The sequence below is a fragment of the Ideonella sp. genome, from assembly GCF_041287625.1.
Lineage (GTDB): Bacteria > Pseudomonadota > Gammaproteobacteria > Burkholderiales > Burkholderiaceae_C > Ideonella.
In genome coordinates this window covers 1-54,065 of the sequence record NZ_JBGGNH010000035.1, presented here as the reverse complement: position 1 = coordinate 54,065, position 54,065 = coordinate 1, and the positions used below count along the sequence as shown (strand labels likewise).

Sequence of the window (54,065 nt, the reverse complement as noted above, 5' to 3'; positions counted from 1 at the left end):
CAGCGGCATCCTGCAAGGCCCGCAGACCGATGCGCAGGTGGTGCGGACCATTCGTCGGGCCGTGGCCGCGGCGCTGCCCTTTCATGGCGAGCTGCTGAACTACCGCAAGGACGGCCAGCCGTTCTGGAACGAGTTGTCGATCACGCCGATCTTCGACCCCGGCGGCGAGCCGATCCAGTTCGTCGGTGTGTTGCGTGATGTCACCGAGCGCAAGCAGGCCGACCAGGCGCGGCAATCGCTGGAGGCGCAGTTGCGCGAAGCCCAGAAGATGGAGGCCATCGGCACGCTCGCCGGCGGCATCGCACACGACTTCAACAACATCCTCGGCTCGATGCTGGGCAACCTCGGCTTGGCCAGCCAGACGCTGGTTGCAGGGCACGCGGCGAACGCCTTGCTCGACCAGGTCAGGATGGGAGGCGAGCGCGCCCGCAGCCTGGTCGAGCAGATCCTCGCCTTCAGCCGGCGCCAGCCAACGCTGCTGAGGGCGCAGCCGCTCGAACCGATCGTGCGCGAGGCGCTGGACCTGCTGCGCGCCACGCTGCCGGCCACCGTGCGGCTGGAGCTGGCGGTAGCGGCGGGGCCGCAGCCGATCATCCTGTGCGATACCACGCAGGTGCAGCAGATCGTGATCAACCTGTGCACCAACGCCTGGCAGTCGCTGTCCGGCAGCACCGGATGCATCAAGCTGGGCATCGATGCGGAGCACATCGCCGCTTCGGCATCGCAGGTCCTGCCACCCGGCGACTATGTCCACCTGCGCGTCACCGACACCGGCCAAGGCATGGACTTCGCCACGCAGGCCCGCATCTTCGAGCCCTTCTTCAGCACCAAGGTGCCCGGCCAAGGCACCGGGCTGGGGCTTGCCGTCGTGCACGGCATCGTGGCCAGCCACCACGGCCACATTGCCGTGAGCAGCCGCCGCGGTGGCGGGACCACCTTCGACCTGCATTTCCCCGTCACCGACGCGCTGCCTGCCAATGTCTCCATGCCCACGGCGCCGGACGAAGCTGCCCTCGGGCAAGGCCCGCGCGTGATGTACATCGACGACGACGAATTGATGCTGCTGATGGTGGGCCGTCTGCTTGAACGCCTGGGTTATCGCGCCACCTGCGTCTCCGATCCCGCCGTTGCGGTCGCGACGGTACTGGCTCAACCGGGCGCGTTCGACGTCGTGGTGACCGACTACAACATGCCGCCGATGTCCGGCCTGGACGTCGTGCGTGCGCTGCGCGAAGGCGACGCCGACTTGCCTGTCGCGATCAGCTCGGGCTTCATTTCGGATGAGTTGAGAGGTGCCGCAGCAGAACTCGGCGTGGTCGAGCTCTTGCGCAAGGAGCACACATTGGAGGAGCTCGGTCCTCTGCTGGGCAGGCTGCTGGCACAGTAGCCAGTGCCGGCCCCATGAAATCTGCCGACATGCGATCGCTGTCGCGCGAAGCGAAGTTCGCCAAGCGCGTCAAGGTCCTTGAGTGCATGCAGAGTGCCAAGGCGCGCTCACAGCTGCTTCATGATCTCCTGCGCCACGCCGCCCAGCGGCACGATGCGTTCGACGCCGCCGCGCTTGATGGCTTCCTTCGGCATGCCGAAGACCACGCAGCTCTCTTCGTCCTGGGCCACGGTGCGGGCGCCGGCATTGCGCATCTCCAGCAGGCCGGCGGCGCCGTCATCGCCCATGCCGGTCATGATGATGCCCAGCGCGTTCACGCCGGCGGCCTTGGCCACCGAGCGGAACATCACGTCGACCGACGGCCGGTGGCGGTTCACCAGCGGCCCGTCAACCACCTCGACCATGTACTGCGCGCCACTGCGCTTCATCAGCACGTGCTTGCCGCCGGGGGCGATCAGCGCGCGGCCAGGCACGATGCGGTCATTGGTCTCGGCTTCCTTGACCTGGATCTGGCAGATGCTGTCCAGCCGGGCCGCGAAGGCGGCGGTGAATTTCTCCGGCATGTGCTGCACGATCAGGATGCCGGGCGAGACCCGCGGCAGCATCGTCAGCACTTCTTCCAGCGCCTGCGTGCCGCCGGTGGAGGTGCCGATGGCAATCACGCGTTCGGTGGTCTGCGCCATCGCGCGCGGGCTGCCCGAGGCGGGGGCCAGGATCACGTCGGCGGTGTGCTTGACCGGTGCGGCCAGCGGCGCGGCGCCTTCGGCCCGCGGCGAGAGCCGGCGCACATTGGCGCGCGCGGCGGCCTTGACGGTCGAGACCAGGTCATTGCTGGCTTCGACCAGGAACTGCTTCAGGCCCAGCTTGGGCTTGGTGACGATGGCCACCGCACCGGCGGCCATCGCTTCCAGCGTGGTCTTGGCGCCTTTTTCGGTCAGCGTGGAGCAGATGACGACCGGCGTCGGCCGCTCGCTCATGATCTTGCGCAGGAAGGTGATGCCATCCATGCGCGGCATTTCCACGTCCAGCACGATCACGTCCGGCCACTGCTGCTTCATGCGCTCCATGGCCAGCAGCGGGTCTGCCACGGCCGCGATCACCACGATGCCGGGTGTCGCGCTCAGCATGCCGGCGACGACCTGCCGCACGACGGCGGAATCGTCGACCACCATGACTTTGATTGCAGCTTGCATTGTTGACTGTCTCCGGCAGCGCAGGGCCGCTCAGCTTGAAGTGGACGGGGGTGCGGACGGTGCAGGCGCGCCGAGCGGGAAGGGCAGCGGGGGCAGCGCCGGGGACTCGGCCTGCACCGCCAGCTGGCGCGCCCACACGTCGCCGCTGCCCACGTCGAAGATGATCTGGCGATGGCCGTTGCCAAACAGGCTTTCAGAGGCCACGTGGATGCCATGGCCCAGCAGCAGCCTGCGGGCCGCCTCGCCATTTCGACGGCCGATGCCCATCTGGCCGGAGGGCTTGTTCTCGGGGAACATTTCGCCGCCGCCGAAGATCTTGGCCTGGCAGTCGGCGGGCTTCACGTCGCGCCGGGCCAGCAGGTCCAGCATCAGGCGCAAGGCCTCGTCGGCATAGCGGCCGTCGGGTGTCTCGGGGGCGCGGCGCGGCCGGCCGCGCTCGGCCAGCAGGAAGTGCGACATCGCGCCCATGCGCCTGGCCGCACACCACAAGGTGATCGACACGCAGGAACCCAGCAGCGTGCGGATGCGGTGCTGTGCGTCGCCGACGAAAAACTCGCCGGGCTGCAGGAAGACTTCGCGCTGCCGGCCGGAACGCGGCGGCGCGGGGCTCAGGGGGGCGTCCATGGCCCGTCAGCCGCAGCGGGCTTGGCTTGCCAGCGTACAGCTGCCGGGCGTCTGTTGAAGCAGGGGGCGGAAGGCCGGCATCACAGGGGCTTCCGGTAGATCGACGGTGCGACCTGCAACACCGAGTTGTTGATGTCGTTCAGGCTCTCGGAGTGGCCGATGCAGAAGTGGCCGCCGGGCTTCAGCAGCGACAGCACGCGTGCCACCACCTGGCGCTTGGTGTCGCCATTGAAGTAGATCATCACGTTGCGCAGGAAGATCACGTCGAAGGTGCCCAGTCGCGGCAGCTCGGTGTTCAGGTTGGCATGCACGAAGCTCACGCGCTGGCGCAGCGCGCGCTCGACCAGCAGCGTGCCGTCCTGCTCGCCGTGGCCCTTCAGGCAAAAGCGCTTCAGGTAGGGCGGCGGGATCAGCCGGGTGCGTTCCAGCGGGAAGTGGCCGGTGCGGGCCTTGGCCAGCACCCGGGTGCTGATGTCGGTGCCCAGCACTTCCCAGGCTGCGCTGCCCAGGCAGTCGGCCAGCACCATCGCGATGCTGTAGCCTTCTTCGCCGGTGGACGACGCGGCGCTCCAGACGCGGAAGGACTGCGGCCCGCGCGCCGCCGCGGCGGCCGTGGCCAGCTCGCGCAGCAGGTCGAAGTGCTTGGGCTCGCGGAAGAAGTAGGTTTCGTTGGTCGTCAGCAGGTCCACCGCGGTCTGCACCTCGGCTGGCGCGGAGCCGTCGCGCAGCAGCTGGAAGTACTCGCCGTAGCTGGACAGCTGGTGGGCGGCCAGGCGTTTGGACAGGCGGCCGCTCACCAGTGCCTTCTTGGCCGGCGACAGCGTGATGCCGGCGGCCTCGAAGATGAAGCGCTGGAAGTGGCCGAATTCGATGTCGGTGATTGTCGTGTTCATCGAAGAACTTATCGGCAACTTGCGCTGATTACTGCAGTGCAGGGTTTTCCGGGGGCAGTTCGGGTGACGGGTTGGCAGCTGCCGATTCGTGGCGAAGCTCGCGCAGGCGCGGCTGGTGGCGCTTGATCCACTGCAGCATCTCGCTGGCCGGCATCGGCTTGGCAATCAGGTACCCCTGTCCCATGTTGCAGCCGCCTTGCTGCAGCAGCCGCCAGTCCTCCAGCGTCTCGACGCCTTCGGCCACCGTGACAAGGCCCAGCTGGCGCGCCAGTTCGAGCGCCGACTGCAGGATCACCCGCAGGTTGCTGCGCTGGTGCGCGCCGTGCACGAAGGAGCGGTCGATCTTCAGTTCGGTAAAGGGAATGCGGGCCAGCTGCTGCATCGAAGAGAAGCCGGTGCCGTAGTCGTCGATCGACAGGCCGAAGCCCTTGAGCCGCAGCCGCGCCAGCGCGCCCAGCGCCGCGCCCAGCCGGTCGGCCAGCGTGCTTTCGGTGATCTCCAGCACGACCTGGTCGGGCTTCAGGCCACGCTGCTGCACCAGCGCCGTGACCTCGTCGACCAGCGAAGGCCGGTCCAGCAGGCGCTGCGACAGGTTGATCGCCATCGACAGCTTGAGCCCCCGTGCATTCCACTCCGCGGCCTGGGCCAGCGCCTGGCCCATCACCGAGAGCGTCAGTTCGTGGATCAGGTCTTCTTCTTCGGCCAGCGCCACGAACAGGTCCGGCCGCACAAAGCCGGTGCCGTGGCGGTGCCAGCGCGCCAGCGCCTCCACGCCGCGGACGATGCCGGTGCGCATGTCGACCTTGGGCTGGTAGTGCACGCCGAGTTCGCCGCTGGCAATGGCCGAGGCCAGGTCCTCCCGGCAGATGCTGGCGGCCGGGTCTGCCGGGTCCGTTGGCGAATCGGGGCACTGGCCGTCGGCCAGCTCGCCAAAGCGCTGCAGCATGGCTTGCAGCGGTGGCAGCGTCAGCGGCTTCTGCAGCCAGCCCAGCACGGGCAGGCCCAGGTTGCGCGCCATCAGTTCGACCGAGTGGATCAGCGCCAGCTCGCGGCCGGAAGCCACCACCAGCGGGATGTGGATCTGGCGCTGGTGCAACTGCTGGATCAGCTCCACGCCATCCATGCCCGGCATTTCCAGGTCGACGATCAGCAGGTCCGGCGACAGGGCCAGCAGGCCGAGCAGTTCCAGGGCCTCGCTGCCGGTGGCGGCCTCGTAGATCAGCGGCACGCCGAACTGCCGGCACAGGTCGGTGGCATGCGTGCGCTGCGCGGCGCTGTCATCGACGATGAGCAGCGAGCCGACCGGGCAGGCGATGTTGCCGTGTTGCGTCATGCTGACCCGGGGCGTTGACTGCTGCAGGCGCCGCTCAGAAGCGGGTGAAGTGGTTTTCGTCCGGGCCGTGCGCCATGGCCAGTGCCGGGGACGGCGAGGGCGAGGGCGCTGGCGCGACGCGCGGGCCGGGCTTGCGGCCGGCCTTGGCCACCGGCTTGGGCGCGCGGGCATGGGCAACAGGCGCCGGGGCTGGCTTGCGCACTTCGCTGGCTGCCAGCTTGAAGAAGGACATGGCCTGCTGCAGCTGCTCGGCCTGGCTGCTCATCTCTTCGGCCGTGGCGGCCAGCTCCTCGGAGCTGGAAGCGTTTTGCTGCGTGGTCTGGCTGAGCTGGGTGACGGCGCTGTTGATCTGGCCCACGCCGGAAGACTGCTCTTCCGAAGCAGCGGTGATCTCCTGCACCAGGTCCGAGGTCTTGCGGATGTTGGGCACGATCTGGCCCAGCAACTGGCCGGCCCGCTCGGCCAGCTCCACGCTGGACGAGGCGACAGTGCCAATCTCCTGCGCCGCGATCTGGCTGCGCTCGGCCAGCTTGCGCACTTCGGCAGCGACAACCGCGAAGCCCTTGCCGTGCTCGCCGGCACGCGCGGCTTCGATGGCGGCATTGAGCGCCAGCAGGTTGGTCTGGTAGGCGATGTCGTCGATGATCACGATCTTCTGCGCAATCTGCTTCATCGCGACCACGGTGGCCCTGACCGCCTCGCCACCTTCGGCGGCTTCGGCCGCAGCCTTGGTGGCCATGCCGTCGGTGACCTTGGCGTTTTCGGTGTTCTGCGAAATGGAAGCGGTCATCTGCTCCATCGACGCGCTGGTCTCCTCGACGCCGGCTGCCTGCTCGCTGGCCGCCTGCGACAGGGCCTGTGCGGTGGCGCTGACCTCTTCCGAGGCACCGGCCAGCGACTCGGCGCCGGTGTTGACCTCGGTCACCACTTCGGAGAGCTTCTCCATCGTGCGGTTGACGTAGGCCTTCATCTGGCCGAAGGCGCCCTGGTAGTCACGCTCGATGCCTTGCGTCAGGTCGCCGTCGGACAGCGCTTCCATGACCCGCACGACGTCGTGCACGCTGGCACCGGTGGTGGCCATCAGCTGGTTCAGGCCCTCGCCCATGTCGCGCTGGAAGCCTTGCAGGCCGTTCAGGTCGATGCGGGCATCGAAGTTGCCGGCGTTGGCCGCGGCCACCACTTCACGCTGGCCGTCCACCACCTGCGCCAGGCGCGTCACCATCTGCTTGACGGCGAACAGCATGCTGCGGGTGTCGTTCTCGCGGGTGTGGATCTCGGCGCTCAGGTCGCCATCGGCCACCCGGCGCAGCAGCTCGGCAGCATGCGCCGGCTCGCCACCCAGGTCGCGCGAGATCACGCGGGTCACCATCAGGCCCAGCAGCACCGCCAGCACCACCGACGCGGCGACCACGCCCAGCAGCACCATGCGTGCATGCTCGACCGTGACCTGGCCCGCTTCGTTCGCGGCCTTGGCCTGGGAAGCCAGCTCTTCGATCAGCTGGCTGACGACTTCTTCTGCGGCATTGATGGCCTTGCGGGCATCGCCATTGCTCAGTTCGGCTGCGGCGGCGAAGTTGCCGGCCGAGGCCAGGTCCGCCACCTTGTTGTTCTGCGCCAGGTAGTTCGGGATCAGGCCGTCCAGCTTGGTCAGCAGTTCTTTTTCCTCGGGCTGCAGCTCGGTCGCGCGGTAGGCGTCCAGCATCTTGCGGAACTTGTCCATGTGGCCTTCGGCACGCTTGACGGCATCCTTCACGTCGGCCGGCTCCTTCAGCGCAGGCAATCGCACCATGGCGCGCGAATGCGCGGTCAGGCGCGCCGCGGCTTCCGCCACGTACTGCGCCGGCACGACGGTGCCGGTGTAGGTGTTGTCCAGTGACTTGCCCAGCTCGGTGATGCGCAGCAGGCCGAAGCCGCCGACGATGCCCGTGAGGACCGAGCAGGCAAGAAATGTCAGCAGCAGCTTGTGCGCCAGCTTGAGACGGAGGAACCAGTTCATGAGAGGCCTTTGGAGAGGGGCGGCACGAGTGGGAGAAGGGCGGAAGCGGGAGAGATCCCGTGGTTCAGCGATGCCGATCCACCGAGGAAAACACGTACCTCATGAAGGTCTTCGGCGATTTCCGCTTCCCTCTTGAACGATTTCAACTTCAGCCTGCGCTGTTTCAGTAGCGGGCGAACTGGGTTTCGTCGGGCTCGTCCGCCGGCTCCACAGCAACCGGCATCTGCCGTCCCGGCTGGCGCTTGCGGCGGTCCACAGGCTTTGCCAGCACCTGCAACTGCGGCTTGTTGCGCTGCTTGGCCAGGTGCGACGGATGGCCCCGGCTGCTCAACTGGAAGAAGGCCATGGTCTGCTGCAGCTGCTCGGCCTGGCTGCTCATTTCTTCGGCCGTGGCGGCCAGCTCTTCGGAGCTGGAAGCGTTCTGCTGCGTGGTCTGGCTGAGCTGGGTGACGGCGCTGTTGATCTGGCCCACGCCGGAAGACTGCTCTTCCGACGCGGCGGTGATCTCCTGCACCAGGTCCGAGGTCTTGCGGATGTTGGGCACGATCTGGCTCAGCAGCTGGCCAGCGCGCTCGGCGAGCTCGACGCTGGACGAGGCGACTGTGCCGATCTCCTGCGCCGCGATCTGGCTGCGCTCGGCCAGCTTGCGCACTTCGGCAGCGACGACCGCGAAGCCCTTGCCGTGCTCGCCGGCACGCGCGGCTTCGATGGCGGCGTTGAGTGCCAGCAGGTTGGTCTGGTAGGCGATGTCGTCGATGATCACGATCTTCTGCGCGATCTGCTTCATCGCCGCGACCGTGGCCTTGACGGCTTCGCCGCCCTCGGCCGCTTCGATGGCGGCCTTGGTGGCCATGCCGTCGGTGACCTTGGCGTTTTCGGTGTTCTGCGAGATGGAGGCCGTCATCTGCTCCATCGACGCGCTGGTTTCTTCGACGCCGGCCGCCTGCTCGCTGGCCGCTTGCGACAGCGCCTGCGCGGTGGCGCTCACTTCTTCCGATGCGCTGGACAAGGCATCGGCACCGCTGTTGACCTCGGTCACCACCTGCGAGAGCTTGGCCACCGTGCTGTTCACGCAGTCGCACAAGTCCTTGAGCTGCCCTTGATAGTCGCACTTGGCCACCTGCGTGAGGTCGCCCTTCTCCATGGCCTGGAGCACACGCTTGGCTTCGTTGAGAGGCTCGATCACCGCGTCCAAGGTCCGGTTGATGCCGTCCACGATCTTGGCGAAATCGCCATGGTGCAGGCTGCTGTCGGCACGAACCTCCAGGCGGCCGGCATTTGCGGCGGTGACCAGGGTTTCGGTGTCCCGTATCAATGACCGCAGGTTCAGGCGCACCTGTTCGATCGTGTCGTTGATGAAGGCCTTCTTGCCGGGGAACTTGTCCAGGGGCGCTTCGAAGTTGCCGCGGCCAAATTCGGCAATGCAGGCCATGGCCTTCTTCTTCACCGCGATGTGGCCGCCAACCATCTGATTGACGCCTTGCGCCATGGTCCGGAAGTCACCATCGAAGCGGGCGGTGTCGATGACCACGTCGATGTCGCCCGCATCGTGTTCGCGCGACATGCGGTTGAGTTCGGTGATCAGGCCCTGGAGGTTGCTGCGCACTTGCTCGATGGTGTCGTTGATGAAGGCCTTCTTGCCAGGGAACTTGTCCAGGGGGGCGTCGAAGTTGCCTCGGCCGAACTCTGCGATGCAGGCCATCGCCTTTTTCTTCACTGCGATGTGACCGGCCACCATGCGGTTCACACCCTGGCCCATCGCTTGAAAATCGCCAACCAGCGCGCCGGTGTCGATCATCACATCGATGTCACCGGCGTCGTGTTCGGCGGACATTCGGTTCAACTCCCCGTTCATGCGCTTGAGGCCTTGCACCGTGGAGGCCAGTGCCTGGAGCAGGCGGCCGGTTTCGTCGGAACGGCCAGTCGGCACGGCGATGTCCAGATGTCCCTGGCTGATCTGCTCCGCGGCGCCCAATGCCTGCCCCAGTGGCACGGCCACGCTGCGAACCGCCCAGAACCCCAGCGCGCTGCAGATGGCGGCAACCGCAATGAGGTAGCTGGTTGGCTCCGCGATGGAGGCGGCGTGGGCCATCAGCCAGAGGCTGGTGCCGATGGACAGTGCGATGGTCGCTGCAAAGCAGGCGGCCAGTCGAACGGTCACGCTTTTCGGGTTTGGCATTGGATACTTCTCGGTTGATCGGGGTGCTTCAGGGCATGCCCCGGGAGGGGCACCGACGAGCGCTCGGGCAGGTCGTTCAATGTGCGACGGCAAGTTCCGCAGGCGTGCCTGCCGTCGATGGGTTGACTTCATCGATCGACAGCACGTGGTTGACGTCCAGCAGGATCACGAACTTGCCCTTGACCTTGCCCACGCCCAGGATGAACTCGCTGCGGATGCGGGCGCCGAAGGCCGGTGCCGGCTCGATGTCGCTGGATGCGATCTCCAGCACTTCGTTGACCGCGTCGACCACCACGCCGATGACCTGGCGCTCGAGCCGGCCTTCGTTCTCGACCTCGGTCTCGACGATGACGATGCAGGTGCGCTTGGTGACGTCGGTGGACTTGCGGCCGAAGCGCGCCAGCGGGTCCATCACCGGCACCACCGCGCCACGCAGGTTGATCACGCCGCGCACGCAGGCCGGCATCATCGGCACCTCGGTGAGGCTGTGGTACTCGATGATTTCCTTGATCGCCAGGATGCCGATCGCGAAGACCTCGCCCGCCAGCATGAAGGTCAGGTACTGGCCGGGCTCGGCAGCTGCGGGTGTGTGCGCAGCGGTGAGGGCGGCGGAAGAGGTGTGGGGAACCAGTGCGCTCATGGGGAGGTGTCCTGTGGGCTTGAATGCTGGGGGATCGATCAGAAGCGGGCGAACTGAGATTCGTCGACGCTGTCTGCCGTGGCCAAGGCGACCTGGCGTGCAACAGGTGATCGCGCGCTGCTGGCCTGGGCGGGCCGGCGGTTGCTGCTGCCGTTGCCGGGCGCCGCTGGCCTGCCGGTTTGGCGCACCGGTGCTGCAGCCAGGCGGCGCTCGCTGCCACCGCTCAGCTTGAAGAAGGCCATGGTCTGCTGCAATTGCTCGGCCTGGCTGCTCATCTCTTCGGCCGTGGCGGCCAGCTCTTCGGAGCTGGAAGCGTTCTGCTGCGTGGTCTGGCTCAGTTGCGTGACGGCGCTGTTGATCTGGCCCACGCCGGAAGACTGCTCTTCCGAAGCGGAGCTGATCTCCTGCACCAGGTCCGAGGTCTTGCGGATGTTGGGCACGATCTGGCTCAGCAGCTGGCCAGCGCGCTCGGCCAGCTCCACGCTGGATGAGGCGACAGTGCCGATCTCCTGCGCCGCGATCTGGCTGCGCTCGGCCAGCTTGCGCACCTCGGCGGCCACCACGGCAAAGCCCTTGCCGTGTTCGCCGGCGCGTGCCGCTTCAATGGCGGCGTTCAACGCCAGCAGGTTTGTCTGGTAGGCGATGTCGTCGATGATCACGATCTTCTGCGCGATCTGCTTCATCGCGGCGACGGTGGCCTTGACCGCTTCGCCGCCCTCGGCGGCTTCGGTCGCCGCCCGCGTGGCCATGCCATCGGTGACCTTGGCGTTTTCGGTGTTCTGCGAGATGGAGGCGGTCATCTGCTCCATCGACGCACTGGTTTCTTCAACGCCCGCTGCCTGTTCACTGGCCGCTTGCGACAGGGCCTGAGCGGTGGCGCTGACCTCTTCCGAAGCACCTGCCAGCGACTCGGCGCTGGCATTGACCTCGGCCACCACCTCGGCCATTTTGGTGACGGTGGCGTTCACATAGCGCGTCAGCTCGGCGTAGATGCCGGGATACTCGGCTTCGATCTGCTGGGTCATGTCGCCCTGTGCCATCGCACCCATCACCCGTGACACATCGGTGATGCTGCCGCCAGTGATGGTCGCCATCTCGTTGACGTAAGACTTCATGCGGCCATAGGCGCCGTCGTAGTGCTTGTCGATGCTCTGCTTCAAGTCGCCCTGGGCAATCGCGGCCATCACCCGGACGACGTCGTCGATGCTGCTGCCCGTCGTGCTCATCAAGCTGTTCAGGCCCAGCGCAATGTCCTTGTGGAAGCCTTGCAGGCCCTCCAGGTTCATGCGTTCTTCGAAGCTGCCGCGATTGGCCGCCTCCACCATGCGCTTCTGGCTGTCGACCACGTGCTTGAGCTTGTCCACCATGCTCTTGATGGCCAGCAGCGCGCTGCCACTGTCATTCGCACGTGTCTTCACTTCCATCGTCAGGTCGCCCGCCGCCACGTTGCCGGCAATCTCTGCGACATAGGCCGGCTCGCCGCCGAGCACCTTGCTCAGGTTGCGCACGATCAGTGTCGCGATCACCGCGGCAAGCACCATGGCGATGGCGGACAGGCCGATGACCGTCATGCGAGTCGTCTCGTAGGTGGCGGCAGATGCCTTGACTGCATCGTCCATCAGCGAGGTCTGGAAGGCGCCCATGGCTTCCAGGGCCTCCCAATAAGCGGTATTGGCGGGACCGAAGCTGCTTTTCAGGTAAGTCACCGCAGCCTTGCGGTCCGAGCCTGTCAGCGCGTAGAGCTTGGTGTAGTGTTCTCCGAGCGCATCACCCTTGGCCCTGACCGCGTCGAACAACTGACGCCCCTTCGGGGTGTTGATCAAGCCGCCGAGCTTGTCGAGCCCCGCCTTGATCTCGTCGTTGTTGACGCCGACGGCCTTCTTGTAGGTCGCGATCTCCGTGTCATCGCTGCTCAGCAGCATGTTGCGCAGCAAGCGGCCGTTGTCCAGCGTGTTCTTGATCGCGTCGTTGACCAGCACCACCTTCGGATAGCGGTCGTTGGTGATCTGGTCGGTGAGATCTTGCATGCCACCCATCTTCACGATGGCGGTCAATGACAGGATGAGCATCAAGCCCACCACCGTGCAGAAGCCCAGCGCAAGGCGGGTCGAAATCTTCATGCGGTTGAACATCCGAGTTCCCTTGATTTATCTTGGATATCGATTCGAAAAGCCGATCACCGATTCAGCCGGTGATGGGCAGGCTTTCAATGTGCGATGGCAAGCTCGGCAGGCGTGCCTGTCGTCGGGTTGACTTCATCGATCGAGAGCACGTGGTTGACGTCCAGCAGGATCACGAACTTGCCCTTGACCCTGCCCACGCCCTGGATGAACTCGCTGCGAATGCGGGCGCCGAAGGCCGGTGCCGGCTCGATGTCGCTGGATGCGATCTCCAGCACTTCGTTGACCGCGTCGACCACCACGCCGATGACCTGGTGCTCGAGCCGGCCTTCGTTCTCGACCTCGGTCTCGACGATGACGATGCAGGTGCGCTTGGTGACGTCGGTGGACTTGCGGCCGAAGCGCGCCAGCGGGTCCATCACCGGCACCACCGCGCCACGCAGGTTGATCACGCCACGCACGCAGGCCGGCATCATCGGCACCTCGGTGAGGCTGTGGTACTCGATGATTTCCTTGATCGCCAGGATGCCGATCGCGAAGACCTCGCCCGCCAGCATGAAGGTCAGGTACTGGCCGGGCTCGGCACTCGTGGTGGCGGCTGCTGCCAGGGTGGCCGATGAGGCCTGAGGAACGACATTGCGCATGAAAGATGTCCTGTGGGCTTTGGGGCTGGGACGTCGATCAGAAGCGGGCGAACTGGGATTCGTCGACGCTGTCTGCCGTGGCCAGTGCGGCCTGGCGCGCAACTGGCGGTCGCGCGCCGATGGCCTGGGCCGGGCGGCCACTGCTGTTGCCGCGGGCCGCTGGCCTGCCACTCGGGCGAATCGGGGCCGCAGGCAGGCGGCGCTGGCCGTTGCCGCTCAGCTTGAAGAAGGCCATGGTCTGCTGCAGCTGCTCGGCCTGGCTGCTCATCTCTTCGGCCGTGGCGGCCAGCTCTTCGGAGCTGGAAGCGTTCTGCTGCGTGGTCTGGCTGAGCTGCGTGACAGCGCTGTTGATCTGGCCGACACCGGAAGACTGCTCTTGCGAAGCGGCAGTGATCTCCTGCACCAGGTCCGAGGTCTTGCGGATGTTGGGCACGATCTGGCTCAGCAACTGGCCGGCGCGCTCGGCCAGTTCCACGCTGGACGAGGCCACGGTGCCAATCTCCTGCGCCGCGATCTGGCTGCGCTCGGCCAGCTTGCGCACTTCGGCTGCGACGACCGCGAAGCCCTTGCCATGCTCGCCGGCACGCGCGGCTTCGATGGCGGCGTTCAGCGCCAGCAGGTTGGTCTGGTAGGCGATGTCGTCGATGATCACGATCTTCTGCGCGATCTGCTTCATCGCGGCCGCCGTGGCCTTGACCGCTTCGCCGCCCTCGGCCGCTTCGGTGGCTGCCCGCGTGGCCATGCCATCGGTGACCTTGGCGTTTTCGGTGTTCTGCGAGATGGAAGCGGTCATCTGCTCCATCGAGGCGCTGGTTTCTTCAACGCCCGCTGCCTGTTCACTGGCCGCTTGCGACAGGGCCTGAGCGGTGGCACTGACCTCTTCCGAAGCACCGGCCAGCGACTCGGCGCTGCCATTGACCTCGGCCACCACCTCGGCCATTTTGGTGACGGTGGCATTCACATAGCGGGTCAGCTCCGCGTAGACGCCGGGATATTCGGCTTCGATCTGCTGCGTCAGGTCGCCATTGGCCATTGCACTCATCACCCGCACCACGTCCGACACGCTGGCGGCGGTCGAGCCGGCCATCGCCTTCATCGACTGCAGCAACTGCGCGGTCTCGTCTTTGCCATCGGCTTCGATCTGCACCGACATGTCGCCCTGGGCCAGCTGATTCGCTGCCTTCACCGCTTGCGCGAGGGGCTGGGTGATGGCACGGGTGATGGCCCAGGCCATGCCCAGGCCCAGCACGGTGCAAATGCCCAGGATGGCAATGACCCAGATGCGGGCACTGGCGTAGCCGCTGGCTGCCTGCTCGGAGGCCTTGACACCGCCATCGATGTTCAGGTCGCTGAGCTTGTCCGAGGTCTCGCGCATCGCGTTGTAGCGCCGCAGGGATTCAGCATCGAGCAGCGCCTTGGCTTCGTCGTTCTTGTTCTGTCGGCCCAAGGCCACGATCTTGGTGTGCTCGGCCAGGAATACGTCCAGATCGCCCTTGATTTGGTCGTACATCTTCTGCTCTTCCGGTGAAGAGACCAGCTTGCCGTACTCATCCCAGAGCTTGCGCGTGGAGGCAATTCGCTCGTTGCTTTCCCGCTCGGCGCTGGCCAGCTCATTGGGGTCGGAAGCGATGATGCTGCGCAACTCCAGCACGCGCAGCCGGTTGAGATTGGACTTGGTCAGCAGGATGTTGCGAACGCTGGGCATCCAGTTGGTCGCCAAGTCCACGGTAGAAGCGTTGACCGCAGCCAACTGCGAGATGGCATACAGCCCCAGGCCGGCCATCAGCACCAGGACCACGGCAAAGGCGCCGAAGAGTTTCGGGCCGAGTTTGAGATTTTTCAGCATGACAGTGTTTTCCGTGGGGGGCATGCGACCGGCGCCGATGCTTGCCTTTGAGTGCTGTAGGACATGAGGGACTGTCGCCGGTAGGCAGTCTTTTGACGCAAGGGTTGAGGCTAGAGGTCTTTGGCTGGGGCAATCGATTGAAAAGGCATGGCCTTGCCGGACCCATCACCTGCGATGACAGGGCGTGGCCGCTCAGTAACGTACGAACTGCGACTCGTCGAGCTTGTCGGTCACCGCAATGTCGACCGGGCGGGTGCTTGAAGGCTTGAAGCTGGCTTGCTGACGAGTTGTGCGGGCGCCAGGGACGGTCTTGCGTGCGGCGCTGCGCGGCTTGGCAGTACTGGTCGCAGCCGGGCGCTCGGCGCTGGCCAGCTTGAAGAAGGCCATGGTCTGCTGCAGTTGTTCGGCCTGGCCGCTCATTTCTTCGGCGGTGGCTGCGAGCTCTTCCGAGCTGGCCGCGTTTTGCTGGGTGGTCTGGCTGAGCTGGGTCACGGCGCTGTTGATCTGGCCAACGCCGGAGGACTGTTCTTCGGAGGCTGCGGAGATCTCCTGCACCAGGTCCGAGGTCTTGCGGATGTTGGGCACGATCTGGTCCAGCAGCTTGCCGGCGCGCTCGGCCAGCTCCACGCTGGAAGAGGCCACTTCGCCGATTTCCTGGGCCGCGACCTGGCTGCGCTCGGCCAGCTTGCGCACTTCGGCGGCCACGACTGCAAAGCCCTTGCCATGCTCGCCGGCACGTGCGGCTTCAATCGCGGCATTCAGCGCCAGCAGGTTGGTCTGGTACGCGATGTCGTCGATGATCACGATCTTCCTGGCGATCTGCTTCATTGCCGCGACCGTGGCCTTCACCGCCTCGCCGCCCTCGGCCGCCTCGGCGGTGGCCTTGGTGGCCATGCTGTCGGTGACCTTGGCGTTCTCGGCGTTCTGCGAAATGGAAGCCGTCATCTGCTCCATCGAGGCGCTGGTCTCCTCGACGCCGGCGGCCTGTTCGGTGGCGGCTTGCGAGAGGGCCTGCGCCGTGGCGCTGACCTCCTCCGATGCGCTGACCAGCGACTCGGCGCCGGCACTGACATCGCCCACCACCTGCAGCAGCTTTTCGATCATCGCGTTGACATAGGTCTGCATGTCGGCAAACGTGCCTTCGTACTCGCCCTGGACGATTTGGGTCAGGTCGCCCCGGCTCATCGCGCCCATCACGTCGACCACGTCGACCACGCTGCGCAGGTTGCCGCGGGCCTTCTCGATGGTGTCGTTGATGAAGGCCTTCTTGCCCGGCAGTTGCGGCATCGGGGCATCGAAGTTGCCGCGGCCGAATTCGGCCACCACGCCCATCGCCAGCTTCTTGACTGCGATGTGGGCGGCGACCATGTCGTTGACGCCCTTGGCCATGCTGCGGTAATCGCCCTCGAAGCGGTTGGCGTCGATGACCACGTCGATGTCGCCCTTGTCGTGCTCGGCGCTCATGTGGTTGATCTCGGCGATCAGGCCCTTGAGGTTGCCGCGCACGCGCTCGATGGTCTCGTTGATGAAGGCCTTCTTGCCGGGCAACTGGGCCAGCGGGGCCTCGAAGTTGCCCTTGCCGAATTCGCTGATCACGCCCATCGCCAGCTTCTTCACGCCGATGTGGGCCGCGACCATTTCGTTGACGCCCTGCGCCATGTTGCGGAAGTCGCCGTCGAACTTGTGGGTGTCGATGACCGCGTCGATCTCGCCGCGCTCGTGCTCGGCGCTCATGTGGCTCATGCCGGCGATCAGGCCCTTGAGGTTGGCCCGCACACGTTCAATGGTCTCGCTGATGAAAGCCTTCTTGCCGGGCAACGCGGCCATTGGCGCGTCGAAGTTGCCGCGGCCGAATTCGGCCACCACGCCCATCGCCAGCTTCTTCACCGCAATGTGCGAGCCCACCAGTGCATTGACCTGGCGGGCCACGTTGGCGAACTCGCCAGGCGGGCGCGTCGTGTCCATCACCGCATCGATGTCGCCTTGCTCGTGCGCCGTTGCCATGCGGGCGAGGTCTGCACGCATCGCCTGCAGCTCGTCCAGCAGCCGGTTGGTGGCCTCTGCCGTGCCGTGCAGCGCAGGCGGCAGCGCGCGCATGTCGACACGGCCTGACAGGTCCCCGGCGGCGGCAGCCGTCAACACCTTGGCCAAGTGGATGTCGACTGCAGCGGCAAATGCCGACGCCTCCTGCTGCGCCTGTTGAGTGGTCTTGATTTGGAGCATGGCTGTCTCTGGGTAAAAGTGCCGAAGAAGGCGCGGGGCTGGCGGCGAAAGGTCGGGGCGGCGGCGGGTGTCGAGCAGGACCACTTATCTGCTGTTCACCCGCTGCGGCGAGGTCAAAAACGAGCGAACTGGGATTCGTCCACGCTCTCTGCGGGCGCGTGGGCATTGGCAGTGGCAAAGGCCATGCTGCCGGCGGGCTGGAAATTGCCGGCGCGCGGCCGCGCGGGCGCGGTGTTGCGCCGGGCGGGAGCGGGTGCGCTGCGCTGCGGGTTGCCGCGTGGGCGCGCCAAGCCGGTTTCGCGCGTGCCGCCAGCCAGCTTGAAGAAGGCCATGGTCTGCTGCAACTGCTCGGCCTGGCTGCTCATTTCCTCGGCCGTGGCGGCCAGCTCTTCGGAGCTGGAAGCGTTCTGCTGGGTGGTCTGGCTCAGTTGCGTGACGGCACCGTTGATCTGGCCCACGCCGGAAGACTGCTCTTCCGAAGCGGCGGTGATCTCCTGCACCAGGTCCGAGGTGCGGCGGATGTTGGGCACGATCTGGCTCAGCAGCTGGCCGGCGCGCTCGGCGAGCTCGACGCTGGATGAGGCCACGGTGCCGATCTCCTGCGCAGCGACCTGGCTGCGTTCGGCCAGCTTGCGCACCTCGGCGGCCACCACGGCAAAGCCCTTGCCGTGCTCGCCGGCACGCGCGGCTTCGATGGCGGCGTTCAGCGCCAGCAGGTTGGTCTGGTAGGCGATGTCGTCGATGATCACGATCTTCTGCGCGATCTGCTTCATCGCGGCGACGGTGGCCTTGACCGCTTCGCCGCCTTCGGCCGCTTCGGTCGCAGCCTTGGAGGCCATGCCATCGGTGACCTTGGCGTTTTCGGTGTTCTGCGAGATGGAAGCGGTCATCTGTTCCATCGAGGCGCTGGTTTCTTCAACACCGGCGGCCTGCTCGCTGGCGGCCTGCGACAGCGACTGTGCCGTGGCGCTCACTTCTTCGGAGGCGCCAGCCAGCGACTCGGCGCCGCCGTTGACTTCGGTCACCACCTGCGAGAGCTTGGTGATCATGTTCTGCATGGACTGCAGCAGCTGGCCGGTCTCGTCGCGGCTGTCGACCTGCACGTCGACCGTCAGGTCACCCTCGGCCAGGCGATTGGCCACATCGACTGCGCGGCTCAGCGGCCGGGTCACGCTGCGGCTGATCATCCAGCCCAGTGCAATGCCCAGCAGCACGCCGCCGCCGATCAGCGACATCATCAGCGTGCGGCCGGAGAGGTAAAGGGCCTCGGTTTCTTCGGCGGCCTTCTTGGCGCGCGCTTCCTTTTGCGTGATCAGCTCGTCCAGCATCTTGTCCAGCCGGTCGGCCTTCTCGCGCACGCTTTCGAGCTGCGCCGCCAGGACGTCGTCGCGTTCTGCGAGCTTCTTGGTCGCCGCCAACGAAAGCGCCTGCTGCATTTCACGCTCGTATTCAGTCGTCAGGCTGGCGTAGCTGCTGAAGATCTCCTTGGCGCGGTCGCTGAAGAACAGCGGGCGGGCTTTCTCCAGCAGTTCCTTCATCGAGGCGCTGCTCTTGGCGATGGAGGCCAGGTGTTTTTCGCGTTCCGCCTGGCTGGTGGCCAGCAGGAAGTTCGCGCGGGCGCGGCCGATGTAGACCAGGTTGATGTTGGCTTCCTTGATGTACGAGAGCCCCATCAGCTCGTTGGTGTACATCGCGTCGGCCTTCTCGTTCATCAGCGCGGCGTTGTTGATGCCGATCGCGCCGACCACCGCGCTGATGGCCGCCACCAGCACGAAGCCGGCAATCAGCCGCACGCCGATCTTCAGGTTCTTGAACATGCCAAAGTTCTCCCAGGAGGTTTTTGGATTAATGAGGTATTTGAATCAGGCAGTCGCTTCGCTGGCGACCTTGCTCGAATGCTGTCCGGCCTGTTGCATCAGCTCGGGCACATCCAGGATCAGCGCGACATCGCCGCTGCCCAGGATGGACGAGCCACTGATGCCTTGCACCTGCGCGAACATGCGCGAGAGCGGCTTGATCACGGTCTGGGCTTCGCCCATCAGTGCGTCCACCACCAAGCCGAACTTCTGGCCGGCGTGCTTGACGACGACGATGTTCTGGCGGGCCGACGGCTCGCCTGGCACGTCGAACAGCGTGCGCAGCCGGATGAAGGGCAGCACCTGGCCGCGCAGGTCGGTGTAGTCGTGGCCGGGCTCGGCGCTGAACTCGATGCACTCGTCGACCATGTCCAGCGGCACCACGAAGACCGACTTGCCCACGCCGACCTGGAAGCCGTTGATGATGGCCAGCGTCAGCGGCAGCCGCACCGTCACGGTGGTGCCCTGGCCCGGCAGGCTGTTGATGGCCACGCTGCCGCGCAGCGCGGTGATGTTGCGCTTGACCACGTCCATGCCGACGCCACGGCCGGACAGGTTGGTGATCGCCTCGGCGGTCGAGAAGCCGGGTTCGAAGATCAGGTTGTAGATGTCGGCGTCGCTCATGGTCTTGCCGGCTTCCACCAGGCCACGCTCGATGGCCTTGGCCAGGATGCGGTCGCGGTTCAGGCCGCCCCCGTCGTCGCTGACCTGGATCACGATGCTGCCGGACTCGTGGTACGCATTCAGCGCCACCGTGCCCTGCGCCGGCTTGCCGCGCTGTGCGCGCAGCTCCGGGCCGTCGATGCCGTGGTCCATCGCATTGCGCACCAGGTGCATCAACGGGTCGCCGATCTTCTCGACCACGGTCTTGTCCAGCTCGGTGTCTTCGCCCGACACGCTCAGCTCGATGTCCTTGCCCAGCTCGCGTGCCACGTCGTGCACCACGCGCTTGAACTTGCTGAAGGTGGCGCCGATCTTGACCATGCGCAGTTGCAGCGCGCTGTCGCGCACTTCCTCCACCAGGTCCGACAGCGTGGAGTTGCACTCCTGAAGCTCGACATTGCGGGTGCGCCTGGCGATCAGATTCGCACCAGCGGTGGCGATCACCAGCTCGCCGACCAGGTTGATCAGCCGGTCCAGCTTGTCCGCGTCCACGCGCACCGACTGGCTTTCCTGGGCCTTGTTGTCCTTGACCTGCTTTTGCTTGGCCAGCGCGGCCTCGACGACCTGCGGCGCGACCTTGCCCTGTTCGGCCAGGATGCTGCCCAGCAGTTGCGGCGTGTCGCCCTGGCGCTGGGCGCTCAGTGCGTGGTCCAGCTCGTGCGCGGTGACACTGCCGCAGCGCACCAGGATCTCGCCCAGCCGGCTCGGTTCTTCCGGCAGCTTGCCGATCAGCTCGATGTATTCGTTGACGCGGCTGTGCGGCGCGAGGATGCGCAGCTGGCAGTCGTCGATGACAAATTCGAAGGCACCTTCGATGGTGGCCTTGTCGCAGTCGCTCTTGAAGGCGATCTCGAAGCCCAGCGAGCAGCTTTCGGCGTCGATGGTGTCCAGCGCCGGCACGGCGTCGTGCAGCGTGACGATGTGTTCGATGCTGCCCAGCGTGGCCAGGTAGCGGATGAAGGACAGCGGGTCCATGCCGTTCTTCAGCACGTCCGGGCCGAAGCGCAGCGAGATGTGCCAATGCTCGGCGCCCTGGCCGGGCGCGGCCATGCGGGCGAAGCCGTCGTCGGCTGCGGCCGGCGCGGCCACCAGGGCGGCCACCACGGCGGATGCCGGTGCGGCGGCGGCGCCGCTGCCCATCTGGGCATGCAGCCGGGCCAGCAGCGCGGCACCGGCCTGTTGCTCCTCGGCGCTCAGCGGGCGCTGGCCGGCGTCCACCGCGTCCAGCAGGGTGCCGATGTGGTCGCCGCAGGCCAGCAGCAGCTGGATCAGCGGGTCGCTCAGTTTCACGCTGCCGTCGCGCACATGGTCCAGCAGGCTCTCTGCCACGTGGGTGAAGGCCACCACGCCGTCCAGGCCGAACAGGCCGGCCGAACCCTTGATGGTGTGGGCCGCACGGAAGATCGCGCCGATGCTTTCGCCGGGATCCTCCTCATCGGCCACGCGCAGCAGCGCGGCCTCCATGTCTTCCAGCAGTTCACGGCCTTCAACGAGGAAGGTCTGCAGGGCCTGGTCCATGTTCATTTTGGTTCTCCGCCAGTAAGGGCGCCGCTCAGTGCGCGGCTGCAGGCATCACCAGCGGGTCACCGAAGTGCGCCGCCAGATCGAGGATTTCGAACACTTCCAGCACGGCCGGGCTGTGCCCGACCAGCCGCAGCGTGCGTTGCGTCACCTGGGCGCTTTTCTTGGCTGCCATCAGCAGCTGCACGCCGGCGCTGTCCATTTCGGTCACGCCTGCGAGGTTGATCTCCAGCTCGGCAGCCGAGGCCTGTGCGGCCTTCAGCTCCTCGCAGAGTTCTGCGGCGCGGTAGATCGTCAGCTCGCCTTCGATGGCCAGCACCGCTTGCCCGCCGCCACTCATGGCAGCACCAGCTTCTGCACCACGCTCAGCAGCTGCGGTGGGTTGAAGGGCTTGAGCACCCAGGCCTTGGCACCCGCGGCCTGGCCTTCGGCCTTCTTGCCGCCGGCCGACTCGGTGGTCAGCATCACGATGGGCGTGAACTTGTAGGCCGGCAGCTGCTTGACCGCCTTGACCAGGCTGATGCCGTCCATGTTGGGCATGTTCACGTCGCTGATGATCATGTGGACCTTCTGCCCGGTCAGCTTCTTCAGCGCGTCAACGCCGTCGCAGCCTTCGATCACGTCGTAGCCGGCGCCGCGCAGCGCAATGCCGACGACCTGCCGCAGCGAGGCGGAGTCGTCGACGATCATGATGGTCTTGGCCATTGAGAGGTTTCCCTTTGAGTTCTGAGTGGGACGAGATAGACGAAAGAGACGAACGAGGAGGTGGCGGGCTCAGAAGAAGGTGACTTCTTCTTCGGCGGCCGCGGGTGCTGCGGTGGTGGCGCCGGCAACGTGGCTGCGTTGATGGGTGTTGCGCTCGTCGGCCATGGCGTAGCTGCTTTCCAGCTCGGCCAGCAACGAGGCGCTGTCCACCGCCTGCAGCTCGCCGGCCGCCTCGAAGTGGCTGCGGGTGGCGCTCAACAGGGTGGGCAGGCGTTCGATGTTGTGGCGCACATGGGTCATGCGCTGGCTCACGCGGTCCTGGAACTGGAGTTGCACCAGCGCTTCGACGATCTCGCCCTGGATGCCCACGCTTTCGCGCTTGAGCACTTCTGAAGACGCTTCCAGGCCTTCGGTGACGCTGCGGAAATGGCCCAGCACGCCGTTGATCGAGGTTTCGGCTTCGGCCGCCGAGGCCTGCCCGCGCCGGGACGAGGCTTCGGCGCTGCTGTGCGTGGTCTTGATGGCTTCGCTGATGACCCGCACCTTCTCGGCCATGCGCTGGGCGGTCTCGCCCGACATCACCGAGAGCTTGCGCACTTCCTGCGCCAGCACGCTGAAGCCGCGGCCGTTTTCACCGGCATGCGCGGCCTCGATCGCGGCGTTGATCGCCAGCATGTTGGTCTGCGAAGCGATGGAGGCGACCTCGGCCGCCATCTCCAGCAGTTCGCCGACGAAGTGGCCCAGGGACTGCACCTCTGCATGGATGGCGCTGTTGCTGGTCATGGCTTCGCGCAAGGTGTCCAGCACGCCGTGCAGGTCGCGGTTGCTCTGGTCGAAGACGGCGCCTACGCCCCGGTCACCGTCCTGGGCCGAGGCTTTCAGTGCCTGGTCCAGCCGGTCCACGATGCTGGCAAAGCGCTGCGACAGCGCGGCCACGGCGTCTTCCATCTGGGCGCGCGAGGTTTCGATGTGGGCGCTCCAGACCGGCAGCACGTCCTGGCCCAGGCGCTCGGTGCCGGCCACGAAAGCGGCAGCGCTGTTGTGGTCGGAAGAGCAGCGGCGCGCGCGCTGCCAGTCGCTCCAGGCGCCTGCGGCCAGCAGCGCAGCGCCGCCCAGCAGCGGCCCCGCCTGGACGCCGCCAGTGAGCAGCATGCCGACCGCGCCGGCCAGGCCCATGCCGCTGCCATGCAGGCGGCCGAGCCGCCGGATGAAGGTGGGAGCGGCGCTGGAAGCGACGGGCGAAGAGGGCATGGTGGAAGCAGGCATACAGCCTCACATCGGCGGGCCGCTCCTCGACTTGAGGCGCCATGCCCGAACTGGCCGGGTAGGGACCCGGTGTCACGAACTTGACTATTCCATCGGGGCAGCCTGTGGAAAGCGCGACAAAGTGCCATGTTTGGACGCCATTTCGGAAGACCGCAGGCCTCCCTTGCGCCGGAAAGTGCGGTCATCCAGGCGCTGGCGCCCTCCTGGAGTGCCGCATGAAAGTGCGGCCGCCGTGAATTAGTGACGGCGGGCACACGGCCGGCGGCGAGTCCTGCACGGTTGTCATCATTCAGTTTGTCGACGGGGCGGCCGAAGTCTCTGCAAACCCAGCAAGCCGCGCTGCTTTTTGCGCGGGCCAGTCGCACCATCAAGAAGAGACAAGCCATGACACACAGATCCCTGACGATTCGCGCCAAGCTCACGCTGGCCTTCGGCACCCTCGCCGCCCTCGTGGCAGTCGTGGCCGCCCTGGCACTGAAGGACCTGGGTGATGCCAACGCGCGCTTTGTCCATCATGTCGACGGTGTGAGCGCACGCGCCGCGGTGGCCTCGCACCTGCGCATCGCAGTCGACCGCCGCGCCATTGCGGCGCGCAACCTGGTGCTGGTCTCTGCGCCGGCCGACCTGGCAGCCGAGGACGTGGAAGTGAAGGCAGCGCATGCCGAGGTGCAGCGCCGCCTGGCGCAGCTCAAGGCCATGGTTGCGACCGGCGAGGTGTCCGAGGCCGCGCGGCAGCACGTCGCGGCCATTGACCAGGTAGAGCAGCGCTACGGCCCGGTGGCGCTGGCCATCGTCGATCTGGCATTGAAGGGCGAGCGCGATGCCGCCATCGCGAAGATGAACACCGAGTGTCGGCCGCTGATCAGGGCGCTGGCCAAGGCCACGACGGACTATGCCGAGTACACCGAATCGCGTGCGGCACAACTGAAGGAAGAAGCCCAGGTCCAGTACGGCCAGGAGCGCATCTTGCTGATCGGGGCCTGCTTGCTGGCCCTGGGCGCCGCGGTGCTGGGTGGCTGGCTGATCGTGCGCGGTCTGCGCAAGGCGCTGGGCGCGGAGCCGGCTGACCTGAGCCGGGCCGCAAGCCGCGTTGCCGAAGGGAACCTGACCGACCTGGACGGCGCACACGAGGCACCGCAAGGCAGCGTGCTGGCTTCGCTGGGTGCCATGCAGGGCAGCCTGTCGCGCATCGTCAACGAGGTGCGCCGTGCGGCGGATTCGATTGCCACCGGCACCGAGCAGATCGCCAATGGCGGTGCGGACCTCAGCGCACGCACCGAGCTGCAGGCCAGCGCGATCCAGCAGACCGCCGCGACCATGGACGAGCTCGGCTCGACCGTGCGCAGCAATGCCCAAAACGCGCAGCAGGCCAATGTGCTGGCGCAGGGCGCGTCCGACGTGGCCGGCCGTGGCGGCGCGGTGGTCGGCCAGGTGGTGGACACGATGCGCGGCATCAATGCCAGCTCCAAGCGGATTGCCGACATCATCACCGTGATCGACGGCATTGCCTTCCAGACCAACATCCTGGCGCTGAACGCTGCCGTCGAAGCGGCACGGGCCGGCGAGCAGGGCCGCGGTTTCGCCGTGGTCGCCAGCGAGGTCCGGGCGCTGGCCCAGCGCAGCGCGTCAGCCGCCAAGGAGATCAAGACCTTGATCACCACCAGCGTGGAGCAGGTGGAGCAGGGTTCGGCGCTGGTGGACCGCGCTGGCGAGACCATGAGCGAGATCGTCGGCGCGATCCAGCGCGTCAGCCACATCGTGGGCGAGATCACCTCGGCCACCGCCGAGCAGAGCACTGGCGTGGCGCAGGTCGGCCAGGCGGTCGCCCAGCTGGACGAATCGACTCAGCAGAACGCCGCGCTGGCCGAGGAGAGCGCCGCGGCCGCCTCCAGCCTGCGCGAGCAGAGCGAACACCTGCTGGGTGCCATGTCCACCTTCAAGCTGGCGGCTTCCTGATTCACTCGGGCTGGATGCCCGCGTCCTTGATGATCTTGCCCCAGCGGTCCAGTTCTGCGAGCTGGAAGCTGGCGAGTTCCTGGGGCGAGGTCGGGTGGGTTTCCATGCCGTTCTGCTCGGCGAACTCGCGCAGCGCATCGGTTGCCATGGCCTTGCGCATCAGTTCGTTGAGCTTTTGCACGACGGGCGCGGGCAGGCCGGCCGGGCCGTAGAGCGCGTTCCAGTGGTTGGCCACATAGCCCGGCAGGCCGGACTCGGCAATGGTCGGCACGCCTGGCACCAGCGGTGAGCGCGCAGGGCTGCTCACGCCCAATGCGCGCAGCTTGCCTGCCTTGACCTGCGGCAGGCTGGTCGTCAGGTCGACGATCATCACGTCGGTCTGGCCGCCCACCAGGTCCATCACCGCCTGCGGGTTGCCTTTGTAGGGCACGTAGGTCAGCTGCGTGCCGCTCATGTGCTGGAACAGCTCCACGCCGATGCGTGCCGATGAACTGCCGGCGCCAAAGCTCAGCTTGCCCGGTGCCTGCTTGGCCAGCGCGATGAACTCGCCCACGGTCTTGGCCTTGGACGTGGGGCTCACGACCATCAGCATGTAGCCCTGCACCATCTGGCCGATGGGCGTGAAGTCCTTGATCGGGTCGTAGACCAGCTTCTTGAACAGGTGCGGGTTGGCGGCCTGAGTGGTGTTGGTGGTGATGAAGAGCGTGTAGCCGTCCGGCGCGGCGCGGGCCGTGGCCTGTGCGGCAATGCCGCCCGAGGCACCGGCGCGGTTGTCCACGATCACCGGCTGCCCGGTCTCCTTGGTGATGACGGCGCCCAGCGCGCGGGCCAGGCCGTCCGTCGTGCTGCCCGGCGTGGAGCCGACCATGATGGTGATGGGCCGGCTCGGATAGGCCTGCGCTGAAGCCTGGCCGCTGCCGAGTGCGGCGGCCAGCGAGGTGAGGGCGATGGCGCCGAGTTGCTTGAACTTCATGATGTCTTGTCTCCGGTGTTGTGGTTGAAGTGATTCAGGTGGTCAGGCTCTGCGCAGGCCGTTCGCCCGCCAGGGCCTGGGCGATGGCGGCCAGCACCATCTCGCCCATGGCTTTGCGCGTTTCGTGCGTGGCGCTGGCGCGATGGGCCTGGCAGACAACGTTGTCCAGCGCGAGCAGCGCGGGCGGCACGTGCGGTTCGTCGGCGAACACGTCCAGCCCGGCGCCGGCGATGCGGCCCGAGGTGAGGGCCGCGACCAGGTCCGGCTCGTTGACCAGCCGGCCGCGGGCGATGTTGACCAGGAAGCCATCGGGCCCGAGCGCGTCCAGCACGGCGGCGTCGACGATGCCTTCAGCCTTGTCCGCCGCGGCGGCCAGCACGAGTGCGTCGCTGCTTCGGGCCAGTTCCTTCAAATCGGCGATGTAGGTCCACGGCACATCGGTCATCGCGCGCAGGTCGGTGTAGGCGACCGGGCAGCCAAAGGCCGCGGCGCGGATGGCGATGGCGCGGCCCACGCGGCCCATGCCGACGATGCCCACGCGCATGCCGCTGAAGCGCCGCGCCAGGCGGATGGCGCCAGGCTGCGGGCGCTTGACCCACTCGCCGCCGCGCACGAAGCGGTCCACCGCGCAGATGTCGCGGCAGGTGGCGATCAGCAGGCCGATGGCCAGGTCCGCCACGTCTTCGGTCAAGGCGCCCAGCGTGGCCGCCACCGGCAGGCCGCGGGCGCGGGCGTAGCCGAGGTCGACCGCGTCGGTGCCCACGCCATTGACCGCCACGATCTGCAGCGCCGGCAGCCGTTCCATCATGGCCTTGCCGATGCCGGTGTGGCCGCCGGTGATGACGCCGCGCATCTTCGCGCCGTGTTCGCGGAGGTAGGCGTCCTGGTCCGCCTGCTCGTAGAGCCGGTGCATGGTGTAAAGCGCGTTCAGCTGGTCGTTGATGACCGGGACCAGGATCGGGTTGAGCTGCAGGATTTCGGGTTTCATGACCGTGTTCCTTCGCTCAGCCGCGGCCGACAAACGGCATGTGGCTGGCCATCACCGTCATGTTCAGCACGTTGGCCGACAGCGGCAGGCCGGCGATGTAGCGCACCGCATCGGCCACGTGCCTGACGTCCACCATCGGCTCGGCCGCGATGCTGCCGTTGGCCTGGCGCACGCCCTTGGTCATGCGGGCCGACAGCTCGGTCAGCGCGTTGCCGATGTCGACCTGGCTGCAGACGATGTTGAACTCGCGGCCGTCCAGCGCCAGGCCTTTGGTGAGGCCCAGCACCGCGTGCTTGCTGGCGGTGTAGGGGCAGCTGAGCGGGCGCGGCGCGTGGGCCGAGATCGAGCCGTTGTTGATGATGCGGCCGCCTTGCGGCAGCTGCCGGCGCATCAGGCCGAACGCGGCACGGGCGCAGAGGTACACGCCGGTCACGTTGGTGTCGATCACGTTCTGCCAGGCCTCCAGCGGCAGCTCGTCGACCGTCACCGCGGGCGCATTGATGCCGGCGTTGTTGAACAGCACGTCGAGCCGGCCGAAGGTGGTTTCGATTTCCTTGAACAGCGCCGTCACGCTGGCCGCGTCGCGCACGTCGGTCGGCACCGCCAGCGCCTGCTGGCCTTGCTGCTTGGCGGCCTCGGCAATTTCGAGCAGCGGCTCGGCGCGCCGGCCGGCCAGCACGACGGCAAAGCCGTCTTCGAGCAGCGCCAGCGCAACGGCGCGGCCGATGCCGCTGCCGGCGCCGGTGACGAGGGCAACCTTGGCGGTCGATGGATGGGTCATTCGGGGCTCCGTGGTTTTGGTTGTGGGGCGGCGTTTCAGCCGCCCTGGTGCTGCCGCCTGAAGCTGCTCGGCGACAGGTCGTAGGTTTTCTTGAAGCGCCGGGAGAAATAGGCTTCGTCCGAGAAGCCGCAGTGCTCGGCGATCTGGCTGATCGAGCTGGAGGTGTTGATCAGGTGGGTGCGCGCCAGGCGCATGCGGCGGTCCAGCACCAGGTCGGTGAAGGTGCTGCCGGTTTCCTTGCGCAGCAGGTGGGTGAGGTAGTTGGGCGTGAGGAAGGCGGCGGCGGCGGCGTCTTTCAGTGACAGCGCCGGGTTGCCGATCTGTTCGCGCATGTACTTGGTGACGCGCTCCAGCGCGTCGCGCCGGCCCCGCTTCTCGGCCTTGTCGGCCGAGAGCGCCAGCAGCTGGTTCTGGAACAGGTTGCAGACCCGGCCAATGAGCGCCAGCAGGTGGCCCTTGAGCATCAGCCCCGAGCCGATCTGGCGCGTCGCGCCGATGGTGCGCATCTTGGCGATCAGGGTTTCCAGCTCGGCGAAATCTTCGCTGCCCAGCGTGAAGTCCAGGTGCTCCTGGAAGCGGAAGGGCGCCAGCTCCGGTGCCTCGGCCACCGGGATGTCTTCCAGGTCCAGCGGGTCGCAGCGGATGTGCTGCACGAAAAATTCCTGGGTGAAGTTGATGACGACGAAGTCGGCGTCCGCCGGGTGCGGAATGAGGTGCAGCCGGTGCGGCAGGATGAAGGCCACGGTGTGGCGCGGGAACGGGCGGATGGCGCCGCCGATGTGGTGCACCGTGTCGCCGCCGCGGTTGACCTGGATCTGGAAATAGTCGTGGCGGTGCGGCGTGGTGGTGGCCGGCCGTTCGTCCCGGTCGCGGATGTAGAAGTCCGGGCTGTCGCTGCGCTGCTGCATCGCAAGCGTCGGGACGATGGCGAGTTTGGCCATGGTGTTCAGCGCGGGGCGATGCTGAGGCTGAATGCGGCCACGCCTTCGATGCCGGCTTCGATCACGTCGCCCGGCAGCAGTGCGGCCACGCCGGCCGGCGTGCCGGTGAAGATCAGGTCGCCCGGCTGCAGCGCCACCGAATGCGACAGGAAGCTGATCAGTTCGTGCACCGGCCAGATCAGCTCGGCCAGGTCGGCATGCTGCCGCTCGGTGCCGTTCACCGCGAGCCACACGGTGCCGCTTTTGGGATGGCCGCTGATGTGCACCGGCACCAACGGGCTGCAGGGCGCCGAGGCGTCGAAAGCCTTGGCGCCTTCCCAGGGGCGGCCAGCCTGCTTGGCTTCCAGCTGCAGGTCCCGGCGCGTCAGGTCCAGGCCGGCGGCGTAGCCCCACACATGGTCCAACGCTGCCTCCGCCGGCACATGCACGCAGGCCTTGCCGATGGCCACGACCAGCTCGATCTCATGGCAGAACTCCTCGGTGAGCGGCGGGTAGGCGATGAGGCCCTGGGCCGGCACCACCGTGTCCGCCGGCTTCATGAAGAAGAACGGCGGTTCGCGTCCGGTGCCGGCCGGCGTGGCGCTGCCTGGCCACGGGTAGTTCCGGCCGATGCAGAACACCCGCCGGATCGGGAACCGGTCGGTGCTGTTGGTGATGGCCAGCGTCGGTGCTTGCACCGTCGGCAGGGCAGGAATGGGCGGGTTCTTCACGCAGCGGTCCTCAGGCAAAAGGCTTGAGGAAGCATAGGCAAGCGTATCGCCGCGGACTTGGACAGGACTGCGGTTCTTACGGACGGAACAACGCCCGCATGGGCCTGATCAGGGGCAACCCTGAGGGCCGTGCGACCCGCCGCGGCAGTGCTGCGGCCACGGCGTTCGGGCCGGGCGTGTTACAACGAAGCCAAGCTGAATCCTGATCGCCATGCACTCTCCTATTGGTATCGGCAACCTGCCGCTGGTCGAGCTGCTGCGCAGCTTGGACGACACCCCCTGGCACGGCTTCCTGGTGGCCGACAGCGACGATTTTGTCGTGCTGCACCAGGTCAGCAGCCGGTTGGACCTGGACGGCTACATCGTCTTCCGGCGCGAAGACGTGCAGTCCATCTCCAGTGATTTTTCGCGGTTGGACATGCTACAGCGGGCGCTGGCCCTGAAGGAGCAGTTCCCCAAGCCGCTGCGGCAGCTGGCGCTGGGCTCGATGCGCGAACTGCTGGCGTCGGCCGAAGCGATGTTCGGCGTGGTCGTGCTGACCGAGGAACTGGTGGACCCGGATGCAGTGGAGGTCGGCACGCTGCGCATGAGCACCGAAGAGGCCTACGCGCTGCGCCGGCTCAGTCCGGAAGCCGAATGGGAACTGGGTGGCCGCAGCTACCGCTACCGCGATCTCACGCGGGTCGAGTTTGGCACTGCCTACGAACAGACGCTGCTGGCCGTGGCGCAGCAGCGTGAGCAGGAAGCCGCTCAGGCGGAGGCGGTGGCCGGCAAGCCGGAGGGCTAGCCGTCGGTCGACAGCGCGCGGCCGCAGTGGAAGGGCTGGCGCAGCCGGCCATCGGCACCGGCAATGGCCTGGATGTCGATCACCGGCGCATGGGTCTTGACGCTGCCGAAGATGGTCGCAAAGGCGGTGTCTGCGGCGTCCCGGCCGATGCCAAAGCGCATGAAGCCCATCGGGATCGCGGTGCCCGAAGGGTCGAACATGTACCAGCGGTCACCGAGGTAGGCCTCGACGTAGGCGTGGAAGTCGGTCGGGCCCAGGGCGGGGTCGGCACCGTAGTCGATGCCGGTGGCGAAGCGGGCCGGGATGTTGATGGCCCGGCACAGTGCGATCATCAGGTGCGCGAAGTCGCGGCACACGCCGGTCTGGTCCAGCAGCGTGTCCAGCGCGGAGGTTTGCGAGGTGCTGGTGTTCGACGCGAAGGTGGTGCGCTCGCGCACCCAGTCGCAAATGCCTTGCACCCTGCTGTAGCCCTGCCAGCGGCTGCCGAACTCGCGCATGGCGAGCTGGTGCAGGCGGTCGGAAGGGCAGTAGCGGCTGGGGTAGATGTAGACCAGCGCCTCGGGCGGCAGCTTGGCCACCGGCACTTCCGGGATCAGCTCCGGCGAACTGATGAAATGGTCCACGTCCAGCGTCGCACGGTAGTTGACCTGCAACTGGCCGGGCGGGGCACTGAAGCGCAGCAGGCGGTTGCCGCTGCAGGGTTCTTTTTCCACCCGGTAGGCCACCGGCTGGCTCAGCGTGAGCTGCTCGTCCAGCACATGCTGGCGGGCGGTTTGCGCTGCGTGGATGTTGAAGACGAAATCGCTGCCGGTGGCGGCGACCTCATAGTCGAGCTGGATGGCAATCTGCAGCCGGATCATGCGACCCTCGCTGCAGCGCGCAGCTGCTTGCAGATGTTCTGGCCGGTTTCGGTGAGCTTGAGCGTGCCGCCCGCCCATTCCATCCAGAACGCTGCCACATAGGCATCAATCAGCGATTCGCTCACCAGGTCGGCCCGGCGGCGGTGCAGCGCATCCACCGTGGCCAGCAAGGCGTTGCGCAAGGGGTCAATGCGCGGTGGCGCTGGTACGGATGAGCGAGTAGAGGTCTTCAATGCACTTCCTGGTTGGCGAACCGTACCACCGAAAGTCTAATGCCTGCGCGCTTGCAATGGGTATCCCGCGAGGTGTGATTGTCGCGCCACAGAGTGGATGGCGGCCGGCTGCGGTGCTGCCCGTGGCGGGGTGTGTGGACCGTGTCCGAAACCAGGCTTCGCTTCGACTTGGCAACCCTCGCAGCAGCGTCACGTCACAGTAGCATCACGGGCATGACGCCCGAACCCGCCGCCTCGCAGACCCTCGCGCTGCCGGCCATTGGCCAGCACGGCCGCGACATGCTCAGCCACCGCCTGCTGGATGCGCCGCCCGAGCGCGTCTTCCAGGCCTTTGCGGACCCCACGCAACTCGCGCAGTGGTGGGGCCCGGCAGGTTTTCGCAACACCTTCGCCGAGTTCGACTTCCGGCCCGGCGGCCACTGGCGCTTCGTGATGCACGCGCCGGACGGTTCGGACTACCCGAACGAAAGCGTGTTCGCGCAGGTCGTGGCGCCCGAACTCATCGTGTTTGACCACCTCTCTGGCCATCACTTCGAAATGACCTTGCGCCTTGAGCCGGTCGGCACGCGACAGACGCGGCTGCACTGGCAGCAGCGCTTCGACACCGCAGCCGAATGCGACCGCATCGCGACCTTTGTCGTGGTCGCCAACGAGCAGAACCTCGACCGCCTGGCCGCCGTGCTGGCGGGCCTGGCGCCTGACGGCCTGCTGCGCGTGCTCGGGCCCGTGGAGGGCAGCGGTTGATCACGCAGGTCTTGCTGCCTGGGCTGGACGGCACCGGGACCCTGCTTGAACCGCTCCTGGCCGCCTTGAGCACTGCAGCAAGTCCTCGCCGAAGCGCTGGCGTCTGTCTCGGTGCAAGCCCTGCGCGCACGCCTCGAAGCAGTGCTTTCCGTGGATGCCAGCAGTGCTTTGCAACAGGTGGCCGTGCCGACGCTGTATCTGCAAGCCACGCACGATTGGGTCGTTCCGGCCGCGGCCGGCCAACGTATTCGCCAGTTGAAAGCAGACCTGCAATGGGCCTCGTTCGATGCGCCGCACTTCCTGCTGCAGACGCATTCCCGCCAAGCCGCCGAGGCCATTTGCAGTTTTGCCCGAGCGCTGATGATGAGTCAGACGCCTGGGACATGACGGCCGTCCAGGTGCATGGCAAAGTGCGCCACGGTAACTTCATCCATGGGAGCACAACGATGGGCATGGCGGCATTTTTCGCGGCGGTTTCGCCGACTGAACTGGCGCGGCTGCAGGCCGATCCTTCGCTGGTCGAGGAATTCCTCTTTCCGGACGACGGAGACAGCGAGCCGGACAACAGCATGGACGTGGACAAGGCCTGGCATGCGATCCACTTCATGCTGACCGGGACGGCCGACGCTGGCGCCGAGCCCTGGTCGCTGGCGGTGCTGGGTGGTGAACCCATCGGGGACGACCTGGGTGATGGCCCTGCGCGTTTCCTGACGCCGGCACAGGTCCGGCAGGTGGCCGAGGCATTGAGCGCCTTGCCAATCGACGAATTCGCCGCGCGCTACGCACCCGCTGCGATGGAAGCCGCGCAGATCTATCCGGACGGCATTTGGATGCGCGACGGCGACGACGCACTGGACTATGTGCTGGAGAACTATGCGCCGCTGGTGCAGTTCTATGTCGACGCCGCGGTACGCGGCGACGGAGCGATCCTGACCGTTGGCTGAGCCAATGATGCCCACGCTGCGACAGGCCGTGCGAGCCGACCTGCCCGGCATCTGGGCGGTGCGCTACGCGGTCACCGAAAACACGCTGACCCCCGGCCGCATCTTGGACGACGAGGTCGTTGAGGCCATCGAGCAGACCGGCCGTGGCTGGGTGGTCGAACAGCAAGGCGCCATCGTCGCCTTCGCCATCGGCAACGCCAAGACAGGCAACATCTGGGCGCTGTTCGTGCACCCTAGCGCGCAAGGCCTTGGCCACGGCGGGCGCTTGCACGACGAGATGCTGGCCTGGCTTCAGTCGCTGAAGCTGCGGTCGCTGTGGCTGACCACCGGCGTGTCGACCAGGGCTCGGGCGTTTTACGAGCGCAAAGGCTGGCGGCCGGTCGGGGCGGCGGGGGGGGGGTGGTGAAGTTCGGTATGAGATCGAACTCGACGCAGATGTCGTGACACATGAACACACGATTGCCGCCGGTGCCCTTGATGAGCCGTCCGCGAACGAGCCCAAACTTTCTTCGTTGCGCGACCGCGAATGGGTTCCGCATGTTTGGCCACGCCTCTATGAGCTTGCTGACTCGGATGGGCCAACGCAGAAGTTGGTTGCAGGCATTCCGAGCAGTGACCCCGCGGTGTTCGAGCAGTTACTGCTCTCGATGAGTCCCCCTTACCAACTGCTTTACGTGCTGCACACGCCGCGCGGCGAAGGGCTGCCTGGCCGCTATCAAAGTTCGCCGCTGTCTGCACAGACCATGAGCGATCTGCTTCGGCGTTTCTCCGGGCTGCTGTCGACCGATGCCCGATTCGACCTCTGGGTTCGTTCGCCAACCGATGGTGCCATGTTGGTTTGGGACCGCCATGATCGGCTTCACGCCTACGGACCGCGGCAGCGCTGGGTCACTGCGTTCCAGCGGCTCAACTTCGCAGAGGGCGCGTTGCCCGAACTCCGCGAGCATGTCCACCACTATCGGAGCAACTGTGACGATGAGGCGCGTGGGTTGTTGGGCGCGTTGGCCTGGTTGCATGCGCCGTTGCGGCCGGAGGACGAGCAGTGACTTGTGGATGGAATCATGAGGCGGCGGCTGTATGAACCGCAACATCGAAATCAAGGCCCGCATCGCCAGCGTCGAGGCGCTGCTGCCGCTCGCCGCGTCAGTTGCCGACGAAGGGCCGACGCTGATCCAGCAGGACGACAGCTTCTTCGCGTGCGCGCAAGGCCGGCTGAAGCTTCGCCAGTTCGCGGACGGCCGTGGCGAGCTGATCTTCTACCAGCGGGCCGACGGCGCAGGCCCGAAGACCAGCTTCTACCAACGCTCGCCAACCCACACGCCGGACAGCCTGCGCGAGGTGCTGACGCTGGCGCATGGCGTGGTGGGCAGGGTGCAGAAGCAGCGCACCTTGTTCATCGCCGGCCGCACCCGCATCCACCTGGACCGCGTGCTGGGCCTGGGCGATTTTCTCGAACTCGAAGTGGTGTTGGCGCCCGAAGAATCCGAGGCTGACGGCGTGGCCGAGGCGCATGCGTTGATGGGAAAGCTGGGCGTCGAGCCAGGCCAATTGGTGCAGGGCGCCTACCTGGACTTGCTGGCGGGCCGTTGATCGCGGGCTGAGCTCAGATCCCCTCGAAGCTCACCACCTCTTCCAGCGGCGCACGCTGCGCTACCAGCGAGTTCACCGGGTGTGCCGGGTTGGCGTAGCCGATGGCCATGCCGGTGAAGAGCATGCGCTCCTCCGGGATGCCGAGGAACTCGCGCAGCGTCTGCGGGTAGACGGCCCAGGCTTCCTGCGGGCAGCTGTCCAGGCCCTCGGCGCGCAGCAGCAGCATGAGGGTCTGCAGCAGCATGCCGGCGTCTGACCATTGCGGTGGGCCGTGCCGCTTGTCCATGGTGCAGAACAGGGCCAGCGGGGCGCCGAAGAATTCGTAGTTGCGGGCGAACCAGCGGCGGCGAGCCGGTTTGTCTTCGCGCGGCACGCCCATGGTGGCGTACATGTCCTCGCCGACCTGGAAGCGCCGGTCGCGGTAGGGCGAGAGCAGTTCGCGCGGGTAGACGTCGTACTCGGCTTCTTCGGCGGTGCCCGCGGCCAGGCGTTCGCGCATCAAGGCCTTCAGTGCGTCCAGCCGCTCGCCACCCACCACGTGCAAATACCAGGGCTGCAGGTTGCCGCCGGAGGGTGCGCGCAGGGCCTGCGCCAGCACCCGGCGGATGGTCTCGCCGGGCACGGGAGTCGGTAGGAAATCGCGCACCGAGCGGCGCGAGGCAATGGCTTCTTGGACTTGCATCGGGACATCCTGGATGAGGGGCTGAACAGAAGCCGCGATGTTGGCAGATGCAGCGTCGTCCTGCTGCTCTGCACCAGGCGCCTCTGGGTCACATGAACAACAGCGCCGTGATCGGCCTGCACATCGAGGCGCGGCTTCGTCGTTTGTGCCGATGGCCTGCCACGCCGGCCTGGGCCAAGATGGCCCTCCCTCACCGCTCGACAGGACAGGCTGCATGGCAGGCCCTCTGGCAGGACTCAAGGTCGTGGAATTCGCGGGCCTCGGCCCGGCGCCGTTCTGCGCCATGCTGCTGGCTGACATGGGCGCCGACGTGCTGCGCATCACCCGGCCGGACGTGCCCGTGGCGCGGACCGACATCACGACCCGCAGCCGCGCGCAGCTGGCGCTGGACCTGCGCAAGACCGAAGGCACCGAAGCCGCACTGGCGCTGATCGACCGGGCCGATGTACTCATCGAAGGCTTCCGTCCCGGCGTGATGGAGCGCCTGGGCCTGGGCCCGGAGGTGTGCCTGGGGCGCAATGCTCGCCTGGTCTATGGCCGCATGACCGGCTGGGGCCAACACGGCCCGCTCTCGCATGCGGCCGGGCACGACATCAACTACATCGCCATCAGCGGCGCGCTGCATGCCATCGGCCGCACAGGGCAGGCGCCGGTGCCGCCGTTGAACTACGTGGGCGACTTCGGTGGGGGCGCGATGCTGCTGGCGGTTGGCCTGCTGGCGGCGCTGAACGAGGCGCAGCGCAGCGGCCGCGGGCAGGTGGTGGACGCGGCGATGACCGACGGCGCGGCACTGCTCTCGGCCTTCATGTACAGCTACACGGCCCGCGGCGAGTGGAGCAACCAGCGCGGTGAGAACATGCTGGATGGCGGCGCGCCGTTCTACGACAGCTACGCCTGCGCGGACGGCAAGTTCGTCGCCATCGGCGCCATTGAGCCGCAGTTCTACGCCGAGCTGCGCCAGCGCTGCGGCATGGCGGATGCCATGTTCGACGCGCAGCTCGACCCGGCGCAATGGCCCGCTCAGAAAGCCCGGATGGCCGCGCTGTTCGCCACCCGCACGCGCGACGAATGGTGCGCCCTGCTCGAAGGAACCGATGCCTGCTTCGCCCCGGTGCTGGACTGGGACGAGGCGCCGCAGCACCGGCACAACCAGGCACGGCAGACCTTTGTCGACCTCGACGGGCTGACGCAGCCTGCGCCAGCCCCGCGCTTCTCGCGCACGCCGTCCCGCCCGCCCGAGGCCCCCGGCGAAACCACCTTGGCCGAGGCGCTTGTGCGCTGGCAATCCCACAACCCAACACCGGAAACCCCATGACGACTTCCACCGACACCAGCACCCGTGTGCGCCTCAGCATCGACGAGCGCGGCATTGCCGAAGTTGCGTTGAACCGGCCCGAAAAGATGAACGCGCTGGACACGGCGATGTTCGAGGCCATCAACCGCACGATTGCCCAGCTGGCCGAAGACAAGCGCGTGCGCGTGGTCGTGCTGCACGGCGAAGGCCGCGCCTTTTGCGCCGGGCTGGACCTGGCGAGCTTCGTCGCAATGGGCGAGAGCGAACGCGCCCAGCGCTCGCATGACGCTGGCAACATGAACGACCTGGCCGCCCGCACCCATGGCCTGGCCAACGCCTTCCAGCAGGTGGCCTGGGGCTGGCACACGCTGCCGGTGCCGGTCATTGCCGCGGTGCATGGCGTGGCCTATGGCGGCGGACTGCAGGTGGCGCTGGGGGCCGACATCCGGCTGGTGACGCCGGACGCCAAGCTCAGCGTGATGGAGATCAAGTGGGGCCTGGTGCCGGACATGGCCGGCATGGCGCTGGCGGCCGGCCTGGTGCGCGGCGACCAGCTGCGCGAGCTGGTCTACACCGGCCGCGTGGTGAGTGGCGAAGAGGCCGTGGCGCTGGGCCTGGCCACGCGCGCCTGTGCCGACCCGCTGGCCGAGGCGCGCACCATCGCCGCCGGCATAACCACGCGCAGCCCGCAGGCCATTCGCGGCGCCAAACGGCTGTGCAACCTGCTGCCGCAGACGACGCCTGCCGAGGTGCTGCTGGCCGAAGCGCGTGAGCAGCAGAAAGTGATGGGCGGTGCGCAGCAGCGGGAGGTGGTGCGCGCCGGCATGGAGGGTCGCGCGCCGGTGTTCAAGGACGAGTGAACGCCATCAGGCCCCTCATGCTGTCAGCGCGGCCAGCGCGCCGATGATGGCCTGGACCTCCTGCCGCTGCAGCACCAGCGGCGGCAGCAGGCGAATCACGTTGTCGCGTGTCACGTTGATCAGCAGCCGGTGTTCCTGCAGCGCCCGCAGCGCGATGTCGCGGCATGGCGTGTCCAGCTCCACGCCCAGCATCAGCCCCAGGCCACGCACCTCGCGCACCCGTGGCCGGTCGGCCAGCGCCTCGCGCAGGCCGGTCAGCAGTGCCTCACCTTGCGCGGCGGCATTGGCCACGAGGCCTTGCTGCTCGATCACGTCCAGCACCGTGCAGGCCGCGCGGCAGGCCAGCGGGTTGCCGCCGAAGGTGCTGGCATGGCTGCCGGGCGTGAACAGCTCGGCCGCTTCGCCCGTCGCCAGGCACGCGCCAATCGGCACGCCGCCAGCCAGGCCCTTGGCCAGCGTCAGCACGTCTGGCAACACGCCTTCGTGCTGGAACGCAAACCAGCGGCCGGTGCGGCCCAGGCCGGTTTGCACCTCGTCCAGCATCATCAGCCAGCCGTGTTGGGTGCAGAGGCTGCGCAGTGCGCTCAGGTAACCGGGCGGCGCCACCTGCACGCCGCCTTCGCCCTGCACCGGCTCCACCAGCACCGCGACGATGCGCTCGCCATGCGCGGCCTGTGCATGGGCCAGCGCCTGCGCGTCGCCAAACGGCACCCGCAGGAAACCTTCCACGTAGGGCGCGTAACCTTCGCGCACCACCGGGCTGGCGCTGGCCGACAGCGTAGCCAGCGTGCGCCCGTGGAAAGCCTGGGTCATCACGACGACCAGCGGCTGCGCAATGCCACGCTTGCGCGCATGCAGCCGCGCCAGCTTCAGCGCCGCCTCGTTGGCCTCTGCACCCGAGTTGCCGAAAAACGCCCGCTGCATGCCGGACACCGCCGCCAGCCGCTCGGCCAGTTGCTGGGCCCAGGCGCCGTGGTACAGGTTGGAGAGGTGCAGCACGCGGCCGGCCTGGTCGGCAATGGCGGCCACCAGCGCAGGGTGCGCATGGCCCAGCAGGCTCACGCCCACACCGGCCACGGCGTCGAGATAGTCGCGGCCCTGCGCGTCCCACAGGCGAGTGCCGCGGCCGGCAACGAACTCGACGTCGGCTGGTGCGTAGGTCTGCAGCAGCGCGGCGGGTGGGCTGCGCCAGCCGACTGGCTTGGCTTCGGTGATCGGCAGGGTCGGCGTGTCCAGCAGCTGCATGGCGGTCTCCTTGAGGTGGGAGCCGCAGTGTCATTAATGCGCCGATCCGGATCAATGCATAGGATCTTCAATCACCTTGCAGTCTGGGTTGACAATCGCCCGCATGGACCTTCATCAAGCCATGCAGGTGTTCATCGCGGTGGTGGACGCCGGCAGCCTCACCGCCGCCGGGCAGCGCCTGGAAATGTCCACCACGATGGTGGGCAACCATTTGCGCGCGCTGGAGCAGCGCCTGGGCGCGCCGCTGCTTCACCGCACCACGCGCCGGCAAAACCTGACCGAGTTCGGCGCGCTGTACCACGCGCGTTGTACCGACATCCTGGGCCAGATCGAGGCGGCGTGCCGGCTGGCCGAAGACGCGCTTGCGACGCCCGGTGGCACGCTGCGCGTCACCGCGCCGCCCACCTTCGGCGCAGAGTGTTTGATGCCGCTGCTGCCCGATTACCTGGCGCGCCATCCCGCCGTCAAGGTGGACGTGGTGCTGACCGACCGCCTGGTGGACCTGGTCGATGAAGGCTTCGACGCCGCGTTCCGCCTGGGCACGCTGGAGAGCCCGCGGCTGGTGGCGCGGCCGTTGCGGGACCACCGCCTGCTGCTGTGCGCCGCGCCGTCCTACGTCGCACGCCGCGGCCGGCCGGTGCGGCCACAGGAACTGTCCGGCCACGACTGCCTGGCCTTCACCTACCCGGCCGGAACCGAATGGCGCTGGACCGAACGGCAGTGGCGTTTCACCGGGGAAGAAGGCGAGGGCGAGACCGTCGTTGCGGTCGACGGGCCGGTGGCCGTCAACCACGCGCAGGCGCTGCGCCGCGCAGCGCTGGCCGGCCTGGGCATTGCGATGCTGCCGGAAGTGATGGTCGCCACCGACATTGCCGAACACCGCCTGCTGCAGTTGCTGACCCCTTACACACTGCCCAGCCGGCCCATGCACCTGCTCTACGCACCGGAGCGCCAGCGCTCACCCAAGCTGAAGGGTTTCATCGAATTCGCGCTGCAGGCTTTTGGCGGCGACGCGCTCACAGCTGGAACAGCGTGAAGCCCAGGCCCACGCTGGTCTGGCGGTGGTTGTAGTCCAGCAGCGTCTCGCCGTAACCAGTGAACAGCTGCACGTACCAGCGCAGGCCGTCTGGCTTGTCGGAGAACACCGGGTGGCTCCAGTTCAGTTGCAGCGAGCCCTTGGACCAGGACTTAAACGAGGTGCGCGCCACCAGCTGCATGGTGTTCTGGCCCGGGAACCAGCTGGCGCTCAGCTCGGTGTTGCCGATGAAGTCGGTGATGTGCGGGTTGTCGTCGGTGCCGGACTCGGGCAGCCGGTGGTTGAAGCGGGCCTGCAGCGCGTAGTCGTCGTGCGTGAAGGCGGTGCCCAGGTAGGCGCGGTTCCAGCTGCGCGAGAGCGGATCCGGCTGGCCGTTGGATTCGTGCGCGATGCCGCCCTGCAGCATGCGCCAGCGCCACCCTGATGGCAGCTCGCCCAGGCGGTCCGGAATCGGCACCGTGTACACGGCCTCGGGCTGGTAGTCGGAGCTGCGGAAGGGCGAAGAATCCACGCTGTTCCAGAGCTGCCAGATGGACTTCTGGCTGAAGGCGAACCACAGGTCGGCATTCGGCAGCAGCACGTCTTCCAGCACCTTGGCGCGCAGCGACAGTTGCAGCGCCGCCTCGGTGCTGCGATAGGGTTGCTGCGTGCCGTCGCTCGGGTGCGTCGGACTGGCGGGCGTGCGGTTGATGTTGTTGGTGTAGTGCGCCGGCAGCAGCGCATTGGGCTGGTAGGTGCGCACGACGAAGGTGCCGCGCTTGGCGCTGGGTTCCAGCTCCCAGAACTTGGTGAGGAAGTCGGCCGCGGCCAGGCCCTGGCCGCTGGGCGCAGTGGCCACTTGCTGCAGTGCGCTGGGCTCGTTGCGCACGGCCATGGGCACGGGCTCCGGCTTGGCTGCTGGTGAACCCTGAGCGGTATCGCTTGCGGCATTGCCGCGGGCCAGCCTGTCGTAGCAGGCCAGGCGCCTGGCGTCGTCGGCCAGCGCTGCGCAGTCCGCCAGGGTTTGTGCCTGCGCGGCCCAGGGCAGGCAGGCCAGCACCAGGCCGGTGAGCATGTGCGCCCGCTTTGGGTGGCGGGCGATGGCATGGAAGGGAGGTAGCGAAGCGGCGGGCTTGGGCATGCGGTGAACCTTGCTGAGAAATGCGCAACCGGGGAATTCTCCTCGGCCTCTGCCAACCGCGGTGTCAGCCGATGCCAACAGTGCAGCTGCCTCGCGGCGACCGTGCAGCAACGCCAGGCCATTCACTCACAGCCTGAAGTCGTTTTGCCGCCAGCACTTGAGCAAGGCTGCCGCTGTCCGCGACTGTCCGTCGGCGGCCAGTCGTGACAACAGCAGCTCGGGTGTGGGTGCCGAGCGTAGCGTGGAGCGCAGAGACGCAAATGCCGAAGCCAGTTCATGGGGAGACTGTTCCAACAGCGAGGTCAGAAATACGTCCTGGCGCATGACTTTGATGCCGATGGCAGAGAGCCTGCGAATGCCAAAGTCGCGCAGGTTGTGGGTGACGAGGTTGACCACAGGCGGGTCGATCCCGGCCAGCCCGATCCGCACGGCTTGCGCGCAGGCGGCGACATGGATGTCTTTCGCCGAGCGCATGGCAGCGGCAACTGCGCTGAACTGAGCTTGGACCCGCGCCGTCGCGATCTCGGCTTGGGGCAGCGCCGTGCGCATCAGTGCTTCGTGTTGCTTGGCGGAAGCAAGATCCGGCTTGCGCCGGGTGTCAACCAGGGCGCGGCTCAGTTCATCGAGGATCAGTGGGCTCCAATTCAGGCGTATGGCACCGCAGGAGTCCAGGTGGATCAGCAGGCCCCGTGTGGTGGCGCCAAACAGCGTGTCCGCGTCAGCGACAACGGGAATCAACGCCGTTCAACCCGCAAAGATCTCGTCGTCCAGGTCTGCGCCCAGCTGGGCGATGGCCCGCCGACGCTGCGCTTGCTCGCGCTGGTGCCAGGCCAGCACGTCCGACTTCAGCACCCGGCGCTGATTGCCAACGCGCTGGTGCAGTGGAATGTCGCCCGCCTCGATGCGCGCCACGATGTAAGGTCTGGACATGCCAACCAGGGCGGCGGCCTCTTGGGTGCTCAGCACCGGATCCGCTGGCGCTGTTGGCTTCCCAACAGCGCGTTTGGCGCTGCTGCGGATTTCGGGATGCTGGAACAGCTTCGCCAAGTCGCCCCTGATCAAGCGGCTGGCCTGTGTCGAGAGCTTCACATGGCGACGAACGACTTCGATCAGAGGATCGATCTCAATGTTCACGGTCAATGCCGTGGCGCCCGATTTGGATGCTGACTTCATGCCGTGAAGTCTATCCGCCAACTCGAAATACGCGAAATTTGCGAAACCGAGTCGTCGGTCAGCTTGCTGCGCTGCTCGCTCCCAAGCGGGCCACCACCGCCTGCGCCATGGACAGTACCAACGCGCGCAGTTCAACCGGCGCCAGCGCTTCCACTTCGGCGCCCCAGCCCAGCAGCTGCCGGGCGCCGTGTTCGATGGATTCGATGGGCATCAGCACTTCCTGCCAACCGTCGGTGGACGCAAGGGCGCCGGGTACCTGGACTGCGGGGATGCGGCCGTTGCGCAGCCAGCCCAGCGCGCGGGGCGAGACGCGCACGTGCGCCTGCAGCGTGCGCAGTTCGGCTTCGAAGCGGGCAGCGGAGGCGCGCCAGGCTTCGGCGAGGCTGAATTTGCGGGGGCGTTGGAATGTCTTGCTTGTGGCCTGCAGGTCCAGCAGGCTGGCGAGGCGGTAGGTGCGTTCGCCTGGCTGGCCGGTGCTGCGCGCGATCGTGTACCAGGCGCCAGCCTTCAGCACCAGGCCCAGTGGTTCGAGTTCGCGCTCGATCGGTCCGCGCCAGCTGTCGTAGTGCACCTTCAGCCGCCTGGCGTGCCAGACCGCATCGGCCACCTCGCGCAGGTACTTCGGCGTGTCCTGCGCGCGGTACCAGTCCACCGGGTCGATGTGCAGCCGCTCGCCGACCCGGTCGGCCTGCTCGCGCCAGCCGGTGGGCAGGCTGGCCAGCAGCTTCAGGCGGGCCGACGCTGCGGCGGCGCCCAGGCCCAGCTCGGTGGCCGGGCCGGGCAGGCCGGCCAGCAGCAACGCATTGGCCTCGGGCTCGGTCATGCCTGTGAGCTGGGTGCTCCAGCCTTCACGCAGCTGGAAGCCGCCGCTGCGGCCCCGCTCGCCCCACAGCGGCACGCCGGCAGCCGAGAGCTGGTCGATGTCGCGCAGCACAGTGCGCTCGGACACCTCCAGGGCCTCGGCCAGCGCCGCAGCGGTCAGCCGCCCGCGGGACTGCAGCAGCATCAGGATGGACAGCAGGCGGCTGGCTTTCATCGGCTTTGTGGCGCAGCGCTAAAACATGACAGAAGGTGTCATCTTATGGCGCCGATCATGCGACGTTCTTTCAGCCGCCCACCCATGAGGACCGCCCATGCCCCACGTTTCCACCGCCCAAGACTTCGACTTCTTCCACGGCCAATGGCAGGTGCAGCACCGCCGCCTGCGCGAGCGGCTTGCCGGCTGCGTCGACTGGGAAACCTTCTCCGGGGCCTGCGAGGTGCGGCCGTTGCTCGGCGGCGCCGGCAATGTCGACGACAACCTGCTGCATCTGCCCGCCGGCAGCTATCGCGCGGCAACGCTGCGCTCGTTCAATGCCGAAACCGCGCAATGGGCCATCTGGTGGCTTGACCAGCGCCAGCCCCACCGGCTCGACCCGCCGATGCTGGGCAGCTTCGACGCAGAAGGCGTGGGGCTGTTCTACGCGGACGACCAGTTCAACGGCCAGCCCATCCGCGTGCGCTTCCGCTGGACCGGCACCCAAGGCGATGCACCGGGCTGGGAGCAGGCTTTTTCGACCGATGGCGGCCAGAGCTGGGAAGTCAACTGGGTCATGCGCTTCGAACGCACCGAGCGCGCGGCCGGCTGAGCGCAGCGGCTCAAGCCCCCAGGTCGAAACTGGGCGGCTGGGTCAGCTCACTGTCCACGTCCATCAGCACGCTGGCCAGCGACAGGGCCTGCCACAGTGGGGCGGGCATCTGCATGATGGCCTCCGGCGTCTTGGCGTGGTGAATCCAGGCGCTGATCTGGTGGTGCTGGTCTGCCGTGAGCAGGCCACGGCTGAGCATTTCGTCAGGGGTGTTCAACGTCAAATCCTCGATGCGGACAGCTGCCGGCCTGGCCGGCTCGCCGAGAGTAAGGGAATGGCGTGCAGCGCTCCGCTGCATCATGCCTCAGCTTGCAGCGACCAGCCGCAGCCGGGTGATTTCGGACGGTGCGCCCAGGCGCAAAGGCGGGCCCCAGTAGCCGGTGCCGCGGCTGGTGTAGACCCACAGGTTGCGCAGCTTGTGCAGGCCGGCGGTGAAGGGCTGCTGCAGCGGCACGAACAGGTTCCAGGGCCAGAACTGGCCGCCGTGGGTGTGGCCGGAGAGTTGCAGGTCGAAGCCAGCGTCTGCCGCCGCAGGTGCGCTGCGGGGCTGGTGGGCCAGCAGCACCTTGGCGCCTGCGCCGGCCGGGGCGCCGGCGATGGCGCGCTGCGGGTCGCTGCGGTTCTCGGGCTCGAAGTGGCCGGCGCTGTAGTCGGCCACGCCGGCCATCACCAGCTGCGCCGTGCCGTGTTGCAGCACCACGTGCTCGTTGGTCAGCACGCGCAGGCCCAGCTTGCGCAGCAGCGCCACCCATTCCGGCGCGCCGCTGTAGTACTCGTGGTTGCCGGTGACGAAAAACGTGCCGTGGCGCGAGCGCAGGCCGGCCAGTGGTGCCGCGTCCTCGTGCAGGTCCTGCACCCGGCCGTCCACCAGGTCGCCGGTGATGGCCACGGCGTCGGCCTGCAGCTTGTTGACCCGGTCCACGATGGCCTGCACATACGGCTTCTTGACGGTGGGGCCGATGTGCACGTCGGTGATCTGGGCGATGGTGAAGCCTTCCAGCGCGGCCGGCAGGCCGGCCACCGGCACCTTCACCTCGCGCACCTGCGCCGTGCGGCGGGCGTTCAGGAAGCCCAGCAGCACGCCGAGCACGGCCAGCAGCGGCACGGCCTCGGCAGTGACTGCCGCAAGCGGGGGCAGCGAGGCAAACGGCATGGCCGCCAGCAGCACGAATTCGCGCAGCAGCGTCAGCACGAACAGCATCGAGAACAGGCCCAAAGCGGTCATGCCGGCCCAGGTCCAGCGGTCTGCGCTGCTGCGCTCACGCGCCTTGCGGCCGAAGAAGGCGGCGGGGATCAGCAGCGCGGAAGCCACCAGCACGGCCACCAGCAGCCCCCCGGCCCAGGGCCCCGGCAACTGCGGCGCAATGCGCCAGCCAATGTAGAGATGGAGCAGGGCGGTCAGCAGCAGGATGGGCATATCGCGCCCATGTGGGGCCGGCAGCGTGCGCTTCAAGGCGGCGGGAACGTGGTTTGCCGAAGGACCGCCATGGTCAATGCACTTTTTGCGTTCCCGGACGCTGCCGCCGGCCGCCTGGCCGCCCAGCAATTGGTCGAGCGCGGCCTGCCCGCCAGCGCGGTACGGCTGCACCTCGGGCAGGACCCGATCGACCCGCCATTGCCGCGGCAGGTCGACGAGCAGGTCACCGGCGGGCTGATCAGCAATGTGCTGGACCTGTTCCAGGGCATCTTCGACTGGGGCGCCTCGCCGCACGATGCGGCACCTTACGAGGAAACCGTCAGGCGCGGCGGCGCCGTCATCAGCGTGGACGCCAGCACCGCCGAGCAGCAGGCCGATGCCGACCGCCTGCTGACCGAAGCGGGTTGCCTGCAACGCACCGATTGGCGCGTCGCACCCGGCAATTGAAGCCACGGCATGCGGCTTGCCGCTTGGCGCAGGCCCGGACAGCGGCACCTCGGCGCCGCGCCACCTGCCGCTTGGCCGCGGCCGTCTTGCAGGGAGAAGCCATGTTTTCGAATTCACCGAACCCGGTTGTCGTGTTGACCGGTGCGTCCAGCGGCATTGGCCGTGCCAGCGCCCTGGCGCTGGCGCGTCAGGGCGCGCGGCTGGTGCTGGCGGCTCGCGGCCGGGACGGGCTGGAAAGCATTGCCGCCGAATGCCGCGCCTTTGGCGCCGAGACGCTGATCGTGCCGACCGACGTGACCGATGCCACGATGGTGCAGGCACTGGCCGACGCGGCAATCGGTCGTTTTGGCGGCATCGACGTGTGGATCAACAACGTCGGCGTAGGGGCGGTCGGGCGTTTCGAGGAAACGCCGGCCCAGGCGCACCGCCGCATCATCGAGACCAACCTGATCGGCCAGATGAACGGCGCGCACGCAGTGGTGCCGCATTTCCGCCAGCGCCAGCAGGGCACCCTGATCAACATGATCTCGCTGGGCGGCTGGACGCCGACGCCGTTTGCAACTGCCTACACCGCCAGCAAGTTCGGCCTGCGAGGCTTCTCCGAAGCGCTGCGCGCAGAGCTGAGCGAACTGCCGGACGTGCACGTCTGCGCCGTCTACCCGACCTTCGTCGACACGCCCGGCTTCATGCACGGTGCCAACTACACCGGCAAGCACCTGAAGCCACCGTCACCACTGGTCGACCCGCGCGAGGTGGCGCTGCTGATCGCTGACCTGGTGAGGCACCCGCGGCCGACGGTGAGCATTGGCAGCGTGGCCTGGCCGGCGCGGCTGGCCCATGCGCTGGCGCCGGACCTGGTGGCCCGCACCACCTACGGCCTGATGGACCGCTCGCTGGCCAGCGCCGACCCGGCGCCCATGGGCGCCGGCAACCTGTTCGCGCCCTCGCAGAACCACGCGATCGACGGCGGCTACCGGGACGCGCGGCATGCCGCCGCGCGCAAGCTCGGCGCCTATGCGCTGGGTGCGCTGGCGGTGCTGGCGCTGGCGGCGCTGCGCCCGCGGGCCAGGAGGACGCCGCGCTTGGCCTGAAGGCGCGCACCGCCGCATGGCGTGCTCAGGTTTGCAGCAAGCCTTGCAGCTTCAGCGCGTCGGGCAACGCACCACCGGCAGCCGTGTTGTCGAAGATGCACCAGCGGTCGGCACCGGCGGGCCAAGCGCGCAGGGCGTCGGCTTGCCGCCGCAGCCAGTCGTCCTCGTAACGGGACCAGTAGACGCGCGGTGAGCCGTGCCAGCGGTGGTAGAGCAGCACGCCGCTGCCGTCACCCTGCGGGCCCAGCCAGCCGCCGGGCAGCGCGGCCTCGGGCACGGTGGCCGGATCGGCTGCGACGCGTGCCACGCGCAGCGCGGCCAGCGTGCGCTCAGCCGCCGGCGTGAACCAGCTCCTGTGGCGCGGTTCGCAGGCCACCGTGCCGTCATGCAGCTCGGCCAGTAGCTGGAAGAAGCTGCGCACCGGCCGGGCCTCGAACGCAAACGAAGGTGGCAGCTGCACCAGCAGCACGGCGAGCTTGTCGCCCAGCCCGGCCACTTCGGCGAGGAATTGCTGCAGCGGCTTGCGCGCCCGGCGCAGCCGTGCGTCATGCGTGATGGCCTGCGGCAGCTTGACGGCGAAGCGGAAGTCCGCCGGTGTCAGGCTGGCCCAACGGGCGTAGACCGCGGTGGCATGGTGCCGGTAGGCCGAGGTATCGATCTCGGCGCAGTTCATCACCCGCGCGTAGCGCTGAAGGTGCTGGCCGTCGCCCGTGAAGGCCTCGGCAACTTCCTTCGGAATGGACCAACCTGCCGTGCCGATGTGCATGAACCTCGAACCCGCGAGCCTGGATGCCGTGGCAAGGCAAGCCAGGTGCCCGCGGCCGCAGCGTCAGACCTGCTCGGGCAGCGGGTTGCGCATGCTCACGCTGAGCAGGTTCCAGGCGTTGATGATGGCGATGGCAAAGGCCAGGTCGGCAATCTCGGCGTCCGAGAACTGGGCCTTCAGCAGCGCGAACTCCTCGTCGCTGGCGTCCTTGTGCGGGATGTCGGTCACCAGCTCGGCCCAGCGCAGCGCGGCACGTTCGCGTTCGCTGAAAAACGGGGCTTCGCGCCAGCCGGCCACGGCGTTCAGGTGGCGCGGGTCGGCGTCCTGCTTGACCAGGTCGCGCCAGTGCATGTCCATGCAGTAGGCGCAGCCGTTGATCTGCGAGACGCGCAGGAACACCAGCTCGACCAGGCGGGCGCCCAGCGGGCTTTTGTGCAGGCCCATCGAGGCCTGGTACAGGCCTTTGAAGGCTTGCGGAGAGAGTTCGGAATAGGCGACGCGGGGAGCGTGGGTGGTCATGGCAACGGTCTTTCGTTGAACGCGAGCCAGCGGGAGTGCGGCCCTTCATCCATCAAGACGCTGCCACCTGCCGGCCTGTGACAGCCGGGCCGCGAAATCAGTGCAATTGCTGCCGAATGCCTTGCAGCTTGTCCGGGTTGCGCACCACGTAGATCGCGACGATGCGCTCGCCGTCGGTCACAAAAGCCTGGGCCGATTCGAGTTTGCCGGCGAAGTAGCGCAGCAGGCCCGGCTCGCCGTTGACCTCGGCAAGGCGGTAGTCCACGCCGCCTTCCACCTTGCCCGGCAGCACGCCATACAGGTTGGCAATGCGGTGCCCGCCCAGCAGCACCTTGGAAGACGCGGGCATCTTGCCGCCGCCGTCACCCACGAACTCGGCGTCTGCGGCCAGCAGTGCTTCCATCGCTTGCGTCTGGCCGCTCTGCGCCGCGTGCATGAACTTCGCCAGCAGCTCGCGGTGCGTGTGGCGCGGCACTTCAAAGCGCCGCTGGCCCTGGCGCACACGCTCCGTGGCCCGGTGCACCAGCTGCCGGCAGGCGGCTTCGCTCTTGCCCAGCATGGTGGCAATCTCGTCGTAGTCCCGGTCGAAGGCCTGGCGCAGCAGGAAGGCGGCGCGCTCGTCCACCGTCAGCCGCTCCAGCGCCCACATGAAGGCAACCGACAGGTCACTCGCAAGTTCCGCCATGGTTTCCGGCGTGCGCTCTTCCACTTCCACCAGCGGTTCGGGCAGCCAGCAGCCGATGTAGTCGGCCCGCTCGGCCTTGGCTGCGCGCAGCCGGTCGATGGACAGCCGAGTAACGACCGTCACCAGCCAGGCCTCGGCCGACTGCAGCGCCGCCTGGTCCGCCTGCTGCCAGCGCAGCCAAGCGTCCTGCAGCACGTCCTCGGCATCAGCCCGCGTGCCCAGCATGCGGTAGGCAATGGCGTGCAGGCGCGGGCGGGTGGCGGCGAAGGTGTCCGGTGGGGTGGTCATGGGCTGCATGAAGCTCAGACGTGGCAGCCCGGTAGTTTGTGACAGCGCGAGGCTGTTTTTCGCAAAGTGGCAGTGGACCTTGGATCGCCGCATCCCGCGGGGCCGGGGTCAAACTGCTTGCGGGCGCCTGCGAGCTGGCTCGGCAGGCGCCGGAGAGATGGCCGCTGCGGGCCAGGATCTCAGGGGTTCGCGGCGCGGTAGGCGGCGCGATTGGCTTGGTGCATCGCCAGCCGCTCCTTGGCACCAGCCAGCCCGCGCTTGGTGTCGCGCAGCGCGGCTTTCACGCGATCGCGCAGCACATGGAGGCGGGTGCGGTGCTTGTGAGCGGCAATGTTGTTGGCCATGAAAAAGGCTTTCTGTAGCGTTGTGAGGACCGTGCTTGTACGCGCAGAGGCAGGAGCGGTCTGTGCGCTGCCGCACATTGCGGCATGCGCGGGCCGGGCGCGCTACCCTTGGGCGTTGCTGTTCACCCACCGGAGCGCGTCTTGGCCACCTCACTGTTTCACCTGGCGATCCACGTTCGCAGCCTGGATGAGGCGCGGCAGTTCTACGGCGGCCTGCTCGGCTGCGAAGAAGGCCGTAGCACAGAAACCTGGGTCGACTTCGACTTCTTCGGCCACCAGCTCTCGCTGCACCTGGGCGAACCGTTCCCTGTCGCCAACACCGGCCAGGTCGGCGAACACAGGGTGCCCATGCCTCACTTCGGCGTGGTGCTGGCGCTGCCGGCCTGGCAAGCCCTGGCGGACCGGCTCAGCGCCGCAGGCGTGGACTTTGTGCTCAAGCCCAGCATCCGCTTCCGTGGCGAGCCGGGCGAGCAGGCCACGATGTTCTTCCTGGACCCTTCGGGCAACCCGATCGAGGTCAAGGGCTTCGCGGACCTGGATGCGGTGTACGCCGCATGACGGCAGGTCTCATCCCGTTTGTCGCCCGTGCTGGCGACAGTGAAACCGACGCCTGGGTGCAAGCCTTGCAGCTGGCGATGCCTGGCGAGCGCGTGGTCCGTTTCGACGCACTGAGCGCCGAAGAACGAGCCGGCTGCACGGTTGCCATCGTCGCCAACCCGAACCCGGCCGACCTGTGCCAACTGCCCGCGCTGCAATGGGTGCACAGCGTCTGGGCCGGCGTGGAGCGGCTGGTCGCCGAACTGGGCGACACCCACCTGAAGATCGTCCGCCTGGTCGACCCCAACCTGGCCGACACCATGGCCGAAGCCGTGCTCGCCTGGACGCTCTACCTGCACCGCGACATGCCGCGCTACGCCCGCCAGCAGGCCGACGCTGTCTGGCAGTCACTGCCCTACGTGCCGGCCCGCCAGCGCACCGTGGGCCTGCTCGGCCTGGGCGCACTCGGCGAAGCAGCCGCCCGCCGCCTGCTCACGGCCAATTTCCAGGTCCGCGGCTGGAGCCGCAACCGCAAAGCCATGGGAGGCGTGACCTGCTTTGCCGGCGACGACGAACTGCAGCCGATGCTCGCCGCCTGCGACATCCTCGTCTGCCTGCTGCCGCTCACGCCGCAGACGACCGGCCTGCTGAACGCCCAGCGCCTGGCATGGTTGCCCCGCGGCGCGCAACTCATCAACTTCGCACGCGGGCGGATCGTGGATGACGGGGCGTTGCGTGCGGCGCTGGACAGCGGGCAGGTGGCCCATGCGGTGCTGGATGTGTTCGCGACCGAGCCGCTGCCGCCGGGCGAATGGCAATGGAAGCATCCGGCGGTCACGGTGCTGCCGCATTGCTCGGGGCCGACTGACTTGGCGACGGCGGCGGCAATCGTGGCAGCCAATATCACGCGGTGGCGCCAGAATGGTCAGATGGATTTTGTGGATTCACTGCGAGGCTACTGATGCACAAAAAGATTTCGAGGGGGAAGGCTCTGCCGGCATGCCGGAACACGCTGCAGCAATTCGTCAGCGGGCTTTGTCTGGCTGCCTGCATCCAGATCGCTTACGCCGAGGAAGCATCCGAGCGGCATGTGATTTCTCAGGCAACCATGGAATGCCTGAATAGCTCAGGCTATCCCGCCGAAGCTGCGAAAGCAGAAGCTACTGGCGTCACCGTCATGCGCGTTCACGTAAACGAAGAGGGCGTAGTGACAGACACCGAGATCGTGAAGTCCTCGGGGGTCACCAGGGCGCACAAGTTTCTCGACAGAGCCACCGTGGACAAAGTTAAGTGCCCAGGGGTTTTCAAGAAGACGGGAGAGCCGTATGTCCATGAACTGGAGTACGTCTGGAAACTGAAGTGAGCAGGGCGCGCCGACCTTGACGCAGCCATGCCCTACGCCATCAAAACCGAAATCCCCGACCCGCAAGCCAAGACCTTCGACTTCCCCCGTCAGAAAACCATGTACGGCGGCAAGGCGATTGCGGTGGGCGATGTGATCTACCTGTTCGCCAGCGAGAACGAAGGTGGCTTGGGGCTGGTCGCTCGGGGTGTGGTGACGGCTGCAGAGGTGATGCCGCGCACCCCTGGCATCGAGCGGCTGACACCTCGGATGAGCATCACCGTGGAACGCACCGGGCTGGCCAAGCGTCGCCTGGGCCGAGCGGAACTGAAACCGTTTGCGGACTGGAACGATGGCCGACCGGAGACGGAGTTGAACTTCAAGTTCTACCGGCAGGCGACGAACAAGATCGTGGGACTGTCGCCGGAGGCTGCTGCGTTCCTGGCCGGATTTTTCTGAGGCTCAGGCCTCGCGCTGCGCCGCCTGCACAAAGTCCACGAACGCCCGCAGCGGCGCCGGCAGGTGGCGGCGGCCGGGGTAGTAGAGGAAGGGGCCGGTGAAGCTTTGGGCCCAGTCTTCCAGGATGGGGACGAGGGCGCCGCTGGCGAAATGGGGGCGCAACCAGTCCTCGAACAGGTAGATGACGCCGCTGCCGGCGATGGCGGCGTCGACCGCGAGGTCCACGCCAGCGCCGCCCACGCGCACGATCAGCGGGCCGCTGGTGTCCACGGTGATGACTTCGCCTTCGCGCTCGAAGGTCCAGCCAGGCATGGCGCCGCTGGCGAAGCGGCCACGCAGGCAGGCGTGTTGCAGCAGGTCGCGCGGGTGCGTGGGGCGGCCGTGGGCAGCGAGGTAGGCGGGCGCGGCGGCGGTGGCCATGCGCTGGCTGCGCGGGCCGATGGGCGTGGCGATCATGTCCTGCTCCAGCCGCTCGTCGTAGCGGATGCCGGCATCGCAGCCGGCGGCCAGCACGTCGACGAAGCTTTCGTCGACTGTCACTTCCAGCCGGATGTCCGGGTAGGCGGCCAGGAACGGCGGCACCAGTGCCGGCAGCACCAGGCGCGCCGCGCTGGCGGGCACGTTGAGCCTGAGCGTGCCGGCGGGGCGGTCGCGGAAGCCGTTGACCACGTCCAGCGCGGCTTCGACCTCGACCAGCGCCGGCGCCAGCCGGTCCAGCAGCCGCGCGCCGGCCTCGGTGGGCACGACGCTGCGGGTGGTGCGATGCAGCAGCCGCACGCCCAGGCTGGCCTCCAGCCGGCGCACCGCTTCGCTCAGGCCCGAGGCGCTGATGCCGGCGGTGCGCGCCGCCTCGCGAAAGCCGCCCGCACGGGCCACGGCCACGAAAAGCGCGAGGTCAGCCAGCGATTCGGCCATTGAAGTTCCTTGTGCATTGTTCGGTTTGGCGCACGGCCCGTGCGCATTGAGGGTACTTATCGTACGTGGCCTCGCTGCCTACAGTGGGCTCACTTCGAAAGGAATCCTCATGAACGCAATCGACAAAGCCGGTACTTTCCAACTCGGCACCCGGCAGGTGAAGCGCGTAGGCTATGGCGCGATGCAGCTGGCCGGCCCCGGCGTCTTCGGGCCGCCCAAGGACCGCGCGGCGGCTGTGGCGGTGCTGCGCGCTGCCGTGGAGAGCGGTGTTGACCACATCGACACCAGCGACTTCTACGGCCCGCACGTCACCAACCAGATCATCCGCGAGGCGCTGCACCCTTACCGCGACGGGCTGGTGATCGTCACCAAGGTCGGCGCGGTGCGCGGGCCCAAGGCCGAATGGTTGCCAGCGTTCTCGGCCGAGGCGCTGCAGCAGGCGGTGCACGACAACCTGCGCAACCTGGGCCTGGACGTGTTGGAGGTGGTGAACCTGCGCGCCATGTTCGATGTGCACGGCCCGGCCGAAGGCTCGCTGGAAGCACCGCTCACCGCGTTGGCCGAGTTGCGGCAGCAGGGCTTGATCCGCCACATCGGCCTGAGCAACGTGACGGCGAAGCAAGTGGCGGACAGCCGCAAGATCTGCCCCATCGCCTGCGTGCAGAACCAGTACAACCTGGCCAACCGTGCGGACGACGCGCTGCTGGACCAACTGGCCGCAGAAGGCGCAGCCTACGTGCCGTTTTTCCCGCTTGGCGGTTTCACGCCGCTGCAATCCGGCGTGCTGTCGGACGTGGCTGCGTCATTGAGCGCCACGCCGATGCAGGTGGCACTGGCCTGGCTGCTGCAACGCTCGCCGAACCTGCTGCTGATCCCCGGCACCTCGTCGCTCGGCCACCTGCACGAGAACCTGGCCGCCGTCGACCTCCAGCTGCCGCCGGACGCCATCACGGTGCTCGACGGGATCGCGGGCCCCGCATCGACCTGAACCACCCCGCCCCGACGGCAGGCACAGCCCGCGTGCCATCCGGGGATACCCTCACCCGGACCCACGTTGCCGCCCTCGACTCCCCCGCCGGTGCATGGCACGCTACAAGGCTTTCGATCCTATCAGGGAAAGCCCGCCATGGCGCCCGGACCCGCACGCATCCTCCCGCGGCGCGCACGCCCGAACCCGAGCGCCCTTGCCGGGTGCCGCCCATTGGGCGATCGATGTTCGGTCTCGTCCGAGCGCTCTGGATAGCCGGGCAAGCAGAGGCAACTGGTCGTAGGGTCAACGCGCCGATCCCGGCGGCCCTGCGGGCAGCACGACCAGACGTCAGTTGACGGCCGCGCGGGCGAGCGGTTGCGCCTCGACGCCTCGGGCGAGATCCTAGGCCGAAGGCGAGGCGCTGGTGGTCACGGGTGTCGTGTCGGCATGCGACGGCAGGACCGTCGCACGGACCTGCCCGGAGCCGGCAACGTCGTCCGATATGGCTTGCAGCCGTTGCTGCAGTCGCGGCGCGACAAACTCGAGGAAGGCGCGCAACTTCAACGGCTGCTGCTGGTGTGCGGCGTGGACGAGGTGGACCGGCATGGGCGGCGGGGCCCGGTCGACCAATATCGGCAGCAGCGCCCCCGC

Annotated in this window: 57 protein-coding genes and 1 pseudogene (1 of these 58 running past the window's edge); 21 read left to right on the top strand and 37 right to left on the bottom strand. The window is 67.4% G+C overall.

The features are described from left to right. Positions 1-1,387 carry the 3' portion of a PAS domain-containing protein gene (locus ACAH41_RS14185; RefSeq protein ID WP_325649012.1) on the top strand. It extends 659 nt beyond the left edge of the window, so 1,387 of the gene's 2,046 nt are visible here — the last part of the coding sequence; the start codon falls outside the window, past its left edge; the stop codon is at positions 1,385-1,387. A 107-nt stretch (positions 1,388-1,494) separates the two neighbouring features. Here ACAH41_RS14185 and ACAH41_RS14180 read toward each other — a convergent pair whose 3' ends face one another. The 16 genes from ACAH41_RS14180 to ACAH41_RS14105 all read right to left on the bottom strand — a co-directional run bounded on the left by ACAH41_RS14180 (position 1,495) and on the right by ACAH41_RS14105 (position 23,074). Further along, positions 1,495-2,580, bottom strand: a complete 1,086-nt coding sequence (locus ACAH41_RS14180; RefSeq protein WP_325649014.1) for a chemotaxis response regulator protein-glutamate methylesterase — start codon at positions 2,578-2,580, stop codon at positions 1,495-1,497. Positions 2,581-2,610: 30 nt separating this feature from the next. Beyond that, positions 2,611-3,204, bottom strand: coding sequence for a chemotaxis protein CheD (locus ACAH41_RS14175; protein ID WP_325649016.1), 594 nt, complete (start codon positions 3,202-3,204; stop codon positions 2,611-2,613). Between the two features lie 80 nt (positions 3,205-3,284). Next, positions 3,285-4,097: a protein-glutamate O-methyltransferase CheR gene (locus tag ACAH41_RS14170; RefSeq protein ID WP_325649018.1), complete on the bottom strand. Its 813-nt coding sequence runs from the start codon at positions 4,095-4,097 to the stop codon at positions 3,285-3,287. A 28-nt stretch (positions 4,098-4,125) separates the two neighbouring features. Beyond that, positions 4,126-5,430: an EAL domain-containing response regulator gene (locus tag ACAH41_RS14165; RefSeq protein WP_325649020.1), complete on the bottom strand. Its 1,305-nt coding sequence runs from the start codon at positions 5,428-5,430 to the stop codon at positions 4,126-4,128. 34 nt (positions 5,431-5,464) lie between these two features. Further along, positions 5,465-7,426, bottom strand: a complete 1,962-nt coding sequence (locus ACAH41_RS14160; RefSeq protein ID WP_325649022.1) for a methyl-accepting chemotaxis protein — start codon at positions 7,424-7,426, stop codon at positions 5,465-5,467. Positions 7,427-7,589: 163 nt separating this feature from the next. Beyond that, on the bottom strand, positions 7,590-9,605 hold the full coding sequence (locus tag ACAH41_RS14155; protein ID WP_325649023.1) for a methyl-accepting chemotaxis protein: 2,016 nt from the start codon (positions 9,603-9,605) through the stop codon (positions 7,590-7,592). 76 nt (positions 9,606-9,681) lie between these two features. Further along, positions 9,682-10,245, bottom strand: coding sequence for a chemotaxis protein CheW (locus ACAH41_RS14150; protein WP_325649025.1), 564 nt, complete (start codon positions 10,243-10,245; stop codon positions 9,682-9,684). A gap of 38 nt (positions 10,246-10,283) precedes the next feature. Beyond that, the gene (locus tag ACAH41_RS14145) at positions 10,284-12,365 is read right to left on the bottom strand and encodes a methyl-accepting chemotaxis protein (protein ID WP_325649027.1); all 2,082 of its coding nucleotides are present in this window, start codon (positions 12,363-12,365) and stop codon (positions 10,284-10,286) included. Between the two features lie 86 nt (positions 12,366-12,451). Beyond that, complete coding sequence (locus ACAH41_RS14140) at positions 12,452-13,009, bottom strand: chemotaxis protein CheW (RefSeq protein ID WP_370538340.1); 558 nt, start codon at positions 13,007-13,009, stop codon at positions 12,452-12,454. Between the two features lie 37 nt (positions 13,010-13,046). Next, complete coding sequence (locus ACAH41_RS14135) at positions 13,047-14,855, bottom strand: methyl-accepting chemotaxis protein (RefSeq protein ID WP_370538339.1); 1,809 nt, start codon at positions 14,853-14,855, stop codon at positions 13,047-13,049. Positions 14,856-15,047: 192 nt separating this feature from the next. After that, positions 15,048-17,078 (bottom strand): methyl-accepting chemotaxis protein, encoded by a 2,031-nt coding sequence (locus ACAH41_RS14130; RefSeq protein WP_325649033.1) that lies wholly within the window; start codon positions 17,076-17,078, stop codon positions 15,048-15,050. Between the two features lie 113 nt (positions 17,079-17,191). Then, positions 17,192-18,895, bottom strand: a complete 1,704-nt coding sequence (locus ACAH41_RS14125) for a methyl-accepting chemotaxis protein (protein WP_325649034.1) — start codon at positions 18,893-18,895, stop codon at positions 17,192-17,194. 45 nt (positions 18,896-18,940) lie between these two features. After that, positions 18,941-21,121 carry a chemotaxis protein CheA gene (locus ACAH41_RS14120; RefSeq protein ID WP_325649035.1) on the bottom strand — a complete coding sequence of 727 codons (2,181 nt, stop codon included), beginning with the start codon at positions 21,119-21,121 and terminating at the stop codon, positions 18,941-18,943. Between the two features lie 28 nt (positions 21,122-21,149). Then, positions 21,150-21,458, bottom strand: a complete 309-nt coding sequence (locus ACAH41_RS14115; RefSeq protein ID WP_325649037.1) for an STAS domain-containing protein — start codon at positions 21,456-21,458, stop codon at positions 21,150-21,152. Then, on the bottom strand, positions 21,455-21,823 hold the full coding sequence (locus tag ACAH41_RS14110) for a response regulator (RefSeq protein WP_325649039.1): 369 nt from the start codon (positions 21,821-21,823) through the stop codon (positions 21,455-21,457). Before ACAH41_RS14110 ends, ACAH41_RS14115 begins: the two co-directional genes overlap by 4 nt. Positions 21,824-21,892: 69 nt before the next feature. After that, positions 21,893-23,074 (bottom strand): methyl-accepting chemotaxis protein, encoded by a 1,182-nt coding sequence (locus ACAH41_RS14105; protein ID WP_325649041.1) that lies wholly within the window; start codon positions 23,072-23,074, stop codon positions 21,893-21,895. A 399-nt stretch (positions 23,075-23,473) separates the two neighbouring features. Here ACAH41_RS14105 and ACAH41_RS14100 point away from each other — a divergent pair, with 399 nt between their 5' ends. Next, positions 23,474-25,045 carry a methyl-accepting chemotaxis protein gene (locus ACAH41_RS14100; protein ID WP_325649043.1) on the top strand — a complete coding sequence of 524 codons (1,572 nt, stop codon included), beginning with the start codon at positions 23,474-23,476 and terminating at the stop codon, positions 25,043-25,045. Position 25,046: 1 nt separating this feature from the next. On the opposite strand, the gene ACAH41_RS14095 is transcribed toward ACAH41_RS14100, so the two are convergent. Genes ACAH41_RS14095 through ACAH41_RS14075 form a run of 5 tightly spaced genes read right to left on the bottom strand, consistent with a single transcriptional unit; the run spans position 25,047 to position 29,438 of the window. Continuing rightward, positions 25,047-26,018 (bottom strand): tripartite tricarboxylate transporter substrate binding protein, encoded by a 972-nt coding sequence (locus tag ACAH41_RS14095; RefSeq protein ID WP_325649045.1) that lies wholly within the window; start codon positions 26,016-26,018, stop codon positions 25,047-25,049. A gap of 34 nt (positions 26,019-26,052) precedes the next feature. Further along, complete coding sequence (locus ACAH41_RS14090) at positions 26,053-27,006, bottom strand: 2-hydroxyacid dehydrogenase (RefSeq protein WP_325649047.1); 954 nt, start codon at positions 27,004-27,006, stop codon at positions 26,053-26,055. Positions 27,007-27,022: 16 nt separating this feature from the next. After that, positions 27,023-27,787, bottom strand: a complete 765-nt coding sequence (locus tag ACAH41_RS14085) for an SDR family oxidoreductase (protein WP_325649049.1) — start codon at positions 27,785-27,787, stop codon at positions 27,023-27,025. A gap of 35 nt (positions 27,788-27,822) precedes the next feature. After that, positions 27,823-28,728 carry a helix-turn-helix transcriptional regulator gene (locus ACAH41_RS14080; protein WP_325649051.1) on the bottom strand — a complete coding sequence of 302 codons (906 nt, stop codon included), beginning with the start codon at positions 28,726-28,728 and terminating at the stop codon, positions 27,823-27,825. 5 nt (positions 28,729-28,733) lie between these two features. After that, positions 28,734-29,438: a fumarylacetoacetate hydrolase family protein gene (locus ACAH41_RS14075; RefSeq protein ID WP_325649053.1), complete on the bottom strand. Its 705-nt coding sequence runs from the start codon at positions 29,436-29,438 to the stop codon at positions 28,734-28,736. Positions 29,439-29,649: 211 nt separating this feature from the next. Between ACAH41_RS14075 and ACAH41_RS14070 the strand changes: the two genes are divergently transcribed. Next, on the top strand, positions 29,650-30,225 hold the full coding sequence (locus tag ACAH41_RS14070; protein ID WP_325649055.1) for a hypothetical protein: 576 nt from the start codon (positions 29,650-29,652) through the stop codon (positions 30,223-30,225). On the opposite strand, the gene ACAH41_RS14065 is transcribed toward ACAH41_RS14070, so the two are convergent. Further along, a complete protein-coding gene (locus tag ACAH41_RS14065) occupies positions 30,222-31,085 on the bottom strand; it encodes a transglutaminase family protein (RefSeq protein ID WP_325649057.1) in 864 nt (287 codons plus the stop codon). The two genes, ACAH41_RS14070 and ACAH41_RS14065, sit on opposite strands and share 4 nt — an antisense overlap. Continuing rightward, positions 31,082-31,255 carry a hypothetical protein gene (locus ACAH41_RS14060; protein WP_370538338.1) on the bottom strand — a complete coding sequence of 58 codons (174 nt, stop codon included), beginning with the start codon at positions 31,253-31,255 and terminating at the stop codon, positions 31,082-31,084. The genes ACAH41_RS14065 and ACAH41_RS14060 overlap by 4 nt, the downstream gene beginning before the upstream one ends. Positions 31,256-31,531: 276 nt before the next feature. Here ACAH41_RS14060 and ACAH41_RS14055 point away from each other — a divergent pair, with 276 nt between their 5' ends. The 6 genes from ACAH41_RS14055 to ACAH41_RS14030 all read left to right on the top strand — a co-directional run bounded on the left by ACAH41_RS14055 (position 31,532) and on the right by ACAH41_RS14030 (position 34,596). Next, positions 31,532-32,062 carry an SRPBCC family protein gene (locus ACAH41_RS14055; RefSeq protein ID WP_325649061.1) on the top strand — a complete coding sequence of 177 codons (531 nt, stop codon included), beginning with the start codon at positions 31,532-31,534 and terminating at the stop codon, positions 32,060-32,062. 111 nt (positions 32,063-32,173) lie between these two features. Then, positions 32,174-32,449, top strand: a complete 276-nt coding sequence (locus tag ACAH41_RS14050) for an alpha/beta hydrolase (protein ID WP_325649063.1) — start codon at positions 32,174-32,176, stop codon at positions 32,447-32,449. Positions 32,450-32,508: 59 nt separating this feature from the next. Continuing rightward, on the top strand, positions 32,509-33,006 hold the full coding sequence (locus ACAH41_RS14045) for a YfbM family protein (protein WP_325649065.1): 498 nt from the start codon (positions 32,509-32,511) through the stop codon (positions 33,004-33,006). Positions 33,007-33,013: 7 nt separating this feature from the next. Further along, a complete protein-coding gene (locus ACAH41_RS14040) occupies positions 33,014-33,412 on the top strand; it encodes a GNAT family N-acetyltransferase (RefSeq protein WP_325649066.1) in 399 nt (132 codons plus the stop codon). A gap of 34 nt (positions 33,413-33,446) precedes the next feature. Next, positions 33,447-34,052 (top strand): hypothetical protein, encoded by a 606-nt coding sequence (locus ACAH41_RS14035; protein WP_325649068.1) that lies wholly within the window; start codon positions 33,447-33,449, stop codon positions 34,050-34,052. Positions 34,053-34,083: 31 nt separating this feature from the next. Continuing rightward, positions 34,084-34,596: a class IV adenylate cyclase gene (locus ACAH41_RS14030; protein ID WP_325649070.1), complete on the top strand. Its 513-nt coding sequence runs from the start codon at positions 34,084-34,086 to the stop codon at positions 34,594-34,596. A gap of 13 nt (positions 34,597-34,609) precedes the next feature. Here ACAH41_RS14030 and ACAH41_RS14025 read toward each other — a convergent pair whose 3' ends face one another. Next, positions 34,610-35,278 (bottom strand): nitroreductase, encoded by a 669-nt coding sequence (locus ACAH41_RS14025; protein ID WP_325649072.1) that lies wholly within the window; start codon positions 35,276-35,278, stop codon positions 34,610-34,612. A 214-nt stretch (positions 35,279-35,492) separates the two neighbouring features. Here ACAH41_RS14025 and ACAH41_RS14020 point away from each other — a divergent pair, with 214 nt between their 5' ends. Further along, positions 35,493-36,593: a CaiB/BaiF CoA-transferase family protein gene (locus tag ACAH41_RS14020; RefSeq protein WP_325649073.1), complete on the top strand. Its 1,101-nt coding sequence runs from the start codon at positions 35,493-35,495 to the stop codon at positions 36,591-36,593. Next, entirely contained in the window at positions 36,590-37,432 is an 843-nt protein-coding gene (locus ACAH41_RS14015) for a crotonase/enoyl-CoA hydratase family protein (protein WP_325649074.1), read from the top strand. Before ACAH41_RS14020 ends, ACAH41_RS14015 begins: the two co-directional genes overlap by 4 nt. A 15-nt stretch (positions 37,433-37,447) precedes the next feature. On the opposite strand, the gene ACAH41_RS14010 is transcribed toward ACAH41_RS14015, so the two are convergent. Further along, complete coding sequence (locus ACAH41_RS14010; protein WP_325649076.1) at positions 37,448-38,677, bottom strand: aspartate aminotransferase family protein; 1,230 nt, start codon at positions 38,675-38,677, stop codon at positions 37,448-37,450. A gap of 103 nt (positions 38,678-38,780) precedes the next feature. Between ACAH41_RS14010 and ACAH41_RS14005 the strand changes: the two genes are divergently transcribed. Beyond that, positions 38,781-39,713 (top strand): LysR family transcriptional regulator, encoded by a 933-nt coding sequence (locus ACAH41_RS14005; protein ID WP_325649078.1) that lies wholly within the window; start codon positions 38,781-38,783, stop codon positions 39,711-39,713. Here ACAH41_RS14005 and ACAH41_RS14000 read toward each other — a convergent pair. The 3 genes from ACAH41_RS14000 to ACAH41_RS13990 all read right to left on the bottom strand — a co-directional run bounded on the left by ACAH41_RS14000 (position 39,694) and on the right by ACAH41_RS13990 (position 41,763). Continuing rightward, positions 39,694-40,833, bottom strand: coding sequence for a phospholipase A (locus ACAH41_RS14000; protein ID WP_325649080.1), 1,140 nt, complete (start codon positions 40,831-40,833; stop codon positions 39,694-39,696). The two genes, ACAH41_RS14005 and ACAH41_RS14000, sit on opposite strands and share 20 nt — an antisense overlap. 126 nt (positions 40,834-40,959) lie before the next feature. After that, positions 40,960-41,571, bottom strand: a complete 612-nt coding sequence (locus tag ACAH41_RS13995) for a PIN domain-containing protein (RefSeq protein WP_325649082.1) — start codon at positions 41,569-41,571, stop codon at positions 40,960-40,962. A gap of 6 nt (positions 41,572-41,577) precedes the next feature. Continuing rightward, positions 41,578-41,763 carry a hypothetical protein gene (locus tag ACAH41_RS13990; protein ID WP_370538337.1) on the bottom strand — a complete coding sequence of 62 codons (186 nt, stop codon included), beginning with the start codon at positions 41,761-41,763 and terminating at the stop codon, positions 41,578-41,580. On the opposite strand from ACAH41_RS13990, the gene ACAH41_RS13985 reads away from it, so the two are divergent. Then, positions 41,762-42,013: a hypothetical protein gene (locus tag ACAH41_RS13985; RefSeq protein WP_370538336.1), complete on the top strand. Its 252-nt coding sequence runs from the start codon at positions 41,762-41,764 to the stop codon at positions 42,011-42,013. The two genes, ACAH41_RS13990 and ACAH41_RS13985, sit on opposite strands and share 2 nt — an antisense overlap. A 51-nt stretch (positions 42,014-42,064) precedes the next feature. Here the strand turns inward: ACAH41_RS13985 and ACAH41_RS13980 are convergent, their stop codons facing one another. Beyond that, positions 42,065-43,042 (bottom strand): WYL domain-containing protein, encoded by a 978-nt coding sequence (locus ACAH41_RS13980; RefSeq protein ID WP_325649086.1) that lies wholly within the window; start codon positions 43,040-43,042, stop codon positions 42,065-42,067. Positions 43,043-43,139: 97 nt separating this feature from the next. Between ACAH41_RS13980 and ACAH41_RS13975 the strand changes: the two genes are divergently transcribed. Beyond that, positions 43,140-43,634, top strand: coding sequence for a DUF1579 domain-containing protein (locus ACAH41_RS13975; protein WP_325649088.1), 495 nt, complete (start codon positions 43,140-43,142; stop codon positions 43,632-43,634). Positions 43,635-43,644: 10 nt separating this feature from the next. On the opposite strand, the gene ACAH41_RS13970 is transcribed toward ACAH41_RS13975, so the two are convergent. Beyond that, positions 43,645-43,851: a hypothetical protein gene (locus ACAH41_RS13970; RefSeq protein WP_325649090.1), complete on the bottom strand. Its 207-nt coding sequence runs from the start codon at positions 43,849-43,851 to the stop codon at positions 43,645-43,647. Between the two features lie 87 nt (positions 43,852-43,938). After that, a complete protein-coding gene (locus ACAH41_RS13965) occupies positions 43,939-45,051 on the bottom strand; it encodes a metallophosphoesterase (protein ID WP_325649091.1) in 1,113 nt (370 codons plus the stop codon). A 69-nt stretch (positions 45,052-45,120) separates the two neighbouring features. Here ACAH41_RS13965 and ACAH41_RS13960 point away from each other — a divergent pair, with 69 nt between their 5' ends. Together ACAH41_RS13960 and ACAH41_RS13955 are read left to right on the top strand one after the other, a co-directional pair. Beyond that, entirely contained in the window at positions 45,121-45,498 is a 378-nt protein-coding gene (locus tag ACAH41_RS13960; RefSeq protein WP_325649092.1) for a hypothetical protein, read from the top strand. 101 nt (positions 45,499-45,599) lie between these two features. Continuing rightward, complete coding sequence (locus ACAH41_RS13955; RefSeq protein WP_325649093.1) at positions 45,600-46,589, top strand: SDR family oxidoreductase; 990 nt, start codon at positions 45,600-45,602, stop codon at positions 46,587-46,589. A 25-nt stretch (positions 46,590-46,614) separates the two neighbouring features. Here ACAH41_RS13955 and ACAH41_RS13950 read toward each other — a convergent pair whose 3' ends face one another. The 4 genes from ACAH41_RS13950 to ACAH41_RS13935 form a co-directional block, all read right to left on the bottom strand. Continuing rightward, positions 46,615-47,355 carry a DUF72 domain-containing protein gene (locus ACAH41_RS13950; protein WP_325649094.1) on the bottom strand — a complete coding sequence of 247 codons (741 nt, stop codon included), beginning with the start codon at positions 47,353-47,355 and terminating at the stop codon, positions 46,615-46,617. Positions 47,356-47,418: 63 nt separating this feature from the next. Beyond that, positions 47,419-47,874, bottom strand: a complete 456-nt coding sequence (locus tag ACAH41_RS13945) for a carboxymuconolactone decarboxylase family protein (protein ID WP_325649096.1) — start codon at positions 47,872-47,874, stop codon at positions 47,419-47,421. A gap of 97 nt (positions 47,875-47,971) precedes the next feature. Then, positions 47,972-48,856: an RNA polymerase sigma-70 factor gene (locus ACAH41_RS13940; RefSeq protein WP_370538335.1), complete on the bottom strand. Its 885-nt coding sequence runs from the start codon at positions 48,854-48,856 to the stop codon at positions 47,972-47,974. A gap of 170 nt (positions 48,857-49,026) precedes the next feature. Further along, a complete protein-coding gene (locus ACAH41_RS13935) occupies positions 49,027-49,191 on the bottom strand; it encodes a hypothetical protein (protein WP_170200963.1) in 165 nt (54 codons plus the stop codon). Positions 49,192-49,332: 141 nt separating this feature from the next. Here ACAH41_RS13935 and ACAH41_RS13930 point away from each other — a divergent pair, with 141 nt between their 5' ends. The 4 genes from ACAH41_RS13930 to ACAH41_RS13915 are packed head-to-tail and all read left to right on the top strand — an operon-like array spanning position 49,333 to position 51,529. Then, positions 49,333-49,749: a VOC family protein gene (locus ACAH41_RS13930; RefSeq protein WP_325649102.1), complete on the top strand. Its 417-nt coding sequence runs from the start codon at positions 49,333-49,335 to the stop codon at positions 49,747-49,749. Then, positions 49,746-50,690, top strand: a complete 945-nt coding sequence (locus ACAH41_RS13925) for a glyoxylate/hydroxypyruvate reductase A (protein WP_325649103.1) — start codon at positions 49,746-49,748, stop codon at positions 50,688-50,690. Before ACAH41_RS13930 ends, ACAH41_RS13925 begins: the two co-directional genes overlap by 4 nt. Continuing rightward, positions 50,690-51,091: a TonB family protein gene (locus tag ACAH41_RS13920; protein WP_325649105.1), complete on the top strand. Its 402-nt coding sequence runs from the start codon at positions 50,690-50,692 to the stop codon at positions 51,089-51,091. The genes ACAH41_RS13925 and ACAH41_RS13920 overlap by 1 nt, the downstream gene beginning before the upstream one ends. 27 nt (positions 51,092-51,118) lie before the next feature. Next, on the top strand, positions 51,119-51,529 hold the full coding sequence (locus tag ACAH41_RS13915) for a hypothetical protein (RefSeq protein ID WP_325649107.1): 411 nt from the start codon (positions 51,119-51,121) through the stop codon (positions 51,527-51,529). 3 nt (positions 51,530-51,532) lie between these two features. Here ACAH41_RS13915 and ACAH41_RS13910 read toward each other — a convergent pair whose 3' ends face one another. After that, a complete protein-coding gene (locus ACAH41_RS13910) occupies positions 51,533-52,444 on the bottom strand; it encodes a LysR family transcriptional regulator (protein WP_325649109.1) in 912 nt (303 codons plus the stop codon). Between the two features lie 109 nt (positions 52,445-52,553). Between ACAH41_RS13910 and ACAH41_RS13905 the strand changes: the two genes are divergently transcribed. Then, a complete protein-coding gene (locus ACAH41_RS13905) occupies positions 52,554-53,432 on the top strand; it encodes an aldo/keto reductase family oxidoreductase (RefSeq protein WP_370538334.1) in 879 nt (292 codons plus the stop codon). 384 nt (positions 53,433-53,816) lie between these two features. Here ACAH41_RS13905 and ACAH41_RS13900 read toward each other — a convergent pair. After that, positions 53,817-54,065: pseudogene (locus ACAH41_RS13900) on the bottom strand (hypothetical protein); the annotation flags it as partial.

Coding starts and splice junctions, on each gene's coding strand:
- ACAH41_RS14180 (WP_325649014.1), bottom strand. CDS start 2,580: ATGCAAGCTGCAATCAAAGTCATGGTGGTCGACGATTCCGCCGTCGTG.
- ACAH41_RS14175 (WP_325649016.1), bottom strand. CDS start 3,204: ATGGACGCCCCCCTGAGCCCCGCGCCGCCGCGTTCCGGCCGGCAGCGC.
- ACAH41_RS14170 (WP_325649018.1), bottom strand. CDS start 4,097: ATGAACACGACAATCACCGACATCGAATTCGGCCACTTCCAGCGCTTC.
- ACAH41_RS14165 (WP_325649020.1), bottom strand. CDS start 5,430: ATGACGCAACACGGCAACATCGCCTGCCCGGTCGGCTCGCTGCTCATC.
- ACAH41_RS14160 (WP_325649022.1), bottom strand. CDS start 7,426: ATGAACTGGTTCCTCCGTCTCAAGCTGGCGCACAAGCTGCTGCTGACA.
- ACAH41_RS14155 (WP_325649023.1), bottom strand. CDS start 9,605: ATGCCAAACCCGAAAAGCGTGACCGTTCGACTGGCCGCCTGCTTTGCA.
- ACAH41_RS14150 (WP_325649025.1), bottom strand. CDS start 10,245: ATGAGCGCACTGGTTCCCCACACCTCTTCCGCCGCCCTCACCGCTGCG.
- ACAH41_RS14145 (WP_325649027.1), bottom strand. CDS start 12,365: ATGAAGATTTCGACCCGCCTTGCGCTGGGCTTCTGCACGGTGGTGGGC.
- ACAH41_RS14140 (WP_370538340.1), bottom strand. CDS start 13,009: ATGCGCAATGTCGTTCCTCAGGCCTCATCGGCCACCCTGGCAGCAGCC.
- ACAH41_RS14135 (WP_370538339.1), bottom strand. CDS start 14,855: ATGCTGAAAAATCTCAAACTCGGCCCGAAACTCTTCGGCGCCTTTGCC.
- ACAH41_RS14130 (WP_325649033.1), bottom strand. CDS start 17,078: ATGCTCCAAATCAAGACCACTCAACAGGCGCAGCAGGAGGCGTCGGCA.
- ACAH41_RS14125 (WP_325649034.1), bottom strand. CDS start 18,895: ATGTTCAAGAACCTGAAGATCGGCGTGCGGCTGATTGCCGGCTTCGTG.
- ACAH41_RS14120 (WP_325649035.1), bottom strand. CDS start 21,121: ATGAACATGGACCAGGCCCTGCAGACCTTCCTCGTTGAAGGCCGTGAA.
- ACAH41_RS14115 (WP_325649037.1), bottom strand. CDS start 21,458: ATGAGTGGCGGCGGGCAAGCGGTGCTGGCCATCGAAGGCGAGCTGACG.
- ACAH41_RS14110 (WP_325649039.1), bottom strand. CDS start 21,823: ATGGCCAAGACCATCATGATCGTCGACGACTCCGCCTCGCTGCGGCAG.
- ACAH41_RS14105 (WP_325649041.1), bottom strand. CDS start 23,074: ATGCCCTCTTCGCCCGTCGCTTCCAGCGCCGCTCCCACCTTCATCCGG.
- ACAH41_RS14100 (WP_325649043.1), top strand. CDS start 23,474: ATGACACACAGATCCCTGACGATTCGCGCCAAGCTCACGCTGGCCTTC.
- ACAH41_RS14095 (WP_325649045.1), bottom strand. CDS start 26,018: ATGAAGTTCAAGCAACTCGGCGCCATCGCCCTCACCTCGCTGGCCGCC.
- ACAH41_RS14090 (WP_325649047.1), bottom strand. CDS start 27,006: ATGAAACCCGAAATCCTGCAGCTCAACCCGATCCTGGTCCCGGTCATC.
- ACAH41_RS14085 (WP_325649049.1), bottom strand. CDS start 27,787: ATGACCCATCCATCGACCGCCAAGGTTGCCCTCGTCACCGGCGCCGGC.
- ACAH41_RS14080 (WP_325649051.1), bottom strand. CDS start 28,728: ATGGCCAAACTCGCCATCGTCCCGACGCTTGCGATGCAGCAGCGCAGC.
- ACAH41_RS14070 (WP_325649055.1), top strand. CDS start 29,650: ATGCACTCTCCTATTGGTATCGGCAACCTGCCGCTGGTCGAGCTGCTG.
- ACAH41_RS14065 (WP_325649057.1), bottom strand. CDS start 31,085: ATGATCCGGCTGCAGATTGCCATCCAGCTCGACTATGAGGTCGCCGCC.
- ACAH41_RS14055 (WP_325649061.1), top strand. CDS start 31,532: ATGACGCCCGAACCCGCCGCCTCGCAGACCCTCGCGCTGCCGGCCATT.
- ACAH41_RS14045 (WP_325649065.1), top strand. CDS start 32,509: ATGGGCATGGCGGCATTTTTCGCGGCGGTTTCGCCGACTGAACTGGCG.
- ACAH41_RS14040 (WP_325649066.1), top strand. CDS start 33,014: ATGCCCACGCTGCGACAGGCCGTGCGAGCCGACCTGCCCGGCATCTGG.
- ACAH41_RS14030 (WP_325649070.1), top strand. CDS start 34,084: ATGAACCGCAACATCGAAATCAAGGCCCGCATCGCCAGCGTCGAGGCG.
- ACAH41_RS14025 (WP_325649072.1), bottom strand. CDS start 35,278: ATGCAAGTCCAAGAAGCCATTGCCTCGCGCCGCTCGGTGCGCGATTTC.
- ACAH41_RS14020 (WP_325649073.1), top strand. CDS start 35,493: ATGGCAGGCCCTCTGGCAGGACTCAAGGTCGTGGAATTCGCGGGCCTC.
- ACAH41_RS14015 (WP_325649074.1), top strand. CDS start 36,590: ATGACGACTTCCACCGACACCAGCACCCGTGTGCGCCTCAGCATCGAC.
- ACAH41_RS14010 (WP_325649076.1), bottom strand. CDS start 38,677: ATGCAGCTGCTGGACACGCCGACCCTGCCGATCACCGAAGCCAAGCCA.
- ACAH41_RS14005 (WP_325649078.1), top strand. CDS start 38,781: ATGGACCTTCATCAAGCCATGCAGGTGTTCATCGCGGTGGTGGACGCC.
- ACAH41_RS14000 (WP_325649080.1), bottom strand. CDS start 40,833: ATGCCCAAGCCCGCCGCTTCGCTACCTCCCTTCCATGCCATCGCCCGC.
- ACAH41_RS13985 (WP_370538336.1), top strand. CDS start 41,762: ATGCCAACCAGGGCGGCGGCCTCTTGGGTGCTCAGCACCGGATCCGCT.
- ACAH41_RS13990 (WP_370538337.1), bottom strand. CDS start 41,763: ATGTCCAGACCTTACATCGTGGCGCGCATCGAGGCGGGCGACATTCCA.
- ACAH41_RS13980 (WP_325649086.1), bottom strand. CDS start 43,042: ATGAAAGCCAGCCGCCTGCTGTCCATCCTGATGCTGCTGCAGTCCCGC.
- ACAH41_RS13975 (WP_325649088.1), top strand. CDS start 43,140: ATGCCCCACGTTTCCACCGCCCAAGACTTCGACTTCTTCCACGGCCAA.
- ACAH41_RS13965 (WP_325649091.1), bottom strand. CDS start 45,051: ATGCCCATCCTGCTGCTGACCGCCCTGCTCCATCTCTACATTGGCTGG.
- ACAH41_RS13960 (WP_325649092.1), top strand. CDS start 45,121: ATGGTCAATGCACTTTTTGCGTTCCCGGACGCTGCCGCCGGCCGCCTG.
- ACAH41_RS13955 (WP_325649093.1), top strand. CDS start 45,600: ATGTTTTCGAATTCACCGAACCCGGTTGTCGTGTTGACCGGTGCGTCC.
- ACAH41_RS13950 (WP_325649094.1), bottom strand. CDS start 47,355: ATGCACATCGGCACGGCAGGTTGGTCCATTCCGAAGGAAGTTGCCGAG.
- ACAH41_RS13945 (WP_325649096.1), bottom strand. CDS start 47,874: ATGACCACCCACGCTCCCCGCGTCGCCTATTCCGAACTCTCTCCGCAA.
- ACAH41_RS13940 (WP_370538335.1), bottom strand. CDS start 48,856: ATGCAGCCCATGACCACCCCACCGGACACCTTCGCCGCCACCCGCCCG.
- ACAH41_RS13935 (WP_170200963.1), bottom strand. CDS start 49,191: ATGGCCAACAACATTGCCGCTCACAAGCACCGCACCCGCCTCCATGTG.
- ACAH41_RS13925 (WP_325649103.1), top strand. CDS start 49,746: ATGACGGCAGGTCTCATCCCGTTTGTCGCCCGTGCTGGCGACAGTGAA.
- ACAH41_RS13920 (WP_325649105.1), top strand. CDS start 50,690: ATGCACAAAAAGATTTCGAGGGGGAAGGCTCTGCCGGCATGCCGGAAC.
- ACAH41_RS13915 (WP_325649107.1), top strand. CDS start 51,119: ATGCCCTACGCCATCAAAACCGAAATCCCCGACCCGCAAGCCAAGACC.
- ACAH41_RS13910 (WP_325649109.1), bottom strand. CDS start 52,444: ATGGCCGAATCGCTGGCTGACCTCGCGCTTTTCGTGGCCGTGGCCCGT.
- ACAH41_RS13905 (WP_370538334.1), top strand. CDS start 52,554: ATGAACGCAATCGACAAAGCCGGTACTTTCCAACTCGGCACCCGGCAG.